The following is a 49,692-nucleotide window of genomic DNA, read 5'->3' on the forward strand; positions in this document are numbered from 1 at the left end:
GCCGATGGTACTTGGACCGCAGGGTCCTGGGAGAGTAGGACGCCGCCAAGCAAAGAACCACTGCCGATGTTATTCGGTGGTGGTTTTTATTTGTTTATAACCCGTTAATAACCATAAATGATGTACTCAGATCACGCCTATATTTTCCTAAGATGTCGCCATTTAAGAATGAATGGTGTTTTTGTCATATCTACACTTTGTCCACACAAGAAATACACTTGTATGCATCAGGCAGTACACCTGATATAACCAGTCACTTTCCCTTGACAGGCTAAATATCGCTTTGCTAAGATGGCAATAATAAATTTTTCAGAAAACGCATTTTCGGCGTAAAATACAGCCTAGGATCTTCGGGTTTTGGACCGTAAAGCTGAGCAAACATAAGGAGGAACACCCGCGTGTGGGAAGATAAATTTGGTAAGGAAGGCTTGACCTTCGACGATGTATTGCTGGTGCCACGGAAATCCGAGACACTACCTAAAGAAGTAGATGTATCTGTACGTTTGAGCGATAGTGTAAAACTGAATATTCCATTGATCAGTGCGGGTATGGATACCGTTACAGAAGCAACATTGGCAATTGCTATTGCTCGTGAAGGCGGCATCGGGATTATTCATAAAAATATGTCTGTTGAGCAACAAGCAGAGGAAGTGGATCGTGTTAAACGCTCGGAAAGCGGCGTTATTACGAACCCATTCTCACTGACAGCGGAACACCTGGTATCTGATGCAGAAGCCGTTATGGCGAAGTACCGTATCTCCGGTGTACCTATCGTTGAGGGTGAACAGAAGCTGGTTGGTATTCTGACTAACCGTGACTTGCGTTTCATCCATGATTATGGCATTAAAATCAGCGAAGTAATGACTCGTGAGAACCTGGTAACTGCTCCTGTAGGCACTACGTTGCAAGAAGCAGAAGGTATTCTGCAGAAGCATAAAATCGAGAAGCTTCCATTGGTAGATGAGTCCAACACATTGAAAGGTCTCATTACAATTAAAGATATTGAAAAAGCAATTCAATTCCCGAATGCAGCCAAAGATGCACAAGGTCGTCTCTTGGTAGGTGCGGCAATTGGTATTTCGAAAGATACATTTGAACGTGCTGATGCACTCGTACAAGCAGGCGTTGATCTAATCACTGTAGACTCCGCTCACGGTCATCACATCAATATTATTGATGCAGTCCGTCAACTGCGCGAGCGTTTCCCGAACCTTACGATTGTTGCAGGTAACGTAGCAACTGGTGAAGCAACACGTGATCTAATCGAAGCAGGTGCTTCTGTAGTAAAAGTAGGTATCGGTCCTGGTTCTATCTGTACAACTCGTGTTATCGCAGGGATTGGCGTTCCTCAGGTAACGGCTGTATACGATTGTGCAACTGTAGCACGTGAGTATGGAATTCCGATTATTGCCGATGGTGGTATTAAGTACTCCGGTGAAATCACGAAGGCTCTTGCAGCAGGCGCTCATGCCGTTATGCTGGGAAGCTTGTTTGCAGGTACAGAAGAAAGCCCAGGCGAATCTGAGATCTATCAGGGACGTCGCTTCAAGGTATACCGTGGTATGGGTTCAATGAGTGCGATGAAACAAGGAAGTAAGGATCGTTACTTCCAAGATGATGATAAGAAACTTGTTCCGGAAGGAATCGAGGGTCGTGTAGCATATAAAGGTCCTTTGTCTGATACGATTCATCAACTGATTGGTGGTCTGCGTTCTGGTATGGGTTACTGTGGAACAAGCAGCTTGGATCATCTTCGTAATGATACACATTTCATCCGCATTACCGGTGCAGGTTTGCGGGAGAGTCACCCACATGATGTACAGATTACAAAAGAGGCACCTAACTACTCGTTGTAATCGGAAGAGAGTTAACTATTTCCAAGACAGGCTTGGCGATTTTCGCCGGGTCTGTCTTTTTTTGCGGATACCCCTGTGATAGAATAGAACAAGCGGTGACGATTCTTTAATGGATTAGGGCGTTGCGGCGATTTTTTGACGTGAATCTATGGAAATGACACCTGATCCGGTTGGTGAACATACATAGGTTGACCCGCTAGATAGAAGCGCGGACGACCATCTACATAAACATGAGAGTTCATGCTGATGAAATGACAGTCAATATTGAAATTCAGGGCAAGCACATGCTCATTCGATATAGCGCATTAAAACAAGGTTACACATGGATTTAACACACATGACGGGGAATTAGAAAATATCGCAGCTTAAGCTGCACTGAAGCATAGAACGGAAAGCTTCGGATTTGAAGGGAGTATTCATCTTGAAAGTCAAAACAATGAACAAAAAGAAACGCCAAATGCTCAAAAAAAGCGTTGCCTCGGTGATGCTGATTAATATGCTATGCCTGTCTGCGGTAATGCCTGTCATGGCAGCAGCAAACGATTCAGGGCAAGTCCTTACGGCAGCAGCAACGACGACAAAAACCGAAAAAACAGTTAAGATCCCGGGTGTCGATGAATTAGGGCTTGAAGTTAAGAATGCCGTACTGATGGAAGCATCAACGGGTCAGGTCCTCCTCTCTGTAAATGCAGACGAAGCAAAGCCGCCCGCAAGCATGACTAAGATGATGACAGAGTATATTGTGGCTGAAGAAGTGAAGCAAGGCAGACTTAGTTGGGATGATGTTGTTACTGTTAAAGAGAACGCAGCAAAAAGCATTGGCTCGCGCATTTTCCTGGCAGAAGGGGATCAGCATACTGTCAAAGAGCTCTATATCGCGATGGCAGTTGGATCGGCCAACGATGCTACCGTTGCTTTGGCTGAACACGTTGCCGGCTCCGAAGAAGCATTTGTCAAAATGATGAATGAAGAAGCAAAACGGATGGGAATGAAAGATACCTTTTTCATTAACTCGTCAGGTCTTGACCGTGCGGATATGCCTGCAAAATTCCGCCCGGATGAAGACAAAGAAACCATGATGTCAGCAAATGATGCGGCGATTCTATGTAGATATATTATTATGGATCACCCGGATTACAAAGATTTCACTACAATTCAATCCTATAAATTCCGTCCAAATGATAAAGCACCAATTATCAACTATAACTGGATGTTGGAAGAGAATAAAAATATAACCAATTTCAAAAGCTATGCTTATGAAGGTCTGGATGGAATGAAAACAGGCCACACCACAAACGCAGGAAACAACTTCACGGGTACAGCTGAGCGTGATGGTATGCGTCTGATCAGTGTAGTCATGGGTACAACTTCAGAATCTGCGCGTTTCAAGGAAACGAAGAAGGTACTGGACTTCGGATTTAACAACTTTGAAGTAAAACAGGCTGTTGCTGCTAAAACAAAGGTTACTGGTTGGGAAGCTGTACCACTGAAAAAAGGTGCAGAGACAACGGTACCTGTTGTTACAGATAATGCTGTAAGTTTTGTTGTCCCTAAAGGAACGCAAAACCTGGATGTGACGTTTAAAGCGAATATCACCGAAGCAGACAAGCTAGTTGCACCAATCAAAGCAGGAACTAAAGTTGGAACGGTAACTTATAGCTACAAAACGGACGGCATTGAACCTCAGGAGAAAACGGTGAATCTCATTACCGCAGAAGAAGCAGAGAAGGGTGGCTGGTTCCGTCTATTCTTCCGTGCTGTGAAGGATTTCTTCGTTGATCTGTTTGATGGAATCAAAAACTTGTTCTAGTTTATGCCTGAACTGAAGGTCATCTTCTTAACCATGACAAATTGCAATTAATTCCGACTGGATGCATTGTATATTTACAATTTTTCCGGTAAAATATCAAGTTAGAATTCTACGTATGAATCAGTAAAAAGTCTAAATGTTCTTCTGCCCTAGTATGGTGAATTCACATTCGCCATAGGGGTAAGAGCAGCACATACATTACGGGGGGCTTGGAATATGGAAACAGGAACATCGCGCGTTAAAAGAGGTATGGCTGAAATGCAAAAAGGTGGCGTCATCATGGACGTTATGAATGCAGAGCAAGCTAAAATCGCTGAAGCAGCAGGTGCTACGGCGGTTATGGCTTTAGAACGTGTTCCTTCTGATATTCGTGCGGCTGGTGGAGTGGCTCGTATGGCGGATCCAACAATTGTCGAAGAAGTGATGAAAGTTGTAACTATTCCAGTCATGGCAAAAGCTCGGATTGGACACTATGTTGAAGCCAAAGTTCTAGAATCACTCGGGGTAGACTATCTGGATGAGAGTGAAGTGCTAACTCCTGCGGATGAAGTATTCCATATTGATAAGCATGAGTTCACTGTACCGTTTGTATGTGGAGCTAAGGACCTTGGGGAAGCATTGCGCCGTATTGGTGAAGGAGCTTCCATGATTCGTACGAAAGGTGAACCGGGAACAGGAAATATCGTTGAAGCTGTTCGTCATATGCGTTTCATTAACAGCCAGATTCGCAAAGTTACGAACATGTCCAAGGATGAGTTGTATGCTGAAGCGAAAAACCTGGGTGTTGCCTATGAGCTACTGCTTGACGTACATGAGAATGGTAAGCTGCCTGTAGTTAACTTTGCAGCGGGTGGTGTAGCTACTCCTGCGGATGCAGCGCTTATGATGCACCTGGGCGCTGATGGCGTATTCGTAGGTTCAGGGATTTTCAAATCGGACAGCCCTGAGAAATTCGCTCGCGCCATCGTAGAAGCAACAACGCACTATACGGATTACAAACTGATTGCTGAAGTTTCCAAAAACCTCGGAGCACCAATGAAAGGTATCGAGATTTCCAAGCTTTCGCCTTCTGAGCGTATGCAGGATCGCGGCTGGTAAGAGAAGGGGAATTGCAGATGAAGATCGGCGTTTTAGCACTTCAGGGCGCAGTAACGGAGCATATCCGTAGTGTTGAGCAAGCTGGGGCAGAGGGAGTTGCCATCAAAAACATCGAGCAACTGGATGAGTTGGATGGGTTGATTCTTCCTGGTGGTGAGAGCACTACAATTGGTAAACTGATGCGTAAATATGGCTTTATGGAAGCTATTCGTGAATTTGCTGCAGCAGGTAAACCGGTTTTTGGTACATGCGCAGGGTTGATTGTAATGGCTAAGCATATTGCAGGTCAGGAAGAGGCTCATTTGGAACTGATGGATATGACCGTATCCCGTAATGCTTTTGGACGGCAGAGAGAAAGCTTTGAGACAGATTTGCCAGTCAAGGGTATTGAAGAAACGGTGAGGGCTGTATTCATACGGGCTCCTTTAATTGAAAGTGTAGGAGAACAGGTTGAGGTTCTTTCCACATACAAGGATGAAATTGTAACAGCACGTCAGGGTCATTTGCTGGCTTGTTCTTACCATCCTGAATTGACGGACGACTACCGCTTGCATGCTTACTTCGTAGACATGGCTCGGTCATATAAAGCGTCTGTGCAGAATCTATAGCAACGATGAACAACCTATGATTGCCCGGAAACAGATCGCTCCTACAATCACTCCAGAGAGTGGCTGTAGGGGTTGCATCTAATCGGATGCCTGATGTTGCCCGTATCTGCTTCCAAAGCGGGAATCGCAGCATAGGGTGTCTTCCGAGGTTCATGGGTTGTTTTTAGTGTTAACGAATGATGAAAGATACAGGCTCACAAAGGCATTACTGATCTACATATCAGAATCTACATTTGTGGGGCTATTAGGAGGGGTAATCGATGCTTGATGTGAAGATATTGCGGAATGAGTACGCACGCGTAGAAGAAGCATTAACGAATCGCGGCAAGTCACTAGATCTCATTGCTGGATTTACTGAAATGGATACTAAACGCAGAGAGTTGCTGCAAGAGAATGAAACGTTAAAAGGTCGTCGAAATACAGTATCAGGAGAAGTAGCACGCCTGAAGAAAAATCGGGAGAACGCAGACGATCTCATCGTCGAGATGCGTGAGGTTTCCGATCGAATCAAAGCAATGGATGAAGAAGTTCGTGAGTTGGAAGCGAAGATTAATGAGCTGACAATGGCGATCCCAAACATTCCGAATGAGAGTGTACCTGTTGGAGCTTCCGAAGAGGACAATGTGGAAGTTCGCCGCTACGCAGAACCTAAATCATTTTCTTTCACACCAAAAGCGCACTGGGAAATTGCTCAGGATCTCGATATCCTTGATTTTGAAGCAGCAGCTAAGGTAACGGGTTCCCGTTTTACATTTTACAAAGGACTTGGTGCTCGTCTGGAACGAGCTCTGATTAACTTCATGATGGATCTGCACAGTGATCAGCATGGTTATGAAGAGATTCTGCCTCCTTATATCGTGAACCGGGACAGTCTGTTTGGTACAGGACAACTGCCTAAGTTTGAAGAAGACTTGTTCAAGCTGAAAGATACAGAGTATTACCTGATTCCAACTGCCGAAGTTCCGGTAACGAACTATCATCGCGAAGAGATTCTGAATATGGAGGATCTGCCGAAACATTTTGTGGCATACAGCTCATGTTTCCGTTCAGAAGCAGGTTCAGCTGGGCGCGATACGCGTGGTCTGATTCGCCAGCATCAGTTCAATAAAGTAGAATTGCTGAAACTCTCTTCTCCAGAAACTTCTTATGAGGAATTGGAGAAAATGACACAAAATGCAGAGCGTGTGCTGCAATTGTTGGAACTTCCATACCGTGTTCTTACGCTATGTACAGCCGATATGGGATTCACATCAGCGAAAACTTATGATATTGAAGTATGGTTGCCGGAAAGTGACACATACCGTGAGATTTCTTCATGTTCTAACTGTGAGGATTTCCAAGCACGTCGGGCAAATATTCGTTTCCGTAGAGAACCAAAAGCGAAGCCGGAATTTGTGCACACACTGAATGGTTCAGGTCTTGCTGTTGGACGTACAGTAGCTGCGATCTTGGAAAACTATCAACAGGAAGATGGCACAGTCGTAATTCCAGAGATTCTTCGCCCTTATATGGGTGGAATCAGTGTCATTGCACGTCGTGCATAGAACCTGGAATGTTATATTCTAAAGCGTGAGATCAGATTGAAATCACAAATAGTAATGAACCCGTCATCGAGAGGATGGCGGGTTCTATTTTTAAACGAACGAGAGCCTGGCTCTAATTTGAAGCAGATCAAGGATATAAATTGAATTTAAAATAAATTATAAAAATATTGTTTAAAAAGCTTGCTATAATGCTCAACATTATGTTATGATATTTCTTGTGGCAAGTTTATAAAATGTTTTTTCCCTGGAGAGGTACCGAAGCGGTCATAACGGGGCGGTCTTGAAAACCGTTAGGGGGCAACTCCACGTGGGTTCGAATCCCACCCTCTCCGCCATACTACATTAATAACAAGGATTTGAGCTGATGCTCAAGTCCTTTTTTGATTTTATTAAAGGGAACTGGCTGTTCAGATCCGTTAGCGTTAAGCGTGGCGTAGCTGGTGCAGATAGGTCGTGTCACTCTGAGTTTCATCTTGAATATGAACGGATTGGCCAAATATGCAGTGGTTATAGGCTGTTATTGACGGTTGAATAGGTTTGCTATGGATTCATGTGGAAATGTGAAATCAAGCAGAGACGAGATGCATAAAAACATCTTCATCGCCGCACTTTATAGAAGTGGAGGTGGTAAGATGAACCGCGAGTTAAACATCAATCAATCAGAGCTTGTTGGCGCTTGGCAAGAGCGATTACCCGAAGTCCTGAATGTTGGCGATCAAGCACGAGTTATGGCAGACGAAGCCGATGAGCAGGCCATTCGTATTCACATTGCGACTGCTGGGCACCAAATGTACTCTTTTGACTTCAAATGCGCTTATGTAGATTCCCGGGAGGTCAACGTGCAATTAGTCGATGTCGAACGGGATGGACAGTCAACGGATGAGCGAACAGAGCCGATTCAGGAGCTTGCTCACGACTACACTCGGCACATTCATGAATGTGCTCAATCGTTACAATCTAGAACCAGACCATAACCTTAAATGGGGAAGGAGTGATTCGAGTGAGTAAAGCCAAAGCGGGAGTGGACAAAAATCTACAAAACGTAGCTGCAGACCTTGAGCAAACGGCTGTCAACAGCCACCATGCGCAGCAAATCCAGCAGGAAGTGAATGACCGTCGACATCAAGATTCACTGAATCATGATAAAACGAAAGACATGAATCCATCTCATTCCTAATTTTAAAAGGGGGAACAGAACACCATGAGCAAACCTAAAGCTGTCCCTGTACCTGAAGCACAACCGTCTAAACAGCATAGACAACCTTCTAAGGGATCTTCCATGCAAGAGCCATTATCGGGTTCCAAAAAGGTGAAAAACCAAAATCATGTTGATCACTTGAACCCTGAGGGTTAAACGTGCTGTAAGTAAAATAGGGTCTGTACTACTTGATAAATAACAGTAACGCCAAAAAAGTCCGGTGGGTAAAGCCGGATTTTTTTGCGTATTCGTACATATATAGACGTTGTGAACCGCTACCATTGAAATCAGACATAGGTCTTTGTAGCCAATTTGCAGAAGAAAGATCACAAATTTCCCAAATCGTGTTTCCGTTTCAGAATAAATGGTATATCATTGATGTTGAATTATTTTTTTGGGGTTATCACGAGAGGAGAGAAACAAATGAAGAAACGCATGGGGGCGCTTCTACTTACAATGTTGTTGACCGTGTCTATGGCATTAACAGCATGTGGTACGAAGCAAGAACCAAAAGAGGCTTTGAAGACGGCTGCGTCCAATGCTTCTAAACTGACTTCGTATGAAATGAGTTCCAACTTTACAATTAATGATCTGAGCTATAAACCTGGAGCAGAGTCACAAGGTGATCCAACCATGACCCAGTTTATGAGTATGCTGAAAGACGCTCAGTTGAACGTGACAGGCGTTTACCAAAGTGAGCCTATGCAAACGGAAATGACGCTTGGCATTGAGCTCAAAGGTGATATGGGCATGACGTTCAATATCCCAATGGTTATGACAGCAGAGAAGCTCTATGTTAAGGTACCAAATGTTCCATTCTTCCCTATTCCAGAAACGATCGTTAACAAATTTGTGGAGATCGACCTGAAGGAACTGGCTGAACAAGAAGGAACTGAGTTCAATCCGCAAGCTATGGATGCTGCAAAAACACAGAAGCTCAGCAACGAAGTGATGGATGCGGTATTGGGCGAATATGATCAAGAGAAATTCTTCAAAAACATTGCTGTGAAAGATGCAGCACTTCCTGAAGAAGTAGATGCTAAACAAGTCGTGCAATTCTCAGTTACGAATGACAATGTAAAAGAAGCTGTTACTGTACTGGTAACGAAAGCATTGCCTAAAGTAATGGACATCTTGTCCAAAGAGGAATATCGCGAAATGCTGCAATTAAGCCAAGAAGATATTGATAGAGCGAAGGAAGATCTGAAGATCACTGAGGCTGATCAAGCTGAAATGTCCAAAGATCTGGATAAATTGAAAGAAACGCTCACAATCAATAAATTCAACATTGACTTTGCCTTGGATAAACAAGACTTCCCCGTTTATCAAAAAGTGGATGCTGATCTGCTGATCAAACAACCGGACACCAAGGATGAAGTTAAATTGGCCTTCACAGGTTCGAATACGTACACTAAAATCAACGAAAAACCAGCGTTTAAAATCAACATTCCAACTGGTGATAACGTGATTACAATGCAAGAACTCGAAGAACTGATGAATTCTTCTTACGGTTACTAATACCTACGCAATCTCACAAGACCGCTTATAATCAAACGGAAGAACGTTTTCCGCTTTGAATATAGGCGGTTTTTTTGCATGAAATGAGTGTAACAGTCTATACAGACTATCTCCTTTTAGGAACTTCAGTATGGAGGATTCATCTCTACCTGCTGTAGCGGATGAGTGGGAGAAAAGCGAAGTATGGAAAGGGCTAAAAGCTGTGAAGAATGTTCATGTCTACAAAATAAAGTACAAATGATCTATGATGTAAAGAAAAACCGCACAACTCCCTTTTTTGGGGTGATGCGGTTTTGTGTTACATGCCTATTTCTCGGGGTGATGTAGTGTTTGGATGGAAACGGACTATATTGGTGAGCGACTAGTCGGATAATTGTTCATGCAGATCATCAACGAGAACAGCGTATATCTGATGGTCTTGATATTGCCCATTAATCTTAAGATATTTACGTGCAATACCTTCTGCTTGAAAGCCGTTCTTCTCAAGCACACGTTGTGATCCTTGATTAGAAGGCAGAATGGCGGCTTGTACACGATTCAGCTTCAGAGCACGAAATGCGTAGGCTACAGCCAATTTCACAGCAGCAGTCATTCGTCCGCCCCCTTGATAGTCGGGGTGTATGAAGTAACCCATATCTGCATAGTTGGCGACACCGTGGACAACATTGTTTAGGCTAACTTGTCCAATGAGAGTGCTGTCCTGGATTGTATAAATCCCGAACTGATACCCGGTTCCTTCTTCAGAAGCCTTCATTCGATCCTGTATGCGTCTAGTCTGGGCTTCCAGCGTATAGAACTCATCCTCTCGTATAGGCTCTACAGATTGATAGGGGATGCGTGTAATCTGAATCAGATCTAGATAGGCCTGTGTATCTTCTGATGTTAATAAACGAAGACTGATACCGTGAGGTGTGTCGTATAGGGTTAGTGCCATAATTACGTTGCACATCCTTTCAAAGTGGATAAAGCCTTTATTTTTTACGTAAACGTCGGAAAAATTGAGTGAGCATGGTGGAGCATTCAGGCTGGAGTACATCCGGGATGACATCTGTTCGATGATTAAACCTCGGCTCCTGCAACAGGTTCATCAATGTTCCTGCACATCCGGCCTTTGGATCAGCCGTGCCGTAGATTACACGTGGAACGCGTGATTGTACGATCGCGCCCGCACACATCGGGCAAGGCTCAAGCGTAACATACAGACTGCAATCCAGCAGTCGCCAAGCTCCAATCGTTTCACTGGCCTGACGAATAGCGACCATTTCTGCATGAGCTGTCGAATCCAGCGTTGTTTCTCGCAGATTATATCCACGCCCGACGATCCGGTTATTCTGCACGATGACAGCCCCAATAGGAACTTCCCCAAGCGCCTCCGCTTTTTGTGCCTCAGCAATGGCTTCCCGCATCCAGTACTCGTGCCTAGCATCTTCCGGAAGGTGGGAAAGATCAATATGGGAGGAAATATCATTCATTACAGTTAAAATCCCCTTTCAAAAACGGTTTATTCAGCGAACAAATATTCGGGTTGTTAACATGTTGTGTATAAGTCTGTGGATAACTAAGGAGTTGCTCACATAGTTATAAACATACTATCCACAACCCTGTGGATTTGTGTATAGTTTTTGTGACTTATTTAATTGTAGACATGGAAAAAGCGAAAAAACAATAAATTTCGAGCTTTTTAGCTAAACGGTAACTTTTGGACTATGGTCAAATATCCTTTTCAAAACCACATACAACCGTTATGATGGATATAGGTTTTGCCATATATCGCCAAAGGGTACAAGCCGAGAGGTGAACAAAAAGTTGTCTATAAAAACGAAATTATCCATGATTATGTCGTGTTCAGTGCTCGTTATTTTGGTGCTGAATATTGCACTGAGTTATTATACTACAGAGGAAAATCTTAGACAGGACAGCGAAAATAAAATGGTGCTGACTGCTAAACAGATCGCGATTTCTGTCGAACAGAATCAGTATAGTTCAGAATATGTAAAACGCCAGATTGGTAGTAATCTGTGGCTTGCTTCGGTTATGGCTGCAGAAGAACTAGATCCGGATATTAATAATATCACAAATGAAGACCTTGTACGTGTGAGCAAAAAGGTCGGCGTGTCCCACATATCGCTCATGGAACAGACCGAGGATGATATCGTTGTAACCCGTTCTTCCGATCCGCGGGAGATTGGACTTTCCACAAAATCCATGACGTATTGGTATCAGGCCTTCAAGCAATTGTTCGAAAAGCATCAGGTCACCATTCCCCAAGGGCAAGCGCTGGATCATTTCTGGTCAGATGGATTCGAGTATTCGACATCCAGTCCGTCAGATATTGATATTTGGGGCTACTACCATGATGGGAAGAGGAACTACATAATCAATCCCTTCTATAATAATGCCGAAGTTGATGACTATGTGAAGATCTCTGGTCCAGATGAGATTTTGAACAAAATTCGCGAAGTTAATCCTTCTATTCTTGAGATTACAGGTATTAATCCTTTAACCTTTGGTGGTCCAAGTATGAACGATGACGGAAGAGATAGTAACTTTAGCAAGTTGAATAACAAACCAATCAGGTTCGGAACATATCAATATGGCACAACAGAAGAGGATCACCGTGCGGTGGTGAAAGCTATTCGTACGGGACAGAACGTTTCTTTTGTCAGCGAAACACATGATCAAAAAGTGTTAAAGAGTTTTATTCCTATTTTTACTCCTAATCAATCGTCCTATGTAATCGGAATTGTCATGGACTATAAGCAGATATCTTCCATGGTGTCAGAGCAGTTGGTCAGCCATGCCTCGATCTCCCTTGTATTGCTTGAGATTGTAATCTTCGGCAGTTATCTGCTCGCAGGATATATTACACGTCCAATTCAACTGATATTAGGCAAAGTAAATGATGTCGTTGATGGGCATTTCGATTTCCGTCTGAAAGTGAAAAGGAAGGATGAGCTCGGACAGCTCGCCAACCGAATTAATGCCATGATTCGCAATCTTGGTCATTATACGAATCGCCTCAAGCAGATGTATGAAGAGAACCGCGCAGTCAAAGAGCATCTAGAATCGATTATTAATCAGACTGCGGATGCGATTCATATTACGGATCTGGATGGAAATGTGCTTCGGGTAAACCGTGCTTTTGAGCAGCTATACGGCTGGCGTAGCCGTGAAGTAGAAGGGCGCACCTTGAAGATCATCCCTCCAGAGGCAGAAGAGGAACGACGTGAGCAGCATGCTCAGTTAATTGAGGGTATGTCAATCACCTCTAATGAAACGACTTGGATGAAGAAGGATGGAACTCGTGTAGAAGTCAGTGTAAGTACTGCTCCTGTTCGAGACGAAGAGGGCGAGATCACAGCACTGATCAGTGTATCGCGAGACATCACAAGTCGTAACCGAATGGAAGAGCTGCTGAGACGTTCTGAGAAGTTAACGACTGTAGGACAATTGGCTGCCGGCGTTGCGCACGAAATTCGGAATCCGCTAACCACGTTGCGTGGGTTCCTTCAACTTCAACAGCAGACGAACAAGCTCAATCATCGCCATCTGGACTTAATGCTGTCAGAGCTAGATCGGATCAATCTCATTGTTGGTGAGTTCCTGATCTTGGCGAAGCCACAGGCGGTTCATTTTCAAGATCGGGATATCCGTTTTATCCTTGGAGATGTGATCTCACTGCTCGATAGCCAAGCGCATCTGCATGGTGTAGAATTTGTGCTAAGTGCCTCTTCCGATTCTGCTATGGTACACTGTGAAGAGAACCAATTGAAGCAGGTGTTTATTAACCTGCTCAAAAATGGTATGGAGGCCATGCCTAATGGAGGAAGTATTCAAATTCGTCTTCACCATGAGGAAGAACTGAATCGAGTAAGGATTGAGATCAAGGACGAAGGAATTGGTATTCCTGAAGAGATGATGCCGAAGCTAGGCGAACCGTTCTTTACCAACAAAGAGTCGGGAACGGGGCTTGGTCTGATGGTCAGTCAGCGCATCATTCAATCACATAAGGGCATGATGGATATTAGAAGTGTCATGAACAAGGGGACAACGGTTATTATTGATCTTCCGGCTTCGGATAAGTTGCCAGAGCAGGCAGAAGACGATAACAGCACGGAGCAGCCCCCTACAGACGAAGAGAACTAGATGAGGTGAGATGACCTTTTGCGTATCAATAAATTTATTAGTGAGACAGGTTACTGTTCCCGGCGTGAAGCGGACAAGCTAGTCGAGAGTGGGAAAGTAACGATTAATGGTGTCCAGGCAGAGCTAGGTAGTCAGGCTGAAGAAGGCGATGATGTACGCATTAATGGACAGCCGATCCGGGAGAAAAGAAAACATGTGTACATCGCGCTGAACAAGCCGGTGGGTATCACCAGTACGACGGAGCAACATATCCGGGGGAACATTGTAGATTTTGTAGGCCACACAGAGCGGATCTTCCCGATTGGTCGATTGGATAAAGATTCAGAAGGTTTGATTCTTATGACCAATGATGGGGACATTGTGAACCGGGTTTTAAGAGCAGAGGGTCGCCATGAGAAGGAATATATCGTTACCGTGGATCGACCAGTAACTGCAAGCTTTCTGCAGGGTATGAGTACAGGGGTCAAAATTCTTGGTGAAATGACGCTTCCCTGCAAAGTGACTCGTATCACGGATCGAATGTTCCGAATTATACTGACCGAAGGAAAGAACCGCCAGATTCGCCGGATGTGCAGTGCATTTGGTTATGAGGTTCGGAAGCTGAAAAGGATTCGTATCATGAACATTCATCTGGGGGAACAAGCTACGGGCAAGTGGAGAGAGTTAACTGCGGCAGAGAAAGCAGAACTCGGTAGTCTGCTCGACTATTCATTAGAATAATAAGAGAGCATAGCCAGAGTGCAAAAAAGCCAGCGTTCGGGAGTCCCTAAGGGATTACTGGATGCTGGCTTTCTTCATCTGCCCATAGGAGCAGAGCAAGAACCATTAATAGCAACAAAGTAATAGTACCGGGATTCCGCAGCAAAACAAAAGTGCCGCTCCCCTTGGTAAAAGGAAAGCGGCACTTTTCGTTTGTTCGGAATAGCTCATGCTATTTATAGGGCTTCTAGTTAGCCGAATCAACAGCTTTTACAGACGAGTTGTTACTTTGGTATTTCCGAATGATGGAAACCTCTACACGTCGATTCTGTGCTCGTCCAACATTCGTGTCGTTACTAGCGATTGGATGGTACTCTCCATAGCCGCTAGGTGTGAACTTGGAAGGATCGAGCGATGTATTAAGCAACAGAATTTTGAGGAAGTTGAGGGCACGATCTGCACTCAAATCCCAGTTATCCTTATATTGGTTGTTCGAAATGGGAATATTATCGGTATGACCGGATACAACCACTTCATATTCCGGGAACTCCTGAAGCATACTTGAGATCGCTTTGGCCAAGGAACGCGATTCTGGTTTCACATCGGCTCGTCCAGAGGAGAACAAGGCATTATCACTGATCGTGATCTTCAGTTCCGACTGATTTAACTTGGTGTTAAGCTGATCGGAAAGTCCATTTTTTGAAATATACTGATCCAGACGTTCCTTGAGCTTCTCCAGATCCTCTTGCTCTTTCTGAGCCATCTGAGCATCGGTGATCTGATTTGGTGATTTTTTCGTAATCTCCTCAGGCTGTTCTTTCTTCTTACCAAGATCAGCACCCGGAGTTTCAGGATTCATGGAGCTATAATCAAGGACACCTGATCCACCATTCAATGCGCTGCTTAGTGCGGAAGCCATTTGCTCAAACTTACCCGCATCAATGGAACTCATGCCGAACAAAACAATAAACAGAGCGAGCAACAAGGTCATCAAGTCAGAATAAGGGAGCAACCAACTCTCGTCTATATGCTCTTCATGTGGTTCATGCTTCTTAGCCTTTTTCACCTGATGAACCCTCCTTCTCTTCCAGTTGTTTACGTTCGGAAGGTGTCAGGAATACAGATAATTTCTGATTGATAGCAATGGTGGAAACACCGGATTGAATCGAGAGCAGGCCCTCAACCATCATGAGCTTGATTTCCATCTCTTGCTTGGACATCCGCTTCAACTTGTTGGACATTGGATGCCACAGTACATAACCTGTGAAGATACCCAAGAGGGTAGCGATGAATGCTGCTGCAATTGCTTGAGAGAGCTTATCCATATCGCTAAGGTCGGCAAGGGCTGCGATCAAACCAACTACGGCTCCAAGAACGCCGAGTGTTGGAGCATACATACCTGCTTGGGAGAAGATTAGTGCACCACTGCGGTGACGCTCCTCTGTAGTGTGAATGTTTTCCATTAAAACATCGCTGACGAAATCTTGATCGTTCCCGTCGATAATCATCCGCATGCCGCTGCGGAGGAAATGATCGTCGATTTCTTCAACTTTTGATTCTAGTGCAAGCAAACCTTCACGACGGGTAGTGGAAGCCCAGTCCATAAATGTGCCGATTAGGGATACGCGATCGATCAATTTTTGCTGTTTGAACAAAATTCCGAAGAGTTTCGGAATTCTCTTGACTTCTGACATAGGGAATGCCATAAAAATACTTGCTGCGGTACCAACAAATATAATCATATAGGCTGCTGGGTTGTTGACCAGATTAATTACGGGAGCATGCTTCAACATCATACCGATTACAAGTGAAGCGAGTCCCAAAACAAGTCCAATAATTGTTGAAATGTTCATCATACACCTCATCCATGAGATAAAATTGAATCCTTTCAAGCGGCTATATTCGGGCTTCCGGACGAACGTAGAGCCGCAATTCGTTTCATGCTTGGCACTCTTTTGGATTGCCAAAACAGTTAAAACGATCATGTATAGTATTTATCGACCAATAGGCCTTTTTTTTTAAGGGTTATTTTCAGGTATAATAAGATGAAATCCGCTCCTTAGGGGCCGAATAGGAGTGAAAAGCCAATGGGCGTAAAGCATGGACGGGATTATGAAGGAATATTGACAGATTTAACACAGGCCCTCAGTCGTATACCGGATCGGTATGTTTTCTTTGAAATGGATTCGGAAGAGTGGAGCAGATTAGGCGAAGCAGAGCAGCTTGAAGTCGATGAGGCACTGGCAGAGGATCTGTTCTATGCGCTAGGTGAAGAATCGATTATTCCAGTTGGCAGCGGGGTTGTCATCCATGATAAGGATCAGCACCGGATTCATATTTTGATTGGAGAAGAAGAACTCACCTTTGTACCGCTTATTTAGCTTGCACAGAAGCGTTAATTCAGGGTCAGATATCATGGGAGATAAACGCCTGAAAGCCTTATGGTTATTGGCTCTACCGTCATCTGTTAGATTGGATTTTGAGGCTTGTCCATGGTAAGATGATAGTCATGAAACGGCGAATCGCACTGCGGTGAACCAACCGTTTGGGGCTAGTCGGTAGTGCCAAAGGTTTCGTTGGTAACATAGATGGATACGGAAGTATGGTGATGTTTCCATCGTATGGGGAGGAAGATAACGTATGGTTTTTTCGCAAGAGGAAGTCGAAGCTCATCTGGGAAGGCTTGAAGGCTGGGAACTAGAGGAGGGACGATGGATTGTTCGCAAATTTGTGTTTTCTAACTACATGAAAGGGATTGCATTTGTAGACGAGGTCGCTGCGATCTCGGAAGCATTTAATCATCATCCTTTCATTACGATTGATTATACGACAGTCACGCTACGTCTCACGTCATGGGATGACGGAGGCATTACATCTGTAGATATTAAAGAAGCGGAGCAATTCAACGAAACATTTGAGAAAATGAGGGCGGAATAACCACTGGGTTAGGCTCGTCTGCTAGAAATGGGTGAACGGCATGTCAGACAACAATCAGAAACATCCGCTTATCGCTGTCGTTGGTAGCCTCAATATGGATCTTGTCGTCAAAACGGATACGATTCCAGAAGAGGGAGAAACGGTCAGCGGGGAAGAGTTGCACTATCTTGCTGGTGGCAAAGGGGCTAACCAGGCAGTGGCCTCCGCTCGTCTCGGTGGGCAGACAACGATGATTGGAGCTGTAGGGACAGATGTGTTTGGCGAACGCCTGCTTCGTAGCCTGCATGAGAGTGGGGTAGATGCATCGCCGGTTCGTGTCATGGATGATTCAGCGACGGGTACAGCCTCGATCTGGCTCTCCAATGGAGATAACCGAATTATTGTTATCCCAGGGGCGAACGGAAAGGTAGTACCGGAGATGCTGGAAGAGGCGGATACGGTGAAAAGCCTGACTGCAGCCGCAGCGGTGCTGCTGCAGCTCGAGATTCCGCTGCCAGCGGTCACCCGCGCCGCTACTCTAGCGTCAGAAGGCAGCGCACTGGTGGTGCTCAACCCGGCTCCGGCAGTGCCGGGTCTGCCCCAGGAGCTCCTGCGGTGCGTTGACGTCGTCACGCCGAACCGCACCGAGCTCGCCGTGCTTACCGGCCGGGATCAACTCCGGCCGGAAGACCTGGATGCGGCGGTCGCAGAGCTCGCCGCATCCCTCGGAGCCGCCGTCGTCACGACGCTCGGCCCCGAGGGGGCTGTGTACGCGGCAGCGCCAGGCGGCCGCGTACAAGCAGGGCGTGCCGGCGCGTGCCGTGCGCCCGGCTACGCCGTAAGCGCCGTCGATACGACCGGCGCTGGCGACTGCTTCAACGGCGCGCTGGCGGTAGCCCTTGCGCGCGGCGAGACGCTTGACGCAGCCGTAAGCTTCGCTATGGGCGCAGCTGCGCTATCTGTGACGAAGTTGGGTGCCCAGTCTGGAATGCCGTCTGCAGATGAAGTAGAGGCATTTCTTGCACAGCAGACATCAAGCGACTGATTCTATCACTGATATGTCCAAGCACAGAGAAGAGGCTGTTACACCCCGGGTAGGGAGGTAATAGCCTCTTCGTTCATCCGTTACTTTTTCTCGGCGAGCCACATCGCAATGTTGGCAATCTCTTCATCTTGCAGTCGATCCTTGAACGCAGGCATGCCGCCTTTACCTTTGACGATTGTAGAGTAGATCTTCTCAACGTCATCCTGACTTCCGATGTTCGCAAGAGCTGGACCTACGCCCCCTTGAAGCTGATCACCGTGACAGGAAATACAATTGGCTTTCACCAGTGCTTCAGCCTGTCCGGCATCCATCGTGACTTCTGGCATAGTTGGTTTAGCTTCCTGGGCAACCTCTTCTTTTCCTGGAAGCGTAAACATTAAAATAATAGCAAACGCGCACGCTGCAAAAAATACCCCGCTCATGATCCATTTGTGCATCCCTTATGTCCCCTCCAGAATGAAAGATCACCTAACTGAATCTGTCCATATCATTATAACGGAACTGTCCATGACATCATAGCATTTTGTGGTAATTTTTTGAAACTTATCAACTAAAAGCGGGAATCGTATTAGCTCATAATTATCTTATAAGTTAACGAGCTCCTGTATACACCATACAATAAAAAGGTTGCAAGCCAGTAGGTGTCTGACGTTCGTATGTATCTTGGGTGATAAAACCAACCTTTTCATAGACCCGGATGGCTCTTGTGTTCCAGGTGAGCACTTCTAAATCAATTTCATTTGAGGGATTCCTGCGAATGGCTTCTTGTACAATCGCAGACACAAATTCAACACCTTGGCCATGCCCGCATCGTTCGGGATGCATACCTAGTCCAATTCGGGTGACTCCGACCAGCGGGAAGAACTGTGCAAAACCGCAGATTTCATCATTCTCGCCCAAAATTACAGCATATTGGTCTTTCCTTAGCTGCACATCTCCAAATTCGACTTCAAGTGCCTTCATCTGTTCCCAAGGAAGCCAGCTATAAATATTATAAGGTGGGTCGTATTGCCAACTGCATATCTGCTGAGCGTGTTCTTCTTCCATAGGTTTAACGTGAAACGTCACAGAAGCTTCGTCCATACTTACTGCACGCTCCTCTCATTTGTAGGATAGGTACCGCTTCAAAACCGAACAAGCTCTTGAATGGGGATGGATCCTACAGATCATGTGTCAATGTATAGATATTCCTAACATTACTCTACAGAACGTGGTGTAGTTTTGGCAAGTCTTCGTAAAATAGAAAAAAATTGAAACAAAAGATCGGTTCATTACGTTTATATTACAATAGGATGGGTAAAAACATCATAAGGGCACGGACGAAAAAGCACAAAAAAACCGCCGGATACATTCCTGCGGAGAATGGATCGGGCGGTTCTGTTATGCTTGGTTACAGTATGATGTTGCTCAGCTTGTCCCTAGTCACGTGCGAGTGTTTCATACGCGTCCGTGCTCATAATACGTTTAGCGCCAACATAGCGGTTAGCCCAGTAGTTCTCGCTCAGTGCGCTAATGGTAACGCCTTTGGAAGAAGAGGAGTGTGCAAACTTACCTTCTCCAACGAAAATTCCTACGTGTGATACTCCACTGCCGGAAGTATTAAAGAATACCAGATCGCCAGGTCTCATTTCTGAACGGGAAACGGAATCACCCATGTCGAATTGGGAGCTTGATTGGCGTGCCAAATCAATGCCAAGCTTGTCGAATACATACCGTGTAAATCCAGAGCAGTCAAAGCCGTTAAGCGTTGTTCCCCCGCTTTTGTATGTAGTTCCCATTGCTGAGTCAATTACTTCATCCATTTTTGAATCTGCGAACGCGCTACCAGCTCCAAGCGATAATGCGAATGTGAGGCTAAGTACAGCTGCGGTTAGTTTCTTCTTGAACAAGAGATATACCCCTTCCAATGCCTGCGAGGTTAGCTTAAGGATTCGGTTGAAGGTCCCCTATGATCCCTCTGTAGCAAGATCAATTCACCCATAACTGGTTCCCCCGCTTCCCAGGTGCTAGGAATTTGGCTATGCTAGTTGTGCACCTGTAAAATCAAGAAATGACGATTAAATTTTAAGTAGTTACAAATATGAAGGTAAAGATTACAAAGTTGTTACTAAAAACTCACTGCGATTATTGTACCAGAGGTACATTGATTTGGCAACGTTTAGCAGTAAAATTAGCAAAAAAAACCTCGACCTTTGACGGGGAAAGGTTGAGGTTTCCTTTTGTGAAGCGTTATCATCGCGTTTATGTGACATAGAGATGGTAACAAATTTTAACCTGTTTGAATCAACTTCTAGTCGACTTGGATTGCCATAAGCGGAAATGGGCGCATATCTTCCATAGAGACATAAGACAGCGAGCTAGAGGATACGTTTGCTGTAATATAAGGCCAGCTAGCCCTGTTAAGAACCAGGATGCCGAAGTGAAGGCACCGAAGATGAGTAGATGAAGCCCCCCCAGAAGCAAGGCGATGCCAATCACAGGAACGATATGACGAAGCGCGATCCATAGAGCGTATAATGCACCGCGTGCTCGGCCTTCTCCATCTGGAGCTGATGCACCGAACTGCATGTATAACATCACGTGATGAATAATCCAGCCGTACACGATCCAACCGACAACATATGGAATACCCGGCAGTAACAGTTGTAATGAATGGAACCCATCCATTAGAGTGGCGAATAGTGTGGGCACAAGCCAGTAGGCCGGCAACAACATCAACAACGTTCGGATGAAGTGCAGCAGTAACATGGGTTTCCACAACACTTTGATACCACGGACAAAAGGAGTTCGTTCCTCCGATTGATTAAAGTGTTGTAATGAGTACAACAGCCCTGCTTGGATGAGGGGAGTGATTAACATGCGCAGCAGCAGCATAGCTCCGAGAATCCATAGATACCGATGAACCTCGGGATGAGTAGAGAGGCTGAGTTGACTTTCCATTTTGAACAAAAGGGTACTGAGCTCTCCAGCATCCGTGCCAGGATATCGAAGCAACAGCGGGACAACCGCCGACTGCACTAATCGATAGATAAAGTACCCCCATACTAATTGATAGATAAATAGTAGTGCAGCTATGAATATATGCTGACGGACGAGAAACCAGCCTTCACGTATTTTTGCTTTCACTGTCTCCACCTCACCATGACAGACTTCCGAAAATAGCTTCAATAAGTTTGGTTGCGCTCAAACTCCAGCGGAATTTGGATGATTCGTCCAGATTAGCTTTCAGGAAATTGTCCATATGACGATTCTCTAATACCACAGTGTACAGAGGGTCGGTCATGGCCCAAGAAACCGGAGAAGTATAGGTAAGCTTATATGTGATCCGCTCCTCGTTTCCATTCCATTGTTTATTCACGATATGCCCATCCTCGAACACAATTCGCACAGGAACCTTCATATAATTGCTTCCTTTTTTCTGAATGGTCACAGAGGATTCGTACACCTCTTGATCGCCCTTCTGAACCGGAGTTACGCTGATCTTCTCCACAGCAAAGTCCGCCATCCCATCGCCATATACATATTGATCAAAATACGTAGACCATGAAGTGCGAGTAACTTGCTCCACGACCCTTTGGAAATCTGCTGAAGTAGGATGTTTGAAACGATACTTCTTCACATAAGTAGAGAGGATGCGTTCCATTGTTTTGGAGCCGACTTGTTGTTCGATACCGAGCAAGACAAGCTTGCCTCGTGTATACACATTCGCTGCATAATGGTTCTGTGAATCAAACTTCCATGCTTCCTGTGTCAACGGGGCTGGAGACGTGATCAAACCCGCTTGAACGGGTAGGTTAGGGACTAGGCCATATTCCTGCTCCATTAATTTATCCTCTGCATAAGAGGTGAATCCTTCGTCTAACCAAGCCTCCTCAAATTCATTGCTGGCGAGCATGCCATAGAAATACTGATGACCAATTTCATGGACGACGGTTCGTTCCAGATCATACCCGGGTGTTGTATCGTCCGCCCCGAAGGCAGTCACCAACGTTGGATACTCCATGCCTCCTGCGCCATTTCCGGTTTTTGGAGGAACGACAATGGAGAGGGTAGAGTAGGGATAAGTGCCAAACCATTTGCTGTAGTTCGCTAGAGCTGCCTTAGCGGCGTAGAAGTAACGTTCTTTTAGATCCTGGTGCGCAGGGTCAAGATAGAGTTTGATCCTTACTCCAGGAACATTGGGGGCGGAGAAGGGTTCTTCGGCATAAACAAAATGAGGTGAGGCCGCCCATGCAAAATCATGGACATCATCGGCATAGAATTGATAGATCTTTTCGTTATTTTTCACAACTGCCTGTTGCGTTGGAAAACCTGTTGCGGCTACCTTGTATGATTCCGGTACTCGAATGCGTACGCTATAGATACCGAAGTCGGCATAAAATTCGGAATTGCCGTGATATTGGTGCAAGTTCCAACCCTCGGCTGTGCGTCCACGTCTACCTGTAGGCTCGTATACGCTAATTTTGGGGAACCACTGCCCTGCCATCACAAAATCGTCTGCAGTTCCCATACGGGCAAAAATTTTGGGCAGTTGTACTTCAAATCGAGTGTGCAGCGTTATGCTCTCGCCGCCCTTCACCGGTTTGGGCAATCGGATTTTGATAAGTGTTTTGTCTTTCATATTTCCGTCGTCTGGCTGTACGTATTGCATGCGGTGTAAAAGTGACAGACCGTCTTCTGTTTTCATCTCTGTAATCTTCATGGATCCATAGCCATCTGTGGGCATAACATCCCCACGAAGCTTTCCGCCAGACTCCTTCATAAAAGTAGTGTCTGAAGAGGAGAATGCATTGGGATACAGGTGGAAATAAAGCTCGTTGACCGTCTTTTTGCCTGGATGAGTCCAAGTTAGTGTCTGTGTTCCTTGCAACACATTTCCGTCCACCAATTTCACATCGATGTGATATTCCACCACACGGTCGCTGAACACTTCAGCAGTCGGGGTCTGCACGCTTTCTGGAGGTGCGGAGGTTTGGGCTTTTCCTGGAGGCTTGCCCACTTCTGGGGCGAGCACAGGCAATTCGGATGTTGTGGAGCGAGTGTTTCCCAGCGTAATCCATGCTCCTGCAATAAGCACACACAGGGCGAGGAATGCGGTGAGCCAACTCTTGGCGCGTCGTGGAATCATCGTTAAATACCTCCCGTTGACAAGCATCTACAGCATGTATATGTTTGCAATGGGACGAATATTAGTTAAAATATTTGTATCAACCCTTGGAGGCTATAAACATGGAACAAAACGAGCAAAACGGCAAAAAACAAATTGCCTTGAATATCGTTAGTGCAAAAAGCAAACACAAAGGTTTCGGTTCGGGTTCTATTGATCTGAATAACTTATCCCCGGTCATTATTGATCAAGGCGAAGCCAAGATTGATATTGGTGCGATGCACGCGAAGAGTAAAGTGGAGCGTGGCATCAAGTTTTCGACCAATCGTGAGGACGTACCTAATGGACGCCAAGTATGGCTTGTTTGGGTAGCTGTAGATCGTACAGAGCAGGGACAGTTATATGGTGGTGCGACGGCTTGTGAGATGTGGATTGATACGGAGGCTAAGCGTGGATGGAAATTGCTTGCGGATCATGTGAACCGCATGGATTATGCGTTGAAACGCCGCTTTATGTTGGATGATCTGGGTCCAGAAGAACGTGCAGCACTGAAGACACTTCTGATCTCACATAACGAAGAATGGTGGAATGCTTCCCCGGATGTGTTGAAGGATGCATTGTCCTAGGTGCCTAAATCGTTTCAGTGCGTCTAACTAAACTAAATAATTAAACTAGAAAAGCCCCGTGACCTTTAGTGAAGGAATGTCACCTGTTTATAACAGGAATCAGTCCTAACATCAGGTACGGGTTTTTTTAGATGTGTTTATAGAAAGCCTATCCACAAAAAAATGATGGTGACGCAACTACGTCATTACGTATTTGCGTCATTCTACCCACCAACGTTTGAAATCTCTCCACCATGAATGTTTTTCTTCCTGTAGACCCTGTTGCTGCTGTGCCTCATGAGTCATATCATCGCTTCCAGATTCCGAGTCTTCTGAAGCACTGCGACATACTTCCGTTGGCTCAGTTCCATCAATAAATACTTCAAGTCGTTTCTCTGGGCATCCATTGCCGGCCAGCTTGCCGGATTCAGGATCAATGTAGACACTAACAACGTTGTCTGGTACCGAAAATATTTTGGGTGGAACACTGGCGAGTGCTTGTTCCGTGAACTGGGCGAACATGGGGGCCGCGCGGCGACCATCAGCGGTGGAGATTGCTTTCCCTTGATCATATCCAACCCAGACGGCGGTTGAGAGCTCTGGGGTGAAACCGACCAGCCAGGCGTCTGTATTGGTTGTTCCTGTTTTGCCTGCAACGGGTCGCTTGATGGTAGCTGAGACACGGTTCCCTGTTCCGCCATTTTCAAATACACTCTCCATTAACCGAGTCAACACGTAGGCAGCGGCGGGCTCAACGACTGTTTCTGCTTGGGTCTGGGGTGCTTCATACAGAACACGACCTGCAGCGTCAGTCACCTGTAAAATAGCCACAGGAGGAGTACGTTGACCGCCAGCGGCAATGACTGAAAAGGCAGATGCCATCTCCAATGGGCTAACGGGTGAGGTGCCGAGTGCAAGGGAAGGGACAGCACTCATATTGCTTGTGATCCCTAAGTTTCTGGCCATATTCACAACCTGCTCTGGCCCAATCTGCATGATCGTATTAACCGCATAGATATTGTCTGATGCGGCTATCGCTTTTCTCAGATCGATTTCACCGAGGTACTTGTCACCAAAGTTCCCTGGTTTGTACGTCTTACGATCGTTGTCGTAGTGGAACAAGGTAGGCTCGCTATTAAACATAGATGCACTAGTGAGCTGTTTAGACTCCAGTGCGGCCAAGTACATAATGGGTTTGAATGCTGAACCTGGCTGGCGTGTCGTTGCCAGCACGTGGTTAATCTGATTGGTGCGATAATTTTTGCCGCCGACCATTGCTTTGATATAGCCTGTGCGAGGGTCAATGGAGACCAGTGCGGTCTCTAGCTCACCTGTAGCATCCATACCCTTGGATACGGCATCTTCTGCCGCCTTTTGCACACGTAGATCTAATGTGGTGTAGATGTTTAATCCCCCGTGATCCAGCATCGCTTCACTGATGTCCAGTTCCTTAATGGCTAAATTCCGGATATAATCCCGGAAATAAGGAGCTTTTTCCACCGTTTTCCGTTCACTTTCGGGTCTGAATTGAAGCATTTCCTCGTAGGCCTTATCCGCTTCGGTCTGTGTAATTTCTCCGATATCTGCCATAGCATTTAATACGATCTTCTGCCGATCCTTGGCATTCTTCATATGATTGTATGGAGAATAATAGGTTGGACCTTTCGGGATGCCTGCTAGCATCGCACTCTCAGCGAGATCCAGTTGTTTAGCGCTTTTGCCAAAATACATGCGTGAAGCAGCCTCGATGCCGTAGGCTCCATGACCATAGTAGATTTCATTCAGGTACATCTGTAGAATCTCGTCCTTGCTATATTTCATCTCAAGCTGAGCGGTGTACATAGCTTCTTTGGCTTTACGTGTCCATGTTTTCTCGTGGGAAAGGTATAGATTACGTGCGAGTTGTTGTGTCAACGTACTGGCTCCTTGAGACATCTGCATATGCTCCAGGTTAACGAGCACAGCTCGTCCCATACCCCGAATGTCGAAGCCGTAATGCTCATAGAACTTGCGATCCTCTACAGCCAGTGTGGCATGAACGAGATCTGGCGAGATATCTTGCAGTTGTACGGGTACCGAGTCCTTGCCGCCAGCAGAGAAGGTTGCGATGATGTCGCCCTGGCTGTCCAATAATCTGGAATTGCGATCGGAGTCAGCTAGGGGCAGGCTAGTGGCATATAGATAGACGAGTCCGGCTGCTGTGGCAATGAGACCAAGTACAACCAGCACAGAGATCCCTTTGACGAATTTCCATATACGGAACCCGCGTTTGCGGGTCTTTTGGCGTGTTTGATTCATGGAACGGGCTCCTTTCTTTTCTTTCCAGTATGGGATTAGAGTGGCAGGTATATTCACCGCGTTACATAACGGTTTAATAAGTATCATATTGTGGGAAAACCGTTTTGCAGTATAAACGTCTATCGCGTATAATGCAAAAGGGTAATGAAAAGAACGAGTTCGGCACAATATACAGAAGACACGGAAGGACGAACCACACCAAATGTCACTGATTCGTTGATCTGTCAGTCGCTTTGCGCGTTCTGGTCCATTTTTAATCTATATATGAAGTGAAACGCGGATCTCTCCCGCAACCAGCAACCATCATGCTGTGTGGCGCCGAACGCTGGACGTGCTTGGGCGAACGTTTAAGCGTGTAGCGCTTAATCGGGTATGGCTGATCAATACTTTACGGAAAGAAGGTAGAGATTATGGAACTATGGTTTACGGAGAAACAGACCCCTGTATTCGGGATCACCGCGAAGATTAAGCAGACTTATGTTACAGAGCAAACAGACTTTCAAGATTTGGCTATGATAGAGACCGAAGAATTCGGTAATATGTTGATCCTTGACGGTATGGTTATGACGACGGTAAAAGACGAGTTCGTGTATCATGAAATGGCAGCTCACCCTGCACTCCATACCCACCCGAATCCGAAAAAGGTATTGGTTGTTGGCGGTGGCGACGGTGGCGTAATCCGTGAAGTCATTAAGCACAGTACAGTAGAAAAAGCTGTTCTCGTTGAAATCGACGGTAAAGTTATTGAATATTCCAAAAAATATTTGCCTGAAATCGCCGGTAAGCTGGACGAGCCCAATGTGGAAGTTCTTGTGAACGACGGCTACATGCATATTATTGAACATAAAAATGAATACGATGTGATCATCGTAGACTCCACCGAGCCTGTAGGGCCAGCTGCTCCATTGTTTGAGCGTGGTTTCTACCAAGGCATTTATGAATCACTCAAAGAAGACGGAATCTTCGTTGCCCAGACGGACAACCCTTGGTTCAAGGCAGATCTAATCCAGAAGGTTAACAAAGACGTCAAAGAAATCTTCCCGATCGTACATGTGTACGGCTGTAATATTCCAACATACCCAAGCGGTCTGTGGACATTCACCATGGGCAGCAAGAAGCATGACCCGCTTACGGTGGATGAGACTCAAATTCCGGAGATGGATACGAAATATTACTCTCCGCGTCTGCACAAAGCGGCATTTGTACTTCCTAAATTCGTGGAAGATTTAACGAAATAAAGGGGAAATCAATTAATGAAACTGGATCAAGCTTATTCAGGAAATGTATTTATTTGCAGCTCTGAGGATTATGAAAATTCCAAAGCGGTTATCTACGGTATGCCGATGGATTACACCGTCAGCTTCCGTCCGGGTTCCCGTTTTGGCCCATCTCATATCCGTCAGGCATCGGTTGGACTCGAAGAGTACAGCCCGTACCTCGATAAAAGTATTGTAGATATGACATACTTTGATGCTGGAGACCTGCTCTTGCCTTTCGGTAACGCTGGACGCAGTCTTGAAGTAATTCATGAATACATCGGTAGCCTGCTAGCTGACGACAAATTCCCGATTGGTCTCGGCGGAGAGCATCTGGTTACTTGGCCGGTCATTCAACAAATGTATAAGAAATACCCGGATCTAATCTTGATTCATATTGATGCACACGCAGACCTTCGTGAAGACTATGAAGGAGAGCCATTGTCCCACTCTACACCAGTACGTAAAGCGGCTGAGTTGATGGGCGGCAAAAATATTTATCAATTCGGTATTCGTTCTGGTTCCCGCGAGGAGTTCCAGTATGGACGCGAGAACATCAACTTCTATCCGTTTGAAGTTGCAGCTCCAATGAAGGAAGCTCTTCCGAAAATGGGCAACCGTCCAGTGTATGTGACCATTGATATCGATGTGCTTGATCCTTCTGCGGCACCAGGAACAGGAACGGCAGAAGCGGGTGGCATTACATCTAAAGAACTGCTGGAAGCGATCCACATGATTGCAGGCTCTGATGTGAACGTAGTTGGATGTGACTTGGTCGAAGTTGCGCCAATCTATGATCCAACACAACAGACTCAGATTGTGGCCGCGAAAATGATTCGTGAAATGCTGCTTGGATTCGTGAAGTAATAGTCTCCATTAGCGCCTCTCTGTTTACGCCAGGTTGAAACCAGCGTAGAAGGGGGGGCGTTTTTTTATTCTCATGATCCTTATTTGAGAATTTACAACTCCTCCTGAGGGAGCAACGAAAAAGAATGATTAAGGAGAAAAATAATCCGTCTTTCAGAGGATAATGGTTAATTTAACTTCCATCAGGAGCTGTGTTATACTTACTACATAAGTTTCAGTAATATATGAATTGATATATTACAATCGCGGAGTATATGGTAAATGGGCTCGACCATATACTAAAAAGGAGTCATTACCGCGCCAACGGTAATGACTCCTAGGACCCGAAAGGCTGTGGATTGCCACGGCGCGCATGAATTAAATACTGTTATTCAAGCGAAACCCACCGTCAGGCTCCTAACCTATGAGGTGGGTTTTCGCTTGCTACGAAACTTTTTGCGTAACCAACGGTACAGCCTTCGCCCACTCAGCACAATACTGAGGATTGCAGCAATCCATCGGATTACATCAAGCAACGTCACAAGTTTGACCATCGACGTCACCCCCTCTCGGGAAGCTGCGCCGTGATCTGGAAAACATCCACCGTTATTCTAAGTCCACAAGGAATAGTATAGCACGTCTGTTCGCATACCTCTACATAAGCAGGAATACTCACACATCGTAAACCCAGTATCCTCAATATATTAGTTTGTCTGTCTAGATAAGCTGCTGTATAGGGGGACTTTTCTACGAAAAAAGTTCCACATGGAACAATATTGATTGGATTTCAAATAAGTGTAGCTCGCGAATTTCCTATACATTTTATACATCGAATACAACGAGTAGACTTGGAGTGAAATTAATATATCTCCGCCCATTTATAAGTGGATGATCGATACGGGGAGATTGAGCACCGCATAGGTACTCCAAAATATTTTGCCGCCTAAATTGCAATAAATGAACGATTCCAATGGAATTGTATGGATGTTATTTCAAAAATGAGAAGGATAAACAAGCGCTAACGTAGCTCTCGAACTAAATATAAGAATAAATAGACTCTTTCCAGCTACTAGAAGCTAGAAAGGGTCTATTTGCTGTGTAAGATTAATAGTTGAAACTGATTTAAAAAAACGATATTGTAAGCGATAACAACATACTTTTTAGGGGGTTGAATTAATGGTTAATGTTACTTTAAAGGCAGATTCCAACCAAGGATTAATAAATCGCAATATCTATGGTCACTTTTCTGAACATCTAGGTCGGTGTATTTATGAAGGAATATGGGTTGGAGAAAACTCACCTATTCCAAATACTGAGGGCATTCGCAATGATGTATTAACAGCGCTGCAAAAGCTAAATATTCCGGTGCTCCGATGGCCTGGCGGCTGTTTTGCCGATGAGTATCACTGGAAGGATGGCGTGGGGCCGCTGAGCGAGCGTGCACGAATGATCAATACGAACTGGGGCGGCGTGGAAGAGAACAATCATTTTGGAACTCATGAATTTCTGAGACTGTGTGAACTGCTTGGAACGGAACCTTATATTAGCGGTAATGTAGGAAGCGGTACAGTTCAAGAGATGCAACAATGGGTTGAATACATGACGTTTGACGGCGAATCACCAATGGCAAATTGGCGGAAGAGCAATGGTCGAGAGAAGCCATGGAAATTGACGTACTTTGGGGTAGGTAACGAGAACTGGGGATGCGGCGGCAATATGCGAGCAGAATATTATGCTGACGAATACCGCCGATATGCCACGTATGTGCGCAACTATTCCGATAACCAGATTTACAAAATTGCATGTGGGCCAAACGAGGATAACTATCATTGGACAGAAGTATTAATGCGTGAAGCCCATCAGCATATGAGTGGACTCAGCCTACATTATTACACCCTCCCAACGGGCGTATGGCAAGATAAAGGTGAAGCGACTGGTTTTAATGAAAGTGATTGGTTCCAAACGTTGAAGCGCACACTTCATATGGAAGAGTTGATTGTGAAACATTCCGAGATTATGGATAAGTACGACCCTGAATGTAAAGTGGGTCTGATTATCGACGAGTGGGGCACATGGTACAACGTGGAGCCGGGAACTAACCCAGGATTCCTCTATCAGCAGAATACGATGAGAGATGCTCTGGTAGCAGGGATTAATCTGAATTTATTCAATAAGTATAACAAGCGGGTGCAAATGGCAAACCTTGCACAGATCGTGAATGTGTTGCAAGCACTTGTTCTGACTGAAGGCGAGAAGATGATCCTTACGCCAACTTATCACGTCTTTGATATGTATCAGGTTCATATGGATGCGGAGCGACTGGAGCTGGATTTTGAGAGCCCTGGATACACTTTTGGTGAAGATACAATCCCGCAGCTTAGTTTGTCTGCATCACGTGACCAGGAGAGTGTAATTCATGTGACCGCATGTAATCTCAGTCATACAGATGAGCTTGAAGTGGTGTGCCAATTGCAAGCAACCGATTCTTCCGTTGCCTCAGGACGTATTCTACACCACGGGGAGATCGGTGCGTTTAATACGTTTGAGCAACCAGAGAACGTTACTCCATCGGAATGGAAGGATGTTGCGCTGGAAAATGGTCAATTGCGGTTCGTATTGCCGCCTGCATCTGTTGGAGTCATTGCAATAAAGGCATAGTGCTATGAACAGCCGTTTATCTATGGAAGCAGGTCAGAAGTCTGAGCGTTCACTTTGCAAAGGTTGCGATGATCAATATGATGTACAGATTAGTGAAGCCAAGCTAGCGCGTCTTGTGGAGCTAGCCTCACGTTCACGCCCTGTTGTTGCAGATGCCGAATATGAGCGGAGATTATCCTCCTGTTACAGCTGTCCGGCATTACAGTACGGGAGCACTTGTCGGTATTGTGGTTGTTTGGTACAGGTGCGTGCCAAACTGCTAGATTCGACCTGTCCATTCCCGTATGATTCACGATGGACCTGATTGAATTCCTATTCTTAATTACTATATTAATGAGATGAATGAGAGCAGCACTGAATGAACTGTCCCCCGTCAAGTAGGCAGGTGAACAATCAAACCTGTTACTGTAAGGGGCATATCATATAGTGCTGCTCTCCTTTTTTTGCTGCCCAAGAACAAAAACTCTGAATTTGGATTTGAATTGAGCGAGTGAACTGGATATAGTTATACAGTAGAGTGTAGGATAGAAGGCTATCCGGTAATATGAGTGCGTATAGCGGTACAACGATACGGGAAGCGCTTGTGTAGATCAGCCTCTCGTTTTTGGCGCCGCCTCGAATATAATGGAGGTTAACATTCATGTCGAACATGCGACCGGTTCAGATCCGGCTGCACAGCCGCTATGAAGGTGAAGATGTGCTGCAGGAAATGCAGGGTGAAGCTGTGCTGAAAGGGTCTGTTCTCTATGTTCGTTATCAGGAACCACAGAACGGCCCTGAAGGTGGTATTACCCGAACAACATTGAAAATGAGCGGACAATCCATCAAGATTATACGTCACGGCGAGGTGGAATCGGAGCAGACGTTTGAATTAAACCGGAAGCTTCCGGGCTTTTATCGTTCCCCTTACATGGCTTTTTCCTTGTCCACGCATACACAGGAGCTGGAACTTTCCATTCAAGGATTGAACGCACGCGCAGCGTGGAGCTACGACTTTTACCGCTTTGACGAAGAATCCGGACATTTCGCGATTAGTTTGCATATACAGGAGGAACCAATTTAATGACACGTAATCCACTAGATACAATTAATGAACGGGTAAGCACGGCGATCGGTAATGCCATCGTTGCTGCTGGAATCGTTACGCAAGATGAGTTGCCTGCTATCACGCTTGAAGTACCTCGGGACAAATCCCATGGTGACCTAGCAACCAATGCTGCGATGCAGCTCACCAAGATGGCTAAGCGTAATCCTCGTCAGATTGCGGAAGAGATCATCGCTAACCTGAACTTGGCGGATGCTGGCATTGAGACGGCTGAGATCGCTGGACCAGGCTTCATCAACTTCAAATTGGACAAGAGCTACCTCTATCCCGTGCTGGAGCTTGTACAAGAGCAGGGAGAGAATTACGGAAGAATTAATGTCGGTGAAGGACGCAAGGTCGAAATGGAGTTTGTCAGTGCCAATCCAACAGGCAGCCTGCATCTGGGACATGCCCGTGGAGCAGCTGTAGGTGATGCACTGTGCAATATCCTCGATTATGCTGGTTACGTTGTAACTCGTGAATACTACATTAATGATGCGGGTAACCAAGTATTTAATTTGGCTCGCTCCATTGAAGCGCGTTATTTGCAAGAGCTAGGCCAAGATGCTGAGATGCCAGAAGACGGTTACCATGGTGAAGATATTAAAGGGTTTGCGAAGGAATTGGTTGCCGAGAAGGGAGACAGCTTGCTGTCCATGCATCCAGGAGATCGTGCCGCTTACTTCCGTGACTATGGTCTGGAGAAGGAACTGGATAAGATCAAACGGGACTTGAATCGCTTCCGCGTTAACTTTGATATCTGGTTCAGCGAGACTTCCCTTTACGATAATGGTGAAGTACTTCGTGTGCTGGATGAATTGCGTGACCGTGACGAGATCTATGAGAAAGATGGCGCAACCTGGCTGAAAACGATGCAATATGGGGACGACAAGGAACGTGTATTGATCAAGAATGATGGTACGTACACTTACCTGACACCGGACATCGCTTACCACCGCGATAAATATTCTCGTGGATACGACACGATGATTAACATCTGGGGAGCCGATCACCATGGATATATTCCACGGATGAAAGCTGCTATGCAAGCACTCGGTAATGATCCGGATAAACTGGTCGTGCTGATTGCACAGATGGTTAGCTTGTTCCAGAATGGTGAGAAAGTGAAAATGTCTAAGCGTACGGGTAAAGCCGTAACAATGGAAGATCTGATGGATGAAGTAGGCATTGACGCCATTCGATACTTCTTCACGATGCGTAGCATGGACTCCCATCTGGACTTTGACATGGATCTTGCTATTTCGACGTCTAATGAGAACCCAGTATTCTATGTGCAATACGCACATGCTCGTGTCTGCAGCGTATACCGCCAAGCAGCAGAGCAAGGCATTGAGCTGTTGCCAATTTCACAGATTAACCTGTCTAAGCTGACAACAGAACATGAATTTGATCTTCTTCGCAAAATGGGTGAGCTGCCAGAAGAGATTGCCACTGCTGCTACGGGATATGCGCCACACCGCTTGATCCGTTACGTATATGAACTGGCATCCCTGTTCCATAGCTACTACCGTGCAGAGCGCGTCATTACAGAAGACGCGGAGCAAACGCAAGCGCGTCTGGCGTTGATCGGTGCTGTGCGCACCGTTATCGCAACAGCGCTTCGTCTGGTTGGCGTATCCGCACCAGACAAAATGTAACCCATGCCGCAGCGGCGCATTGCCGCCTAGGCTTAGCCAAAAGTCCCCATGCACCACGCTAGCAATGCAGCGTGGGCATGGGGACTTTTGGCAGTGCAAGCAGACGGACGCATAGCGTGCCGTGCTTGCACCTGAGCCTGCACCGACCACCGCCGCCGCGTGTACAAGCCTTGAAGCCTCTGTATACCGCATGCTCGCGGTATACGGTGCCTTCAAGGCTTGATCTAGTCGATGGCGATGGCGGTCGGTGCGTTATGCCTCGCCCTCCTGCATGAGTCGGAGGGCGTCGATCTCGCCGCCGCGTACCTTCGTCTTCGCGGCGGTTGTTTTGCGAGCGCGCAGTGGTACGGTGGCGCGCTTGACCAGCGCTTTAATTTCGCTGGGCGAAAGTCCTGGATGCTTGGCAAGTAATAGCGCGATGGCGCCGCTTACGTGGGAAGTAGCCATGGAGGTGCCGCTCATCTCGTGGTGCTTGCCTTGTACCCATGAGGATACAATCTTGTCGCCAGGTGCGTAGACATCTACATATGCACCACGGTTGCTGAAGGACGCAATGCGCCGGTTTTTGTCCGTTGCACCCACGGATATCGTCTGCGGATACCTTGCTGGATAATCAATGCTACGACGTTTGCCGTCGTTTCCTGACGAGGCCACAATGACAATGCCGGCATGGTATGCCCGATTAACGACATCGAGAAGAGCCTTGCTTCGAGTCTTCATACCGAAGCTCATATTGATGATATCTACCCGGTTACGCACACACCAGTCGATGCCGAGCACGATATCGGATACATAAGCTGATCCGTTATGATCGAATGCCTTTACTGGATATATCAAAGACCGAGGAGCTACACCGATCATGCCAGCCGTGCTGTTGGCTGCTGCAATCGTTCCGGCAATATGAGTTCCGTGACCGTTATCATCATGGGGCAGTAAGCTGCGATTTAACAGATTAATCCCACGCGCCAGTGAATAACGAAGATCCGGGTGCTGATAATCAGCACCAGTATCAATCACACCGATTTTGATGCGATGTCCTGTGGAGACAGACCATACTTTGGGTGCACGGATCTGCTTCACTCCCCAGGGCACACCTTGAACACTGGTTGGTTTATTATGAAGCGCAGTGGCATGGAGCGAGATGGAGTGATCCCCTTCCACTGTAATATCAGCGCCATAACGATTCAATTCTTCTGGGCAGCCTACATTTGCGATAATGGAGCGTGCTAGGCGGGAGGAACGCACTGCCCTGAGATCGGAGAATTTGCTGCGCATTCTCGAAAGTTCCAAGAGACAGGCTTCATAGTGTCTTGGTTGGTTGAACCGGATGAGGTACCGCCCCGCCTGTTCCGGTTCAGGACCTTTCATTCCTTCAACTAAATGATGCAATAAGCCGGTGTAGTCCATTATGGGCAGCCCCCTTCGGGATGAACATGCTGAGGTATTCTATGAATGCGCTCAGCCTGCCGCATGGGGAACTTGCCCTTTTTTTATAAAAAGTCCTTCACTTCGTGTCAAAAAGGGCGCAGGGACATATGATGGATGGAGGGCTAGAGGGCTCTTGCGGGGAACCTTGGTAAGGAGCGATCCTACGAGGGTATACAGTCAGAAGACGGAGGGGACTCCGTCTTTTTCCATTTTTGCTCAGCTTCTGTAGAATGGCGTCGTCGAAGTTGTTTTCCATGTTATTTATCTAATCCACGTACATAAAAACTTGCTTTTTAACGCTAAATAGGTTTTACTTAGTTTTGTTAATGGATATGTTATACGTAACGATCCAGTTCGTAGGGATATAAAGTGAATTAATGTGTGAGAGGAAGTGTCTGTCAGTGAGTACCTCACTCAACTTAAAAATTGATAAAGAAAAGGTAAGAGAGATTCCTTTGGTTGACCTCGCCTTTATGGTGCTGAAAGCGGCAAATACGCCGTATTACTACCGAGATTTGATGAATGAGGTAGCTAAACAGCGCGGAATGACTGACGAAGAAATCAACGATTTTATTGCCCAGCTATATACCGAGATTAATATCGATGGACGTTTTGCTTGTGTCGGTACGAGTCTGTGGGGATTGAAGCGCTGGTATCCGGTTGCTGGAGCGGAAGATTCCATGACGGGTGCGAAACGTCCGCGTATCATCAACGATGAAGATGATGATTTGGAAGATGAGGACTTCGGTGAAGAGGAAGATAGCTACAGCAGCGACGAAGACTTCGACAACACTGATGATGATCAGGACGAAGATGAAGACGATGATGATGATGACGATGATGACATCTTCGATGAAGATGATAGCGATGAAGAAGTTCTAGTTGAAGATGATGATTTGGAAGAAGAAGACCTCGACGAAGACGATGAAGAAGAGTCCGAAGACGAGGATGGTTTTGACGACGATTCCAATAAGTAAACGTCATTTTTAATGTCAATAATTTACCCGTTTCACCCCGATAGACATCCTTGACAAGCAGATGGGGTAGCGGGTAAACTATTGCATGGGCTTATGAATGAGCGACAATATATTTATGTTTTTTATAAAAGTGCCCCGTCCTGCGGGAGTACTTTTTTTTGTATTTTTAGAGGCAGAATTTTGCAAAATGAAATGATTTCCGCACGCTCCCGGTCAACGTCCGGGGTTCGTTTTTGTATATAAAAAAACGTCAATCGATGTTTTCTGATTGATGTCAGGTAAGGGGACGAACCCGGATTAAGGCTCTCGGAAAATTTGCACCATTTTGTTGTAAAGCAGCGTTGTTCAAACGGTCTTCGTGAGAAAGAGCAGTTCGTAGATGCAGGGAATTTCTACCATTGCTCTTTTTAACGATGATTACCTGGGAAACGGGTTACGATAACACCATATATCGCCTGAATTTCTGTACTTATATTAGGAGGGTAATAACAGTGACAAAGTATATTTTCGTGACGGGCGGAGTTGTGTCCTCCCTGGGCAAAGGAATCACGGCTGCCTCGCTGGGCAGATTGCTGAAAAACAGAGGACTCAAGGTAACAATCCAGAAATTTGACCCATATATCAACATTGACCCGGGAACAATGAGCCCGTATCAGCACGGTGAAGTATTTGTAACAGACGATGGCGCGGAAACGGATTTGGATCTGGGTCACTATGAACGGTTTATTGACATCAATCTTTCCAAAAACAGCAACGTTACAACAGGTAAAGTATACTCTTCCGTGATCAGCAAAGAGCGTCGCGGTGAATATTTGGGTGGTACGGTACAAGTTATCCCGCACATTACGAACGAGATCAAAGAGCGCGTATTCCGCGCTGGTCGTGAAGCTGGTTCGGATGTCGTGATTACGGAAATCGGCGGAACAGTGGGCGACATCGAGAGTTTGCCTTTCCTGGAAGCTATTCGTCAGATTAAGAGCGATGTAGGTCGCGACAATGTAATGTACATCCATGTAACACTGATTCCATACATCAAGGCTGCGGGTGAAGTGAAAACAAAACCTACACAGCACAGTGTGAAGGAATTGCGCAGTATCGGTATTCAGCCAAACGTTATCGTTTGCCGTACAGAGTACGAGCTGTCCAAAGACATGAAAGCCAAAATCGCGCTCTTCTGTGACATTGATGAGAACGCCGTGGTAGAATGCCGCGATGCGAGCACATTGTATGAAGTGCCACTTAACCTGCGTGAAGAAGGCTTGGATGAGATCGTGGTAAACCACCTGAAGCTGACTACTCCTGCACCGGATATGAGCGAGTGGGAAGGGCTGGTTGACCGGATCAGCAAATTGCAACGCACTGTTGAGATTGCGATTGTTGGTAAATATGTAGCGCTTCATGATGCATATCTGAGTGTTGTTGAATCATTGTCTCACGCTGGATTCGCATCCAACGCAGATGTGAAGATTCGCTGGGTTCATTCCGAAGATATTACAGATGAGAACGTAGGAGACCTGTTGCACGGCGTGGGTGGTATTCTTGTTCCTGGTGGATTCGGAGATCGTGGAATCGAAGGTAAAGTATCGGCAATCCGTTATGCCCGTGAGAAAAATATTCCGTTCTTCGGTATTTGCTTGGGTATGCAGGTTTCCGTTATTGAATATGCACGTTCCATCGTTGGTTTGAACGGTGCTAACAGCTCCGAGATCAATCCAGCTACTGAATTCCCGGTAATCGATCTGTTGCCAGAGCAAAAAGATATCGAAAATCTGGGTGGTACGATGCGTCTTGGTCTGTACCCTTGTAAGCTTCAAGAGGGATCTTTGGCTATGTCTTGTTATGATGACGAACTCGTGTATGAGAGACATCGCCACCGGTATGAGTTCAACAATGAATACCGTGAAGCGATCGAGAAAGCAGGATTGGTTATCTCCGGTACATCTCCAGATGGCCGTTTGGTAGAGATCGTTGAACTTCCGGGACACCCATGGTTCCTGGCAGTACAATTCCATCCAGAATTCACTTCCCGTCCGAACCGTCCACAACCGTTGTTCCGTGAGTTTGTGAAAGCTTCCTTGGAGAACGCTGAGAAGTAAGTTATTTATTTATTATATGGGGATGTCTCTGTTCGCTCGTGATTTACGGGTGGGCGGGGCATCCTCTTTTCGTCATGCTCTTAGAAATCATAGATGGGATAAAATGTTTTCGGTCAATTTGAACCTGGAGAAGGATTTTACTGGAAGAGGTAGAATACTTATCATGACGACTATGGGATAGTTATCCAGATTCGGACGTTTATGCTTTCCTAAATCCAGGAGGTTACACAGTGGAAAATAAAAAATTGTTGATTGTTGATGACCAAAATGGGATTCGTATCCTCTTAATGGAAGTGTTCAGCAGTGAGGGATATAATACATTTCAAGCGCCTAATGGTAAGGTAGCTCTTGAAATTGTAAATAACGACAAGCCTGATCTGGTGTTGCTCGATATGAAAATTCCCGGCATGGATGGGCTGGAAATTTTGAAGCATATTAAAGAAATAGACCCCAACATCAAAGTCATCATGATGACGGCTTATGGGGAGCTAGATATGATTAAGGAAGCTACCGATCTTGGAGCACTCATGCATTTTACGAAACCGTTTGATATCGATGAGATGCGTGTTGCCGTCAATATGCAATTACGAAATGATACCGCCAATAAATGCAGCTGAATCCTGTGGAAACAGGATTTTTTTGTGTATAAATAACCAAATATAAGGATTGTATTAATCCAAGGTATTCCAGTGAAATTTTCAGGGAATATTGAAATTGATGATGCCGTCATGTGATATCTATGAAAACTGTGCTGCAAAGCACAGCATTTTTGCAAATGCATGTTTAGTATTTGACATGGGATGTGGTATAATAAGCCCGTATGTGATTTCGGCTAAAAACCATAGACATAACCCAAACCCCTAGGAGGATTGAAACCATGCCATTAGTATCTATGACAGACATGTTGAACAAAGCACTCGAAGGAAAATATGCAGTTGGTCAATACAACATCAATAACCTTGAGTGGACTCAAGCAATTCTTACTGCTGCTGAAGAAGAAAAATCCCCAGTAATCCTGGGTGTTTCCGAAGGCGCAGCACGTCACATGGGTGGCTTTACTACTGTAGTTAAAATGGTAGAAGGACTCTTGATTGACATGAAAATCTCCGTACCAGTTGCTATTCACCTGGATCACGGTTCAAGCTTCGACAAATGTAAAGAAGCGATTGACGCTGGATTTACATCCGTTATGATTGACGGTTCCCATCACTCCATCGATGAGAACATCGAAATGACTAAAAAAGTGGTTGAATATGCACACGCTAAAGGCGTTTCTGTAGAAGCTGAAGTAGGTACTGTAGGCGGACAAGAAGACGACGTTATCGGTGGTATTCAATACGCTGACCTGAACGAGTGTATCCGTATCGTTAAAGAAACAGGTATCGATACTTTGGCACCGGCTCTGGGTTCCGTACACGGTCCTTACCAAGGCGAGCCAAACCTAGGTTTCAAAGAAATGGAAGAAGTTCGTGACGCGGTACAAGTTCCACTCGTATTGCACGGTGGTACTGGTATTCCTAAACACGATATCGATAAAGCAATCTCCCTGGGTACTTCCAAAATCAACGTGAACACAGAGAACCAAATCTCTTTCACTAAAGCAGTTCGTGAAGTACTTGCAGCTAAACCAAATGCTTACGATCCACGTACATTCATCGTACCAGGCCGTGATGCAATCAAAGAAACAGTTAAAGGTAAAATCCGCGAGTTTGGTTCTAACAACAAAGCGTAATTTATCTCAAACAGTTCCATACTGTGAAATGGAAGAACACCGCCTAGCCGGTGTCTTTCCATTTTCACACCTTATTTCTACATCGTTAGCCATCAGCACGTATTGCCGTTCATCGGCTGCAAAACACGTAGGGGGACATTAAGCTTTATGGAAAAATTGATGATTAGTGGCGGACGTCCGTTACAGGGAACTGTAACCATAAGCGGCGCCAAGAACAGCGCCATTGCGCTTATTCCTGCAGCATTGCTTGCCGAGTCAGAGGTCGTGCTTGACAACCTGCCACTTTTGAGTGATGTGGCCGTATATGCGGAAATTTTGGAGGAACTCGGAGCGCGTGTGACATGGGAAGGCAGTCAGATGAGAATCGATCCTTCCGATATTAAATCCATTCCTATGCCGAATGAGCCTGTGAAGAAACTTCGTGCTTCATACTATATGATGGGTGCGCTACTTGGGCGTTTCAAAGAAGCGACCATCGGTTTACCTGGAGGTTGTAACTTTGAACCTCGTCCGATTGATCAACATATCAAAGGTTTTGAAGCGCTTGGCGCAACGGTTACAAACGAACATGGTTCCATTCATCTGCATGCGAAAGAGCTTCGCGGAGCTAAGATTTATCTAGATGTAAGTAGCGTAGGTGCAACCATTAACATTATGCTGGCGGCAACTCGTGCCAAAGGCTCTACAATTATCGAAAACGCGGCTAAAGAGCCTGAGATTATAGATGTAGCAACACTTTTGAACTCTATGGGTGCAAGCATTAAGGGTGCAGGTACAGAAACCATTCGTATTGAAGGTGTATCTGAACTGAAAGGTTGTCGTCATTCGATCATTCCGGATCGCATACAGGCAGGTACGTACATGATTGCTGCGGCAGCAACACGTGGAGACGTTCTGATTGATAATGTCATCCCCAAACACCTTGAAGCTTTGACTGCAAAGCTAATTGAGATGGGCGTTGGCATTGAGGAACTAGACGAGAGCATCCGAGTTATTGGACAAGCATCGTACAATCATGTGGATGTGAAGGCGCTGGTGTACCCTGGCTTCCCTACAGATCTACAGTCCCCGATGACGAGTGTATTAACACAAGCAACGGGTGTTAGTGTCCTCAGTGATTTTGTATATAGCAATCGATTCAAGCATGTTCCTGAGTTAGTGCGAATGGGTGCTAAAATCCGTGTAGAAGGACGTTCTGCAATTATTGAAGGTAGTCCTTTGAATGCGGCTAAGGTAAAAGCATCCGATCTGCGCGCTGGAGCAGCGCTGGTGATTGCGGGTCTCACCGTTAGTGAAGGTGTGACTGAAGTAACAGGTGTTGAATTTATCGATCGTGGTTACGATCATCTTGTTACTAATCTGCGCTTGTTAGGTGCAGATGTGTGGCGTGAGACGGAGTAAACGAACGATATATTGCAAGTTTACAGCAATACAGTTATTATTTTTACAGAACTGCATAACCTTTCAACAAATGGGTAAACCTATACTAATAGAGTTCTCAGCCTCTCCGGAACCAGGTGAAATGTACGATTTCCTTGGCCGGAGGGTCTTTTTTTGGATTAGACATCATATGGCTGTAAGAACTGAGATTATTCCCTTTCCTCAAGCCCCCGGTTTGTTTGAACTGCGCTCCTTGGCCGGTTACCCGGATCGAACGCCTCATGACTTTTGTGTTCACTCACTAGCGGACAGTGCTGTGTATATAGCCACCCCGCCCGGAACTTACATCCAAAGACAAGTATTTGCATTATAGCGGTTACATTCCGTACAATGGACAGAAGAGAACGCGGTGTTATGCTGCCCTCCATAGCCGGAACATCTAGCGAAACTATCCATTTCACGGACTTATTAATTGAATAGGTGGTTATTATATGGATCTACAAATTTCCGATTTGGAAGAAATGAAATTAACGGACCTTTACAAACTGGCCAAAAAATATCAAATTCCATATTACGGTCAATTGAAAAAGAAAGAATTAATCTTTGCTATATTACGTGCACAAGCTGAACAAAGTGGTTTGATGTTTATGCAAGGTGTACTTGAAATTCTCCCTGAGGGATACGGATTCCTACGGCCGATAAACTACTTGCCAAGTACGGAGGATATCTACATTTCGGCTTCGCAGATTCGCAAGTTTGACCTTAGAACGGGTGACCTCGTATCGGGTAAGTGTAGGACGCCAAAAGAAAATGAACGTTACTTCGGCTTGCTGCAAGTCAATGCTGTAAACGGAGAGAATCCTTCAGCCGCTGCGGAAAGACTTCATTTCCCTGCACTAACTCCATTATATCCGCAGAAAAAACTGGTTCTCGAAACATCCCCCAACCATTTGTCCACTCGCATTATGGATGTGCTTGCTCCAGTAGGTCTGGGACAGCGCGGATTGATCGTAGCACCTCCCAAAGCAGGTAAAACACTTCTCCTTAAAGAAATCGCCAACAGCATCTCAACGAACAATCCTGAAATTGAACTATTTGTCCTGTTGATTGATGAGCGTCCAGAGGAAGTAACGGATATGTCTCGTTCGGTTAAAGGTGAAGTTGTAGCTTCTACGTTTGATGAGCTGCCTGAGAACCATATTAAAGTTGCTGAATTGGTGTTGGAGCGTGCACTTCGCCTTGTAGAAGCCAAAAAAGATGTCGTTATCCTGCTGGATAGCATCACACGTCTGGCTCGTGCATACAACTTGGTTATTCCGCCATCTGGTCGGACGCTAAGCGGAGGTATTGATCCTGCAGCATTCCATCGTCCTAAACGCTTCTTCGGTTCTGCAAGGAATGTGGAAGAGGGAGGAAGCTTGACTATTCTGGCGACTGCTCTGATTGATACAGGTTCCCGTATGGATGATATTATCTATGAAGAGTTCAAAGGTACGGGTAACATGGAGCTTCATTTGGATCGTCGTTTGGCAGAGCGCCGTATCTTCCCTGCGATTGATATTCGTCGTTCGGGTACTCGTCGTGAAGAAGTGCTTCTTAGCAAAGAAGAGCTGGATACAATCTGGACTATTCGGAAAAATATGAATGACTCACATGATTTTGTGGAGAGCTTCCTGAAGAAGCTGCGTAACAGCAAAACCAATGCAGAGTTTCTTGCTGCATTTGATGCAGCGGCCAATAATCCAACGAGTAATTCGGGCACAACAACAACCCGTCGTTCACCAAGACAAACAGCCACATCAGCAACGACAACCTAGTTGACTATGGGCTGATTGGACACTCGTCGTTTAGGCTTAACCCATATAGATGTGAGGAGAACATCATGTATTTAGTATACGCAGATGAAAAAGGTAATGTATTTGATCACCCGTCCTTGTATGGACTTGCACGAAGTGGTGATATGATTGTTGAAATTATGGAGGATGAGCTTATTCCTCTGCCAGATGGTGCGACATTGGTGGGATTGCCGAGCACTCGTCCAATTGGTATGGATCCCGATACGGGCGAGATGTTGCCAATGCCTAGTGATACACAAGCTGTAGGTGCGTTATTGCCGCAAGGTTTCACCCGGCTGTGCTTGCCAGGTTATGTGAAGACGGATAAAGAGTACAAGTTGCCTTTGTTCGGTTATTCGGCAGTTGTCTGGAAAGATGGCGGTTTCTATGTCACAGCTGCGAAGTCGGATAGTCCAGATAAGTGGAATCCGCTTAACTGTGACCGGGATGATGTGAAGTCAGGTGTGAATCATTTGACGAAAAAATATCCGGAAAATCGTCTTTATACTCATCTATCGAATTGTGCGCTGGGATATGAATGCTTAACTTCATCCAACACGTTCTTGAATCGTTGGGAAGGCGGCGTGCCTGTATCATACTCCTGTAATGCCGGTTGCTTCGGATGTATTTCTGAACAACCCGATGACAGTGGTTTTGTATCTCCGCAGACACGTATGAATTTCCGCCCACGTGTGGATGAAATTGTTGAAGTTATGCTGGAGCATTTGAAAACGCCGGAATCCATTATCAGTTTTGGACAAGGCTGTGAGGGTGAACCATCTACGCAGGCTAAACTGATTATTGAGGCTATTCGTGAAGTGCGTTCCATCACGGATATGGGGTACATCAACATTAATACGAATGCTGGATTGAATGATCATATTAGAGGTATTGTAGATGCGGGGCTGGATCTTATGCGCGTAAGTACAATCAGTGCTTTGGACGATCATTATAATGCCTATTACAAACCTCGTGGTTATACATTGGCTAATGTCGAGAAATCCATGAAGTATGCCGCTGAACAAGGTGTATACACATCCATTAACTATTTGATCTTCCCGGGTGTAACGGATCGTGAGGAAGAGATTGAAGCAATGGTTGAGTTTGCGCGCAGAACCAAACTACGTCTCATTCAGATGCGTAATCTCAATATTGACCCTGAGAGTTATTTGGATCTGATTCCTCCGGCTCAAGGTGACATACTGGGAATGAAGCAGATGATCGAGATCTTCCAAGAAGAGTTGCCTGACGTCGTGATTGGCTCATTTACACATGTTCCACCAGCTGGAATGGCACGTCCTAAGCGCCTGATCACCTCTTGATAATTATGGATTGCAACTGGCAATATGCCATGTTATAATCTTCGAAGTTGTGCCATTTACTCTGGGTCCGCTTGAGGCTCAGGGCGGAAAGAGGTGAAAGGTAATGAAAGAAGCAATTCATCCTAAATACACGATTGGTCAAGTATCCTGCGCATGCGGTAATACTTTTGAGACTGGTTCGGTTAAAGACGGACTTCGTGTAGAGATTTGCTCCGCGTGCCACCCGTTCTTCACTGGTAAACAGAAGTTTATCGATGCTGGCGGTCGTGTGGATCGTTTCAAGAAAAAATACGGAATCTAATTCAGCAATTCTTCGGGAATTGTCTGCTAATTGCATCCAAACCCACCCCTGTCATCTTGACAGGGGTTTTTATATGTATGTTTGTGTATGGAAGGTGGAGAGTGCTCTACGATAAGATTCCTAGTTTCTAGCCCTTTTTAAGACTAGTTTTCTACATCGCAAGTAGGCCGAGCCGCATTCTAGATCGATTGGTAACAATTATTCAGCTCTCCCCATCTCCCTCTGGTTGCAATTTATACTACCTTACGTTATACTATTTCTTACCGTGCTAGATGGGGAGGTAGCGGTGCCCTGTAACTCGCAATCCGCTACAGCGAGGTTGAATTCCTGCTAGAGGTTTTGTCGATGTGAGGTTTGGTCCCTGAACGTGGTGTTGACGGTTGGGTCCTCCGCAATGAGTACTCATGAACCTGGTCAGGTCCGGAAGGAAGCAGCCATAAGTGAGATCACTCTTGTGCCGGAGGGTTGCCTAGCCTGAGCTATTGTTCAGGGGTGCCACTTGGATCGCAATTATCGATAGCAGGTGCACGGCTTACTATTAGAATTTGAGACCTTTGCAGTTGTATGTATGCAGAGGTCTTTTTGATATGTCTACAAAAAAACCACGCAGAAATGGGTCAGATAAAGTTTGGATTCACCCCGGAATATAGTATAATGGGGGAACGACAAAGGACTCGAATGCGAAGTGGAAGGAAGGTAACGCATCATGGAGCATATCGCGTTATACCGGGCTTGGCGTCCCCAGTCGTTCCAAGATATGGTGGGACAACAGCATATTATTCAAACCTTACAGAACGCGATTCGTGAACAGCGGACTTCCCATGCCTATTTGTTTAGTGGCCCTAGAGGAACGGGAAAGACAAGTGCTGCCAAGATTTTGGCCAAAGCTGTGAACTGCGAACGTGGACCTGCGCCTGAGCCTTGTAACGAGTGCGAAGCATGCCGGAGGATTACAACTGGTGCGGTAATGGATGTACAAGAGATTGATGCGGCATCCAACCGAGGTGTTGAAGAGATCCGTGATCTTCGGGAAAAGGTTAAATATGCGCCAACCGAGGTTCGGCAGAAAGTTTATATTATTGATGAAGTACACATGCTTACGACAGAGGCTTTCAATGCGCTGCTTAAAACGTTGGAAGAACCTCCTCCGCATGTTATGTTTATTTTGGCAACAACCGAACCCCATCGTCTACCGGCTACGATTATATCTCGCTGTCAGCGATTTGATTTTCGCCGAGTTTCGTTGGAGGAACAGACAGCACGCTTAGCTCTAATCTGTGAGCAAGAAGGTATGGAAGCTGACCTTGATGCACTTCAATATATTGCCCGTCTATCTGACGGGGGAATGCGGGACGCGCTTAGCGTATTAGATCAGATCTCCTCATTTACGGATGGGAAGGTAACCTATCAGCAGGTCATGGATATGACCGGTGGGATTCCATCTGAACAATTTGCGAAGCTTGCTGCCTCTCTATTGAAGGGTGACGTCGGTCATATCCTGCTGATGATTGAAGGATTTATGCATGAAGGTAAGAGTGCAGACAAATGCATGGAGAACTTGCTTTATTATTTCCGTGATTTGCTTATGATTAAGATGGTGCCGGATGCAGATAAGCTAACGGATCGTGTACTCAACCCGGAGTCGTTCCGAGATATGGCTGAATCCTTCACTAAGGAACAGTTGTTCCAAATGATTGATACACTTAATCGGTACCAGAGTGAAATGAAGTATGCAGTCCAACCACAGACACTATTTGAAGTTGCGCTGCTCAAACTGTGCAGTATTCCCGCGCAAGGCGCAATGGCTGATCAAGCAGTAGCTTCGTCAAGTGCTGGATCTACCGCGCCATCGACCGATAGTGGAGAGATTGGGCGGTTGAAGCAACAACTTGCTGAGCTTGAGAAGAAACTAGATCGCGCACTTAAAAGTGGGTTATCTGGTGGGGAATCTGCCTCAAGCAGCCCTTCTCGTCCGGCGACACGTGCTCCTGTGTCTAGAGGGAACTCGCCAGCGAAGTTGCCTGCGCATTTGGATCAGTATGTTGCGCGTAAAGGATCGCCTGATTTTATGGAGATCAGCAAAAAGTGGAGTCAGATATTGCAACGCGTGAAAGAGGAGAAAGTCACAGTTCATGCTTGGTTTATGGACGGTGAACCAGTATCTCTTTTGGAAGACAACGTATTAGTGGCTTTCAAAAATAACATCCATCGCGAAACGACCGAGAAGCAGGCTAACCGTGAAGTGATTGAACGTGTGCTGTCTGAACAGCTTGGACGTTCAGCGCGTCTGGTGACGATGATGCTCAAGGATTGGACTGGTGCAATGGAAGGAGCTTCTGAAGCGCCAAAGGAGGACTTTAAGCTTGAACCAGAGCATGAAGATGGAGGTTCAGGCAGCAAGCAACCTTGGATAGATGAAGCCATTCAGCTATTTGGTGAGGATCTTGTTGTGATTAAGGAATAGATTTACTATACGCCTGGTGCGATAACTATACCTAAGGAGATGAAAAGTTATGAATAACATGAACCAAATGATGAAACAAGTGAAGAAAATGCAGGAGCAAATGTTGAAAGCACAAGAGGAGCTTGCGGACAAAACGGTTCAAGGTACTTCAGGTGGTGGCGTTGTGACAGCAGAGGTTAACGGACATAAGAAATTGCTAGCTATTACGATCAAACCTGAAGCGGTAGATCCAGAAGATGTAGAAATGCTGCAGGATCTTGTAATGACTGCTGTAAATGATGCTATGACCAAAGCCGATGAGATTGCCAATCAAGATATGGGTAAATTCACAGGCGGCATGAAAATTCCGGGACTATTTTAATTTAAATTGATCCTCTAAAAGGAGACGCAATCGATTGTATTATCCCGAACCGATAGCCAAGCTAATTGATGCCTTTACTCGTTTGCCGGGTATTGGGCCTAAGACGGCGGCGAGATTAGCTTTTCATGTGCTTAACATGAAGGAAGATGATGTTATTGATTTTGCCAAAGCACTTGTCAGTGTGAAGCGTAACCTTCATTACTGTTCTGTGTGCTGTAATATCACAGATACAGATCCATGCCGGATCTGTCAGGATAAATCGAGGGATACCTCGGTAATCTGTGTTGTTCAGGATTCTAAAGACCTGGTGGCTATGGAACGTACGAAAGAATTCGATGGGTATTATCATGTCTTGCAAGGTGCGATCTCTCCTATGGAGGGTATTGGGCCGGATGACATTCGTCTGAAGGAACTGCTGACTCGGTTGAGTGATGAACGAGTACAGGAGTTAATCCTGGCAACGAACCCGAACATTGAGGGAGAAGCTACAGCGATGTACATTTCCCGTTTGGTTCGTCCATTCGAAATCAAGGTAACTCGTATTGCTCATGGATTGCCTGTTGGTGGAGACTTGGAGTACGCAGATGAAGTAACATTATCCAAAGCGCTGGAAGGTCGTAGAGAGTTGCGTTAAACGCCTAGCTATGATCTGAAGGGCGGTATTCGATTTGTTATTTTGTTAGCCGATGTGTGTAGCAACGTAAACGAGTTTAATCAGAGAGCCCTTCGGGGTTCTCTTTTTTTGTTTTATTGGATGTGTAGGTCGGTGGTTTTGAGGGGTGGATGTAGTGATATTGTGAGTTGGAAGTCTGTGTACAGGAATATTCGTGGAATAAGTTCTAAGTTTGTCCTCTCCTTGATATGTATGAGATATGCTGTTTCAGATCTGGAGGGGGAGAGCTTATGTTGTTTTGGAAAAGTAGCAGGCGCTCATCTAATGATAAACATACCCGAGTATTGAAGGAACGAGAAGCGGAACAGATTTACACCGATATTCAAAAGGCTAAGTTGGAATGGGAGAGAGCTGTGAGGCAGTTCGAAGAGGCACAAGGGGAGGATGAGATTGATTATGCGATCTATGTGTTGGAAGCGGCTGAGCGAAAGTACCAAATTCATTTGAAGCGAGCTAAGCGTGCGGAGATGGATGGGGCGGTGATGATGGATCGAGGTCTGAGTGGGTAGCTGAATAAGTTGAATGAAATGGAGGCGGGTATAATGAAGAGTTTAATACTAGGAAGTGTGCTGGTTATATCGTTGCTTGCGCTGTTAGTCATCTTGTTTAAGAAGAGAATTGGACTCGCTTGGCTTACCTCATTCGGAATTCATCTTGTGCTAGCGGCTGTGGGAATTTATATCGTGAATTATTCAGGATGGATTACAGGGGCGTACATCCCTCTGAATCCCGCCACGATAGGTACGGTGAGTATTCTCGGGCTGCCTGGAGTGGGGCTATTATTAGGTTTGAAAATTTCTTTGTTTGGGTAGTTGACTCTTCGAACGATTCTATGGTACATTATATCTCGTTGCTTTGCTTGCTTGGTTGAGACATTTTGAAGAGATTAATGAGTTCGAAAGAGCTCGAAAAAAGAATTTCAAAAAAATGCTTGACTGAAACACACGAAGCATGGTATATTATAAAAGTCGCCGCTGAGACAAAATGGTGACGAAAAAAGAAGAGAATTATCAAGTTTGATCTTTGAAAACTGAACAACGAGTGAGTAATCATCCTGCTTGCAGGATGAACAAAATGAGATTTTTAATCTCGTCAGATTCAAAATGAGCTAATCGCTCTTTTCAATACTTTATTGGAGAGTTTGATCCTGGCTCAGGACGAACGCTGGCGGCA

At 45.6% G+C, this 49,692-nt stretch carries 47 protein-coding genes, 1 tRNA gene, 1 other RNA gene and 1 riboswitch; of the genes, 37 read left to right on the forward strand and 12 right to left on the reverse strand.

Annotation, left to right across the window (positions count from 1 at the left end; translation table 11 throughout):
- Positions 1–398: 398 nt before the first annotated feature.
- From guaB to ASD24_RS17290, 10 genes are all read left to right on the forward strand, one after another.
- Positions 399–1,856, forward strand: a complete 1,458-nt coding sequence (gene guaB, locus ASD24_RS17250; protein ID WP_056698062.1) for an IMP dehydrogenase — start codon at positions 399–401, stop codon at positions 1,854–1,856.
- A 436-nt stretch (positions 1,857–2,292) separates the two neighbouring features.
- Entirely contained in the window at positions 2,293–3,666 is a 1,374-nt protein-coding gene (locus tag ASD24_RS17255; RefSeq protein ID WP_056698181.1) for a D-alanyl-D-alanine carboxypeptidase family protein, read from the forward strand.
- A gap of 216 nt (positions 3,667–3,882) precedes the next feature.
- On the forward strand, positions 3,883–4,764 hold the full coding sequence (gene pdxS, locus ASD24_RS17260) for a pyridoxal 5'-phosphate synthase lyase subunit PdxS (protein ID WP_056698065.1): 882 nt from the start codon (positions 3,883–3,885) through the stop codon (positions 4,762–4,764).
- A 17-nt stretch (positions 4,765–4,781) separates the two neighbouring features.
- Positions 4,782–5,372 (forward strand): pyridoxal 5'-phosphate synthase glutaminase subunit PdxT, encoded by a 591-nt coding sequence (gene pdxT, locus ASD24_RS17265; RefSeq protein ID WP_056698069.1) that lies wholly within the window; start codon positions 4,782–4,784, stop codon positions 5,370–5,372.
- A gap of 260 nt (positions 5,373–5,632) precedes the next feature.
- Positions 5,633–6,916 carry a serine--tRNA ligase gene (gene serS / locus ASD24_RS17270; RefSeq protein WP_056698072.1) on the forward strand — a complete coding sequence of 428 codons (1,284 nt, stop codon included), beginning with the start codon at positions 5,633–5,635 and terminating at the stop codon, positions 6,914–6,916.
- A 246-nt stretch (positions 6,917–7,162) separates the two neighbouring features.
- Positions 7,163–7,251: transfer RNA gene (locus ASD24_RS17275), tRNA-Ser, on the forward strand.
- Between the two features lie 297 nt (positions 7,252–7,548).
- On the forward strand, positions 7,549–7,890 hold the full coding sequence (locus ASD24_RS17280) for a hypothetical protein (RefSeq protein WP_056698076.1): 342 nt from the start codon (positions 7,549–7,551) through the stop codon (positions 7,888–7,890).
- Positions 7,891–7,916: 26 nt separating this feature from the next.
- Complete coding sequence (locus ASD24_RS30765; protein WP_200956168.1) at positions 7,917–8,093, forward strand: hypothetical protein; 177 nt, start codon at positions 7,917–7,919, stop codon at positions 8,091–8,093.
- Positions 8,094–8,117: 24 nt separating this feature from the next.
- Positions 8,118–8,270 carry a small acid-soluble spore protein P gene (locus ASD24_RS17285; RefSeq protein WP_056698079.1) on the forward strand — a complete coding sequence of 51 codons (153 nt, stop codon included), beginning with the start codon at positions 8,118–8,120 and terminating at the stop codon, positions 8,268–8,270.
- Between the two features lie 267 nt (positions 8,271–8,537).
- Positions 8,538–9,632 carry a hypothetical protein gene (locus ASD24_RS17290; RefSeq protein WP_056698081.1) on the forward strand — a complete coding sequence of 365 codons (1,095 nt, stop codon included), beginning with the start codon at positions 8,538–8,540 and terminating at the stop codon, positions 9,630–9,632.
- 361 nt (positions 9,633–9,993) lie between these two features.
- Here ASD24_RS17290 and ASD24_RS17295 read toward each other — a convergent pair whose 3' ends face one another.
- On the reverse strand, positions 9,994–10,581 hold the full coding sequence (locus tag ASD24_RS17295; protein ID WP_235540638.1) for a GNAT family N-acetyltransferase: 588 nt from the start codon (positions 10,579–10,581) through the stop codon (positions 9,994–9,996).
- 22 nt (positions 10,582–10,603) lie between these two features.
- Positions 10,604–11,104: a tRNA adenosine(34) deaminase TadA gene (gene tadA, locus ASD24_RS17300; RefSeq protein ID WP_056698088.1), complete on the reverse strand. Its 501-nt coding sequence runs from the start codon at positions 11,102–11,104 to the stop codon at positions 10,604–10,606.
- A gap of 334 nt (positions 11,105–11,438) precedes the next feature.
- On the opposite strand from tadA, the gene ASD24_RS17305 reads away from it, so the two are divergent.
- The gene (locus tag ASD24_RS17305; RefSeq protein ID WP_056698091.1) at positions 11,439–13,778 is read left to right on the forward strand and encodes a PAS domain S-box protein; all 2,340 of its coding nucleotides are present in this window, start codon (positions 11,439–11,441) and stop codon (positions 13,776–13,778) included.
- A gap of 18 nt (positions 13,779–13,796) precedes the next feature.
- Positions 13,797–14,498: a 23S rRNA pseudouridine(2604) synthase RluF gene (rluF, locus tag ASD24_RS17310; protein WP_056698094.1), complete on the forward strand. Its 702-nt coding sequence runs from the start codon at positions 13,797–13,799 to the stop codon at positions 14,496–14,498.
- A gap of 226 nt (positions 14,499–14,724) precedes the next feature.
- On the opposite strand, the gene motB is transcribed toward rluF, so the two are convergent.
- The gene (gene motB / locus ASD24_RS17315) at positions 14,725–15,543 is read right to left on the reverse strand and encodes a flagellar motor protein MotB (RefSeq protein ID WP_056698097.1); all 819 of its coding nucleotides are present in this window, start codon (positions 15,541–15,543) and stop codon (positions 14,725–14,727) included.
- Positions 15,530–16,330, reverse strand: a complete 801-nt coding sequence (gene motA, locus ASD24_RS17320) for a flagellar motor stator protein MotA (protein WP_056698100.1) — start codon at positions 16,328–16,330, stop codon at positions 15,530–15,532. Before motA ends, motB begins: the two co-directional genes overlap by 14 nt.
- Before the next feature lie 234 nt (positions 16,331–16,564).
- On the opposite strand from motA, the gene ASD24_RS17325 reads away from it, so the two are divergent.
- The 3 genes from ASD24_RS17325 (at position 16,565) to rbsK (ending at position 18,438) form a co-directional block, all read left to right on the forward strand.
- Positions 16,565–16,858, forward strand: a complete 294-nt coding sequence (locus ASD24_RS17325) for a hypothetical protein (RefSeq protein WP_056698103.1) — start codon at positions 16,565–16,567, stop codon at positions 16,856–16,858.
- A gap of 259 nt (positions 16,859–17,117) precedes the next feature.
- Complete coding sequence (locus tag ASD24_RS17330; protein WP_056698106.1) at positions 17,118–17,414, forward strand: 4a-hydroxytetrahydrobiopterin dehydratase; 297 nt, start codon at positions 17,118–17,120, stop codon at positions 17,412–17,414.
- 40 nt (positions 17,415–17,454) lie between these two features.
- Positions 17,455–18,438: a ribokinase gene (gene rbsK / locus ASD24_RS17335; protein ID WP_056698110.1), complete on the forward strand. Its 984-nt coding sequence runs from the start codon at positions 17,455–17,457 to the stop codon at positions 18,436–18,438.
- A gap of 80 nt (positions 18,439–18,518) precedes the next feature.
- On the opposite strand, the gene ASD24_RS17340 is transcribed toward rbsK, so the two are convergent.
- From ASD24_RS17340 to ASD24_RS17360, 5 genes are all read right to left on the reverse strand, one after another.
- Positions 18,519–18,875: a c-type cytochrome gene (locus ASD24_RS17340; RefSeq protein ID WP_056698111.1), complete on the reverse strand. Its 357-nt coding sequence runs from the start codon at positions 18,873–18,875 to the stop codon at positions 18,519–18,521.
- Positions 18,876–19,029: 154 nt separating this feature from the next.
- The gene (locus tag ASD24_RS17345; protein WP_056698114.1) at positions 19,030–19,521 is read right to left on the reverse strand and encodes a GNAT family N-acetyltransferase; all 492 of its coding nucleotides are present in this window, start codon (positions 19,519–19,521) and stop codon (positions 19,030–19,032) included.
- A 335-nt stretch (positions 19,522–19,856) separates the two neighbouring features.
- Positions 19,857–20,327 (reverse strand): C40 family peptidase, encoded by a 471-nt coding sequence (locus tag ASD24_RS17350; RefSeq protein WP_056698118.1) that lies wholly within the window; start codon positions 20,325–20,327, stop codon positions 19,857–19,859.
- A gap of 3 nt (positions 20,328–20,330) precedes the next feature.
- Positions 20,331–20,468, reverse strand: a riboswitch (cyclic di-AMP (ydaO/yuaA leader).
- 253 nt (positions 20,469–20,721) lie between these two features.
- Positions 20,722–21,564 carry a hypothetical protein gene (locus tag ASD24_RS17355; RefSeq protein ID WP_056698121.1) on the reverse strand — a complete coding sequence of 281 codons (843 nt, stop codon included), beginning with the start codon at positions 21,562–21,564 and terminating at the stop codon, positions 20,722–20,724.
- Positions 21,565–21,574: 10 nt separating this feature from the next.
- Positions 21,575–23,566 carry a M1 family metallopeptidase gene (locus ASD24_RS17360; protein ID WP_056698125.1) on the reverse strand — a complete coding sequence of 664 codons (1,992 nt, stop codon included), beginning with the start codon at positions 23,564–23,566 and terminating at the stop codon, positions 21,575–21,577.
- 101 nt (positions 23,567–23,667) lie between these two features.
- On the opposite strand from ASD24_RS17360, the gene ASD24_RS17365 reads away from it, so the two are divergent.
- Complete coding sequence (locus ASD24_RS17365) at positions 23,668–24,171, forward strand: YwhD family protein (RefSeq protein WP_056698127.1); 504 nt, start codon at positions 23,668–23,670, stop codon at positions 24,169–24,171.
- A gap of 198 nt (positions 24,172–24,369) precedes the next feature.
- Here ASD24_RS17365 and ASD24_RS17370 read toward each other — a convergent pair whose 3' ends face one another.
- A complete protein-coding gene (locus ASD24_RS17370) occupies positions 24,370–26,448 on the reverse strand; it encodes a transglycosylase domain-containing protein (protein WP_056698130.1) in 2,079 nt (692 codons plus the stop codon).
- A gap of 144 nt (positions 26,449–26,592) precedes the next feature.
- On the opposite strand from ASD24_RS17370, the gene ASD24_RS31335 reads away from it, so the two are divergent.
- The 3 genes from ASD24_RS31335 (at position 26,593) to speB (ending at position 28,571) form a co-directional block, all read left to right on the forward strand.
- Positions 26,593–26,721: a hypothetical protein gene (locus ASD24_RS31335; RefSeq protein ID WP_268795335.1), complete on the forward strand. Its 129-nt coding sequence runs from the start codon at positions 26,593–26,595 to the stop codon at positions 26,719–26,721.
- A gap of 137 nt (positions 26,722–26,858) precedes the next feature.
- Complete coding sequence (gene speE / locus ASD24_RS17375) at positions 26,859–27,686, forward strand: polyamine aminopropyltransferase (RefSeq protein WP_056698133.1); 828 nt, start codon at positions 26,859–26,861, stop codon at positions 27,684–27,686.
- A gap of 15 nt (positions 27,687–27,701) precedes the next feature.
- On the forward strand, positions 27,702–28,571 hold the full coding sequence (gene speB, locus ASD24_RS17380; RefSeq protein ID WP_056698137.1) for an agmatinase: 870 nt from the start codon (positions 27,702–27,704) through the stop codon (positions 28,569–28,571).
- Between the two features lie 401 nt (positions 28,572–28,972).
- Here the strand turns inward: speB and ASD24_RS31340 are convergent, their stop codons facing one another.
- Positions 28,973–29,104 carry a hypothetical protein gene (locus ASD24_RS31340; RefSeq protein ID WP_268795336.1) on the reverse strand — a complete coding sequence of 44 codons (132 nt, stop codon included), beginning with the start codon at positions 29,102–29,104 and terminating at the stop codon, positions 28,973–28,975.
- 622 nt (positions 29,105–29,726) lie between these two features.
- Between ASD24_RS31340 and ASD24_RS17385 the strand changes: the two genes are divergently transcribed.
- From ASD24_RS17385 to argS, 4 genes are all read left to right on the forward strand, one after another.
- A complete protein-coding gene (locus tag ASD24_RS17385; RefSeq protein ID WP_056698139.1) occupies positions 29,727–31,208 on the forward strand; it encodes an alpha-N-arabinofuranosidase in 1,482 nt (493 codons plus the stop codon).
- 4 nt (positions 31,209–31,212) lie between these two features.
- A complete protein-coding gene (locus ASD24_RS29985; RefSeq protein WP_235540640.1) occupies positions 31,213–31,512 on the forward strand; it encodes a DUF6171 family protein in 300 nt (99 codons plus the stop codon).
- A 336-nt stretch (positions 31,513–31,848) separates the two neighbouring features.
- On the forward strand, positions 31,849–32,271 hold the full coding sequence (locus tag ASD24_RS17390; protein WP_056698142.1) for a DUF1934 domain-containing protein: 423 nt from the start codon (positions 31,849–31,851) through the stop codon (positions 32,269–32,271).
- Positions 32,271–33,950 carry an arginine--tRNA ligase gene (argS, locus tag ASD24_RS17395; RefSeq protein WP_056698144.1) on the forward strand — a complete coding sequence of 560 codons (1,680 nt, stop codon included), beginning with the start codon at positions 32,271–32,273 and terminating at the stop codon, positions 33,948–33,950. The genes ASD24_RS17390 and argS overlap by 1 nt, the downstream gene beginning before the upstream one ends.
- A gap of 252 nt (positions 33,951–34,202) precedes the next feature.
- Here the strand turns inward: argS and ASD24_RS17400 are convergent, their stop codons facing one another.
- Positions 34,203–35,357 (reverse strand): S8 family peptidase, encoded by a 1,155-nt coding sequence (locus tag ASD24_RS17400; protein WP_056698147.1) that lies wholly within the window; start codon positions 35,355–35,357, stop codon positions 34,203–34,205.
- A gap of 422 nt (positions 35,358–35,779) precedes the next feature.
- Between ASD24_RS17400 and rpoE the strand changes: the two genes are divergently transcribed.
- From rpoE to ASD24_RS17470, 14 genes are all read left to right on the forward strand, one after another.
- Positions 35,780–36,355: a DNA-directed RNA polymerase subunit delta gene (gene rpoE, locus ASD24_RS17410; protein ID WP_056698153.1), complete on the forward strand. Its 576-nt coding sequence runs from the start codon at positions 35,780–35,782 to the stop codon at positions 36,353–36,355.
- 491 nt (positions 36,356–36,846) lie between these two features.
- Positions 36,847–38,451 carry a CTP synthase gene (locus ASD24_RS17415; RefSeq protein WP_056698154.1) on the forward strand — a complete coding sequence of 535 codons (1,605 nt, stop codon included), beginning with the start codon at positions 36,847–36,849 and terminating at the stop codon, positions 38,449–38,451.
- 230 nt (positions 38,452–38,681) lie between these two features.
- Positions 38,682–39,068, forward strand: a complete 387-nt coding sequence (locus ASD24_RS17420) for a response regulator (RefSeq protein ID WP_056698157.1) — start codon at positions 38,682–38,684, stop codon at positions 39,066–39,068.
- Positions 39,069–39,328: 260 nt separating this feature from the next.
- Entirely contained in the window at positions 39,329–40,183 is an 855-nt protein-coding gene (fba, locus tag ASD24_RS17425; RefSeq protein ID WP_056698160.1) for a class II fructose-1,6-bisphosphate aldolase, read from the forward strand.
- A gap of 147 nt (positions 40,184–40,330) precedes the next feature.
- Positions 40,331–41,584, forward strand: a complete 1,254-nt coding sequence (locus ASD24_RS17430) for a UDP-N-acetylglucosamine 1-carboxyvinyltransferase (RefSeq protein ID WP_056698162.1) — start codon at positions 40,331–40,333, stop codon at positions 41,582–41,584.
- Between the two features lie 470 nt (positions 41,585–42,054).
- Positions 42,055–43,380 (forward strand): transcription termination factor Rho, encoded by a 1,326-nt coding sequence (gene rho, locus ASD24_RS17435; RefSeq protein WP_056698164.1) that lies wholly within the window; start codon positions 42,055–42,057, stop codon positions 43,378–43,380.
- Between the two features lie 65 nt (positions 43,381–43,445).
- The gene (locus tag ASD24_RS17440; RefSeq protein WP_056698167.1) at positions 43,446–44,720 is read left to right on the forward strand and encodes a radical SAM protein; all 1,275 of its coding nucleotides are present in this window, start codon (positions 43,446–43,448) and stop codon (positions 44,718–44,720) included.
- A 103-nt stretch (positions 44,721–44,823) separates the two neighbouring features.
- Positions 44,824–45,021 (forward strand): 50S ribosomal protein L31, encoded by a 198-nt coding sequence (gene rpmE / locus ASD24_RS17445; protein WP_056698168.1) that lies wholly within the window; start codon positions 44,824–44,826, stop codon positions 45,019–45,021.
- A gap of 263 nt (positions 45,022–45,284) precedes the next feature.
- Positions 45,285–45,552, forward strand: an RNA gene (gene ffs, locus ASD24_RS29990) — signal recognition particle sRNA large type.
- A gap of 175 nt (positions 45,553–45,727) precedes the next feature.
- Entirely contained in the window at positions 45,728–47,485 is a 1,758-nt protein-coding gene (gene dnaX / locus ASD24_RS17450; RefSeq protein WP_056698171.1) for a DNA polymerase III subunit gamma/tau, read from the forward strand.
- Positions 47,486–47,534: 49 nt separating this feature from the next.
- Complete coding sequence (locus ASD24_RS17455) at positions 47,535–47,846, forward strand: YbaB/EbfC family nucleoid-associated protein (protein ID WP_024628773.1); 312 nt, start codon at positions 47,535–47,537, stop codon at positions 47,844–47,846.
- A gap of 34 nt (positions 47,847–47,880) precedes the next feature.
- Positions 47,881–48,480 (forward strand): recombination mediator RecR, encoded by a 600-nt coding sequence (gene recR, locus ASD24_RS17460; protein ID WP_056698174.1) that lies wholly within the window; start codon positions 47,881–47,883, stop codon positions 48,478–48,480.
- Positions 48,481–48,749: 269 nt separating this feature from the next.
- A complete protein-coding gene (locus ASD24_RS17465) occupies positions 48,750–49,028 on the forward strand; it encodes a DUF2508 family protein (protein WP_082560442.1) in 279 nt (92 codons plus the stop codon).
- 33 nt (positions 49,029–49,061) lie between these two features.
- Positions 49,062–49,331, forward strand: a complete 270-nt coding sequence (locus ASD24_RS17470; RefSeq protein WP_056698178.1) for a pro-sigmaK processing inhibitor BofA family protein — start codon at positions 49,062–49,064, stop codon at positions 49,329–49,331.
- Positions 49,332–49,692: the final 361 nt, after the last annotated feature.

Origin of the sequence: Paenibacillus sp. Root52, from assembly GCF_001426865.1 — a bacterium.
Classification (GTDB): domain Bacteria; phylum Bacillota; class Bacilli; order Paenibacillales; family Paenibacillaceae; genus Paenibacillus.

Excerpts from the sequence above, each read along its gene's own strand:
- ASD24_RS17370 (WP_056698130.1), bottom strand. The coding sequence starts at position 26,448 with ATGAATCAAACACGCCAAAAGACCCGCAAACGCGGGTTCCGTATATGG.
- ASD24_RS17470 (WP_056698178.1), top strand. The coding sequence starts at position 49,062 with ATGAAGAGTTTAATACTAGGAAGTGTGCTGGTTATATCGTTGCTTGCG.
- ASD24_RS17290 (WP_056698081.1), top strand. The coding sequence starts at position 8,538 with ATGAAGAAACGCATGGGGGCGCTTCTACTTACAATGTTGTTGACCGTG.
- ASD24_RS17340 (WP_056698111.1), bottom strand. The coding sequence starts at position 18,875 with ATGCACAAATGGATCATGAGCGGGGTATTTTTTGCAGCGTGCGCGTTT.
- ASD24_RS17255 (WP_056698181.1), top strand. The coding sequence starts at position 2,293 with ATGAACAAAAAGAAACGCCAAATGCTCAAAAAAAGCGTTGCCTCGGTG.
- ASD24_RS17455 (WP_024628773.1), top strand. The coding sequence starts at position 47,535 with ATGAATAACATGAACCAAATGATGAAACAAGTGAAGAAAATGCAGGAG.
- fba (WP_056698160.1), top strand. The coding sequence starts at position 39,329 with ATGCCATTAGTATCTATGACAGACATGTTGAACAAAGCACTCGAAGGA.
- ASD24_RS17325 (WP_056698103.1), top strand. The coding sequence starts at position 16,565 with ATGGGCGTAAAGCATGGACGGGATTATGAAGGAATATTGACAGATTTA.
- speB (WP_056698137.1), top strand. The coding sequence starts at position 27,702 with ATGAAACTGGATCAAGCTTATTCAGGAAATGTATTTATTTGCAGCTCT.
- rpmE (WP_056698168.1), top strand. The coding sequence starts at position 44,824 with ATGAAAGAAGCAATTCATCCTAAATACACGATTGGTCAAGTATCCTGC.
- motA (WP_056698100.1), bottom strand. The coding sequence starts at position 16,330 with ATGAACATTTCAACAATTATTGGACTTGTTTTGGGACTCGCTTCACTT.
- rbsK (WP_056698110.1), top strand. The coding sequence starts at position 17,455 with ATGTCAGACAACAATCAGAAACATCCGCTTATCGCTGTCGTTGGTAGC.
- ASD24_RS17440 (WP_056698167.1), top strand. The coding sequence starts at position 43,446 with ATGTATTTAGTATACGCAGATGAAAAAGGTAATGTATTTGATCACCCG.
- speE (WP_056698133.1), top strand. The coding sequence starts at position 26,859 with ATGGAACTATGGTTTACGGAGAAACAGACCCCTGTATTCGGGATCACC.
- ASD24_RS17330 (WP_056698106.1), top strand. The coding sequence starts at position 17,118 with ATGGTTTTTTCGCAAGAGGAAGTCGAAGCTCATCTGGGAAGGCTTGAA.
- ASD24_RS17400 (WP_056698147.1), bottom strand. The coding sequence starts at position 35,357 with ATGGACTACACCGGCTTATTGCATCATTTAGTTGAAGGAATGAAAGGT.
- pdxT (WP_056698069.1), top strand. The coding sequence starts at position 4,782 with ATGAAGATCGGCGTTTTAGCACTTCAGGGCGCAGTAACGGAGCATATC.
- pdxS (WP_056698065.1), top strand. The coding sequence starts at position 3,883 with ATGGAAACAGGAACATCGCGCGTTAAAAGAGGTATGGCTGAAATGCAA.
- ASD24_RS17365 (WP_056698127.1), top strand. The coding sequence starts at position 23,668 with ATGGAACAAAACGAGCAAAACGGCAAAAAACAAATTGCCTTGAATATC.
- serS (WP_056698072.1), top strand. The coding sequence starts at position 5,633 with ATGCTTGATGTGAAGATATTGCGGAATGAGTACGCACGCGTAGAAGAA.
- ASD24_RS31335 (WP_268795335.1), top strand. The coding sequence starts at position 26,593 with ATGAAAAGAACGAGTTCGGCACAATATACAGAAGACACGGAAGGACGA.
- ASD24_RS17345 (WP_056698114.1), bottom strand. The coding sequence starts at position 19,521 with ATGGACGAAGCTTCTGTGACGTTTCACGTTAAACCTATGGAAGAAGAA.
- ASD24_RS17390 (WP_056698142.1), top strand. The coding sequence starts at position 31,849 with ATGTCGAACATGCGACCGGTTCAGATCCGGCTGCACAGCCGCTATGAA.
- rho (WP_056698164.1), top strand. The coding sequence starts at position 42,055 with ATGGATCTACAAATTTCCGATTTGGAAGAAATGAAATTAACGGACCTT.
- ASD24_RS17280 (WP_056698076.1), top strand. The coding sequence starts at position 7,549 with ATGAACCGCGAGTTAAACATCAATCAATCAGAGCTTGTTGGCGCTTGG.
- tadA (WP_056698088.1), bottom strand. The coding sequence starts at position 11,104 with ATGAATGATATTTCCTCCCATATTGATCTTTCCCACCTTCCGGAAGAT.
- argS (WP_056698144.1), top strand. The coding sequence starts at position 32,271 with ATGACACGTAATCCACTAGATACAATTAATGAACGGGTAAGCACGGCG.
- ASD24_RS29985 (WP_235540640.1), top strand. The coding sequence starts at position 31,213 with ATGAACAGCCGTTTATCTATGGAAGCAGGTCAGAAGTCTGAGCGTTCA.
- ASD24_RS17430 (WP_056698162.1), top strand. The coding sequence starts at position 40,331 with ATGGAAAAATTGATGATTAGTGGCGGACGTCCGTTACAGGGAACTGTA.
- dnaX (WP_056698171.1), top strand. The coding sequence starts at position 45,728 with ATGGAGCATATCGCGTTATACCGGGCTTGGCGTCCCCAGTCGTTCCAA.
- ASD24_RS17385 (WP_056698139.1), top strand. The coding sequence starts at position 29,727 with ATGGTTAATGTTACTTTAAAGGCAGATTCCAACCAAGGATTAATAAAT.
- ASD24_RS17360 (WP_056698125.1), bottom strand. The coding sequence starts at position 23,566 with ATGATTCCACGACGCGCCAAGAGTTGGCTCACCGCATTCCTCGCCCTG.
- ASD24_RS17295 (WP_235540638.1), bottom strand. The coding sequence starts at position 10,581 with ATGTGCAACGTAATTATGGCACTAACCCTATACGACACACCTCACGGT.
- ASD24_RS17285 (WP_056698079.1), top strand. The coding sequence starts at position 8,118 with ATGAGCAAACCTAAAGCTGTCCCTGTACCTGAAGCACAACCGTCTAAA.
- ASD24_RS31340 (WP_268795336.1), bottom strand. The coding sequence starts at position 29,104 with ATGGTCAAACTTGTGACGTTGCTTGATGTAATCCGATGGATTGCTGCA.
- ASD24_RS17465 (WP_082560442.1), top strand. The coding sequence starts at position 48,750 with ATGTTGTTTTGGAAAAGTAGCAGGCGCTCATCTAATGATAAACATACC.